The organism is Rhodococcus sp. HM1, from assembly GCF_023218075.1.
Taxonomy (GTDB): Bacteria; Actinomycetota; Actinomycetes; order Mycobacteriales; family Mycobacteriaceae; genus Rhodococcus.
The window spans coordinates 56879-114549 of record NZ_JALPTB010000007.1; the positions used below are offsets into that span (position 1 = coordinate 56879).

General features: G+C 68.6%; 55 protein-coding genes and 1 pseudogene (2 of these 56 running past the window's edge). 14 read left to right on the forward strand and 42 right to left on the reverse strand.

Features of this window, described 5'->3' with window-relative positions:
* Positions 1–510: the beginning of a cutinase family protein gene (locus tag M1M07_RS06135; RefSeq protein ID WP_248673615.1), read on the reverse strand. The gene continues 774 nt to the left of window position 1, outside the view; the window shows 510 of its 1284 coding nt (coding positions 1–510); it begins with the start codon at positions 508–510; the stop codon falls past the left edge of the window.
* Positions 511–762: 252 nt separating this feature from the next.
* On the opposite strand from M1M07_RS06135, the gene M1M07_RS06140 reads away from it, so the two are divergent.
* Positions 763–1434: an FABP family protein gene (locus M1M07_RS06140; RefSeq protein WP_248673578.1), complete on the forward strand. Its 672-nt coding sequence runs from the start codon at positions 763–765 to the stop codon at positions 1432–1434.
* 330 nt (positions 1435–1764) lie between these two features.
* On the opposite strand, the gene cydC is transcribed toward M1M07_RS06140, so the two are convergent.
* The 5 genes from cydC to M1M07_RS06165 form a co-directional block, all read right to left on the reverse strand.
* Positions 1765–3444, reverse strand: a complete 1680-nt coding sequence (gene cydC, locus M1M07_RS06145) for a thiol reductant ABC exporter subunit CydC (RefSeq protein WP_248673579.1) — start codon at positions 3442–3444, stop codon at positions 1765–1767.
* Positions 3445–3548: 104 nt separating this feature from the next.
* On the reverse strand, positions 3549–5258 hold the full coding sequence (gene cydD, locus M1M07_RS06150) for a thiol reductant ABC exporter subunit CydD (RefSeq protein WP_248673580.1): 1710 nt from the start codon (positions 5256–5258) through the stop codon (positions 3549–3551).
* On the reverse strand, positions 5255–6298 hold the full coding sequence (cydB, locus tag M1M07_RS06155) for a cytochrome d ubiquinol oxidase subunit II (RefSeq protein ID WP_197253249.1): 1044 nt from the start codon (positions 6296–6298) through the stop codon (positions 5255–5257). Before cydB ends, cydD begins: the two co-directional genes overlap by 4 nt.
* A 12-nt stretch (positions 6299–6310) precedes the next feature.
* Complete coding sequence (locus M1M07_RS06160; RefSeq protein ID WP_197253251.1) at positions 6311–7804, reverse strand: cytochrome ubiquinol oxidase subunit I; 1494 nt, start codon at positions 7802–7804, stop codon at positions 6311–6313.
* Positions 7805–8027: 223 nt separating this feature from the next.
* Entirely contained in the window at positions 8028–8882 is an 855-nt protein-coding gene (locus tag M1M07_RS06165; RefSeq protein ID WP_248673581.1) for an aminodeoxychorismate lyase, read from the reverse strand.
* A 55-nt stretch (positions 8883–8937) separates the two neighbouring features.
* Between M1M07_RS06165 and M1M07_RS06170 the strand changes: the two genes are divergently transcribed.
* The 4 genes from M1M07_RS06170 (at position 8938) to M1M07_RS06185 (ending at position 12087) form a co-directional block, all read left to right on the forward strand.
* The gene (locus M1M07_RS06170; protein ID WP_248673582.1) at positions 8938–10068 is read left to right on the forward strand and encodes a folate-binding protein; all 1131 of its coding nucleotides are present in this window, start codon (positions 8938–8940) and stop codon (positions 10066–10068) included.
* Positions 10065–10739 carry an MOSC domain-containing protein gene (locus M1M07_RS06175; protein WP_197253360.1) on the forward strand — a complete coding sequence of 225 codons (675 nt, stop codon included), beginning with the start codon at positions 10065–10067 and terminating at the stop codon, positions 10737–10739. Before M1M07_RS06170 ends, M1M07_RS06175 begins: the two co-directional genes overlap by 4 nt.
* Complete coding sequence (locus tag M1M07_RS06180; protein ID WP_197253362.1) at positions 10736–11692, forward strand: asparaginase; 957 nt, start codon at positions 10736–10738, stop codon at positions 11690–11692. The genes M1M07_RS06175 and M1M07_RS06180 overlap by 4 nt, the downstream gene beginning before the upstream one ends.
* Positions 11693–11895: 203 nt before the next feature.
* A complete protein-coding gene (locus tag M1M07_RS06185; protein ID WP_197253364.1) occupies positions 11896–12087 on the forward strand; it encodes a DUF3073 domain-containing protein in 192 nt (63 codons plus the stop codon).
* A 218-nt stretch (positions 12088–12305) separates the two neighbouring features.
* Here M1M07_RS06185 and purM read toward each other — a convergent pair whose 3' ends face one another.
* The 8 genes from purM to M1M07_RS06225 form a co-directional block, all read right to left on the reverse strand.
* Entirely contained in the window at positions 12306–13379 is a 1074-nt protein-coding gene (gene purM / locus M1M07_RS06190; RefSeq protein ID WP_197253366.1) for a phosphoribosylformylglycinamidine cyclo-ligase, read from the reverse strand.
* 151 nt (positions 13380–13530) lie between these two features.
* Positions 13531–15120 (reverse strand): amidophosphoribosyltransferase, encoded by a 1590-nt coding sequence (purF, locus tag M1M07_RS06195; protein WP_197253368.1) that lies wholly within the window; start codon positions 15118–15120, stop codon positions 13531–13533.
* Between the two features lie 80 nt (positions 15121–15200).
* Positions 15201–15590 carry a sterol carrier family protein gene (locus M1M07_RS06200; protein WP_197253370.1) on the reverse strand — a complete coding sequence of 130 codons (390 nt, stop codon included), beginning with the start codon at positions 15588–15590 and terminating at the stop codon, positions 15201–15203.
* An 11-nt stretch (positions 15591–15601) separates the two neighbouring features.
* Positions 15602–16240 (reverse strand): CPBP family intramembrane glutamic endopeptidase, encoded by a 639-nt coding sequence (locus M1M07_RS06205; protein ID WP_248673583.1) that lies wholly within the window; start codon positions 16238–16240, stop codon positions 15602–15604.
* Positions 16237–18009, reverse strand: a complete 1773-nt coding sequence (locus M1M07_RS06210; RefSeq protein ID WP_197253374.1) for an alpha/beta-hydrolase family protein — start codon at positions 18007–18009, stop codon at positions 16237–16239. Before M1M07_RS06210 ends, M1M07_RS06205 begins: the two co-directional genes overlap by 4 nt.
* A 2-nt stretch (positions 18010–18011) precedes the next feature.
* Positions 18012–20291: a phosphoribosylformylglycinamidine synthase subunit PurL gene (gene purL / locus M1M07_RS06215; RefSeq protein WP_248673584.1), complete on the reverse strand. Its 2280-nt coding sequence runs from the start codon at positions 20289–20291 to the stop codon at positions 18012–18014.
* 65 nt (positions 20292–20356) lie between these two features.
* On the reverse strand, positions 20357–20983 hold the full coding sequence (locus M1M07_RS06220; protein WP_248673585.1) for a Uma2 family endonuclease: 627 nt from the start codon (positions 20981–20983) through the stop codon (positions 20357–20359).
* A 70-nt stretch (positions 20984–21053) separates the two neighbouring features.
* On the reverse strand, positions 21054–21734 hold the full coding sequence (locus M1M07_RS06225) for a metalloregulator ArsR/SmtB family transcription factor (protein ID WP_197253379.1): 681 nt from the start codon (positions 21732–21734) through the stop codon (positions 21054–21056).
* Positions 21735–21832: 98 nt separating this feature from the next.
* On the opposite strand from M1M07_RS06225, the gene M1M07_RS06230 reads away from it, so the two are divergent.
* A complete protein-coding gene (locus M1M07_RS06230) occupies positions 21833–22255 on the forward strand; it encodes a DoxX family membrane protein (protein WP_197253380.1) in 423 nt (140 codons plus the stop codon).
* Between the two features lie 25 nt (positions 22256–22280).
* On the opposite strand, the gene M1M07_RS06235 is transcribed toward M1M07_RS06230, so the two are convergent.
* From M1M07_RS06235 to purS, 5 genes are all read right to left on the reverse strand, one after another.
* On the reverse strand, positions 22281–23591 hold the full coding sequence (locus M1M07_RS06235; RefSeq protein ID WP_197253382.1) for a M18 family aminopeptidase: 1311 nt from the start codon (positions 23589–23591) through the stop codon (positions 22281–22283).
* 106 nt (positions 23592–23697) lie between these two features.
* A complete protein-coding gene (locus tag M1M07_RS06240; protein ID WP_197253384.1) occupies positions 23698–24048 on the reverse strand; it encodes a VOC family protein in 351 nt (116 codons plus the stop codon).
* A 255-nt stretch (positions 24049–24303) separates the two neighbouring features.
* Entirely contained in the window at positions 24304–24732 is a 429-nt protein-coding gene (locus tag M1M07_RS06245) for a nuclear transport factor 2 family protein (RefSeq protein ID WP_197253385.1), read from the reverse strand.
* A 132-nt stretch (positions 24733–24864) separates the two neighbouring features.
* Positions 24865–25539, reverse strand: coding sequence for a phosphoribosylformylglycinamidine synthase subunit PurQ (gene purQ, locus M1M07_RS06250; RefSeq protein WP_197253387.1), 675 nt, complete (start codon positions 25537–25539; stop codon positions 24865–24867).
* The gene (purS, locus tag M1M07_RS06255) at positions 25536–25781 is read right to left on the reverse strand and encodes a phosphoribosylformylglycinamidine synthase subunit PurS (RefSeq protein WP_072809682.1); all 246 of its coding nucleotides are present in this window, start codon (positions 25779–25781) and stop codon (positions 25536–25538) included. Before purS ends, purQ begins: the two co-directional genes overlap by 4 nt.
* A 158-nt stretch (positions 25782–25939) precedes the next feature.
* On the opposite strand from purS, the gene M1M07_RS06260 reads away from it, so the two are divergent.
* A complete protein-coding gene (locus tag M1M07_RS06260) occupies positions 25940–28177 on the forward strand; it encodes a cation-translocating P-type ATPase (RefSeq protein ID WP_248673586.1) in 2238 nt (745 codons plus the stop codon).
* Positions 28178–28263: 86 nt separating this feature from the next.
* The gene (locus M1M07_RS06265; RefSeq protein ID WP_248673587.1) at positions 28264–28935 is read left to right on the forward strand and encodes a GntR family transcriptional regulator; all 672 of its coding nucleotides are present in this window, start codon (positions 28264–28266) and stop codon (positions 28933–28935) included.
* 42 nt (positions 28936–28977) lie between these two features.
* Here M1M07_RS06265 and M1M07_RS06270 read toward each other — a convergent pair whose 3' ends face one another.
* From M1M07_RS06270 to M1M07_RS06350, 17 genes are all read right to left on the reverse strand, one after another.
* Positions 28978–29685, reverse strand: coding sequence for an SDR family oxidoreductase (locus M1M07_RS06270; protein ID WP_248673588.1), 708 nt, complete (start codon positions 29683–29685; stop codon positions 28978–28980).
* On the reverse strand, positions 29682–30320 hold the full coding sequence (locus tag M1M07_RS06275; protein ID WP_197253392.1) for a TetR/AcrR family transcriptional regulator: 639 nt from the start codon (positions 30318–30320) through the stop codon (positions 29682–29684). The genes M1M07_RS06270 and M1M07_RS06275 overlap by 4 nt, the downstream gene beginning before the upstream one ends.
* Before the next feature lie 39 nt (positions 30321–30359).
* Entirely contained in the window at positions 30360–31814 is a 1455-nt protein-coding gene (locus tag M1M07_RS06280) for a carboxylesterase family protein (RefSeq protein ID WP_248673589.1), read from the reverse strand.
* The gene (locus tag M1M07_RS06285) at positions 31811–33778 is read right to left on the reverse strand and encodes an NAD(P)/FAD-dependent oxidoreductase (protein WP_248673590.1); all 1968 of its coding nucleotides are present in this window, start codon (positions 33776–33778) and stop codon (positions 31811–31813) included. Before M1M07_RS06285 ends, M1M07_RS06280 begins: the two co-directional genes overlap by 4 nt.
* Positions 33775–35418 carry an FAD-dependent monooxygenase gene (locus tag M1M07_RS06290; RefSeq protein WP_248673616.1) on the reverse strand — a complete coding sequence of 548 codons (1644 nt, stop codon included), beginning with the start codon at positions 35416–35418 and terminating at the stop codon, positions 33775–33777. The genes M1M07_RS06285 and M1M07_RS06290 overlap by 4 nt, the downstream gene beginning before the upstream one ends.
* Before the next feature lie 5 nt (positions 35419–35423).
* Positions 35424–36251, reverse strand: coding sequence for an ABC transporter ATP-binding protein (locus tag M1M07_RS06295; protein ID WP_197253398.1), 828 nt, complete (start codon positions 36249–36251; stop codon positions 35424–35426).
* The gene (locus tag M1M07_RS06300; protein ID WP_197253400.1) at positions 36244–37014 is read right to left on the reverse strand and encodes an ABC transporter permease; all 771 of its coding nucleotides are present in this window, start codon (positions 37012–37014) and stop codon (positions 36244–36246) included. Before M1M07_RS06300 ends, M1M07_RS06295 begins: the two co-directional genes overlap by 8 nt.
* A complete protein-coding gene (locus tag M1M07_RS06305; RefSeq protein ID WP_248673591.1) occupies positions 37011–37865 on the reverse strand; it encodes an ABC transporter permease in 855 nt (284 codons plus the stop codon). Before M1M07_RS06305 ends, M1M07_RS06300 begins: the two co-directional genes overlap by 4 nt.
* Before the next feature lie 67 nt (positions 37866–37932).
* Positions 37933–38904 carry an ABC transporter substrate-binding protein gene (locus M1M07_RS06310; protein ID WP_197253403.1) on the reverse strand — a complete coding sequence of 324 codons (972 nt, stop codon included), beginning with the start codon at positions 38902–38904 and terminating at the stop codon, positions 37933–37935.
* Positions 38905–39037: 133 nt separating this feature from the next.
* Positions 39038–40678, reverse strand: coding sequence for a bifunctional 3-(3-hydroxy-phenyl)propionate/3-hydroxycinnamic acid hydroxylase (locus tag M1M07_RS06315; protein ID WP_248673592.1), 1641 nt, complete (start codon positions 40676–40678; stop codon positions 39038–39040).
* Positions 40675–41409: an aldolase/citrate lyase family protein gene (locus tag M1M07_RS06320; RefSeq protein WP_248673593.1), complete on the reverse strand. Its 735-nt coding sequence runs from the start codon at positions 41407–41409 to the stop codon at positions 40675–40677. Before M1M07_RS06320 ends, M1M07_RS06315 begins: the two co-directional genes overlap by 4 nt.
* Positions 41406–41888, reverse strand: a complete 483-nt coding sequence (locus M1M07_RS06325) for a nuclear transport factor 2 family protein (protein ID WP_248673594.1) — start codon at positions 41886–41888, stop codon at positions 41406–41408. The genes M1M07_RS06320 and M1M07_RS06325 overlap by 4 nt, the downstream gene beginning before the upstream one ends.
* A gap of 4 nt (positions 41889–41892) precedes the next feature.
* The gene (locus M1M07_RS06330; RefSeq protein ID WP_197253409.1) at positions 41893–42687 is read right to left on the reverse strand and encodes a 2-keto-4-pentenoate hydratase; all 795 of its coding nucleotides are present in this window, start codon (positions 42685–42687) and stop codon (positions 41893–41895) included.
* A gap of 3 nt (positions 42688–42690) precedes the next feature.
* On the reverse strand, positions 42691–43566 hold the full coding sequence (locus M1M07_RS06335) for an alpha/beta fold hydrolase (RefSeq protein WP_197253412.1): 876 nt from the start codon (positions 43564–43566) through the stop codon (positions 42691–42693).
* Positions 43567–43570: 4 nt separating this feature from the next.
* The gene (locus M1M07_RS06340) at positions 43571–44506 is read right to left on the reverse strand and encodes a 3-carboxyethylcatechol 2,3-dioxygenase (protein ID WP_197253414.1); all 936 of its coding nucleotides are present in this window, start codon (positions 44504–44506) and stop codon (positions 43571–43573) included.
* Between the two features lie 249 nt (positions 44507–44755).
* A complete protein-coding gene (locus M1M07_RS06345; protein ID WP_197253416.1) occupies positions 44756–45700 on the reverse strand; it encodes a 3-carboxyethylcatechol 2,3-dioxygenase in 945 nt (314 codons plus the stop codon).
* Between the two features lie 3 nt (positions 45701–45703).
* Complete coding sequence (locus M1M07_RS06350; protein ID WP_197253418.1) at positions 45704–46540, reverse strand: fumarylacetoacetate hydrolase family protein; 837 nt, start codon at positions 46538–46540, stop codon at positions 45704–45706.
* 125 nt (positions 46541–46665) lie between these two features.
* On the opposite strand from M1M07_RS06350, the gene M1M07_RS06355 reads away from it, so the two are divergent.
* Positions 46666–47310, forward strand: a complete 645-nt coding sequence (locus M1M07_RS06355) for an MBL fold metallo-hydrolase (RefSeq protein ID WP_248673595.1) — start codon at positions 46666–46668, stop codon at positions 47308–47310.
* Here the strand turns inward: M1M07_RS06355 and M1M07_RS06360 are convergent.
* A pseudogene (locus M1M07_RS06360) lies at positions 47307–47783 on the reverse strand (NAD(P)-dependent oxidoreductase); the annotation flags it as partial. The gene M1M07_RS06355 and the pseudogene M1M07_RS06360 sit on opposite strands and share 4 nt — an antisense overlap.
* On the opposite strand from M1M07_RS06360, the gene M1M07_RS32685 reads away from it, so the two are divergent.
* Positions 47766–47900, forward strand: coding sequence for a hypothetical protein (locus M1M07_RS32685; protein WP_282581846.1), 135 nt, complete (start codon positions 47766–47768; stop codon positions 47898–47900). The pseudogene M1M07_RS06360 and the gene M1M07_RS32685 sit on opposite strands and share 18 nt — an antisense overlap.
* Here M1M07_RS32685 and M1M07_RS06365 read toward each other — a convergent pair.
* Both M1M07_RS06365 and M1M07_RS06370 read right to left on the reverse strand, forming a co-directional pair.
* Positions 47897–49540: an FAD-binding dehydrogenase gene (locus M1M07_RS06365; protein ID WP_248673597.1), complete on the reverse strand. Its 1644-nt coding sequence runs from the start codon at positions 49538–49540 to the stop codon at positions 47897–47899. The genes M1M07_RS32685 and M1M07_RS06365 overlap by 4 nt on opposite strands.
* 52 nt (positions 49541–49592) lie before the next feature.
* The gene (locus M1M07_RS06370) at positions 49593–50294 is read right to left on the reverse strand and encodes a DUF2334 domain-containing protein (protein WP_197253420.1); all 702 of its coding nucleotides are present in this window, start codon (positions 50292–50294) and stop codon (positions 49593–49595) included.
* A gap of 119 nt (positions 50295–50413) precedes the next feature.
* On the opposite strand from M1M07_RS06370, the gene M1M07_RS06375 reads away from it, so the two are divergent.
* Positions 50414–51574 (forward strand): cytochrome P450, encoded by a 1161-nt coding sequence (locus M1M07_RS06375; protein ID WP_248673598.1) that lies wholly within the window; start codon positions 50414–50416, stop codon positions 51572–51574.
* An 80-nt stretch (positions 51575–51654) separates the two neighbouring features.
* Positions 51655–53772 (forward strand): FAD-dependent oxidoreductase, encoded by a 2118-nt coding sequence (locus tag M1M07_RS06380; protein WP_248673599.1) that lies wholly within the window; start codon positions 51655–51657, stop codon positions 53770–53772.
* A gap of 31 nt (positions 53773–53803) precedes the next feature.
* Here M1M07_RS06380 and bluB read toward each other — a convergent pair whose 3' ends face one another.
* Positions 53804–54475 (reverse strand): 5,6-dimethylbenzimidazole synthase, encoded by a 672-nt coding sequence (gene bluB / locus M1M07_RS06385; protein WP_197253424.1) that lies wholly within the window; start codon positions 54473–54475, stop codon positions 53804–53806.
* A gap of 9 nt (positions 54476–54484) precedes the next feature.
* Positions 54485–54979: a glutathione peroxidase gene (locus tag M1M07_RS06390; RefSeq protein WP_197253426.1), complete on the reverse strand. Its 495-nt coding sequence runs from the start codon at positions 54977–54979 to the stop codon at positions 54485–54487.
* 255 nt (positions 54980–55234) lie between these two features.
* On the opposite strand from M1M07_RS06390, the gene M1M07_RS06395 reads away from it, so the two are divergent.
* A complete protein-coding gene (locus tag M1M07_RS06395) occupies positions 55235–55696 on the forward strand; it encodes a VOC family protein (RefSeq protein ID WP_248673600.1) in 462 nt (153 codons plus the stop codon).
* Positions 55697–55768: 72 nt separating this feature from the next.
* On the opposite strand, the gene M1M07_RS06400 is transcribed toward M1M07_RS06395, so the two are convergent.
* Positions 55769–57148, reverse strand: a complete 1380-nt coding sequence (locus M1M07_RS06400) for a cation:dicarboxylase symporter family transporter (RefSeq protein ID WP_197251848.1) — start codon at positions 57146–57148, stop codon at positions 55769–55771.
* Positions 57149–57379: 231 nt separating this feature from the next.
* Between M1M07_RS06400 and M1M07_RS06405 the strand changes: the two genes are divergently transcribed.
* Positions 57380–57671, forward strand: partial view of an ATP-binding protein gene (locus M1M07_RS06405; protein WP_248673601.1) — the 5' portion only. It continues 1262 nt past the right edge of the window; only the first 292 of its 1554 coding nucleotides appear in the window; its start codon is at positions 57380–57382; the stop codon falls past the right edge of the window.

Consider the following 57671-nt stretch of genomic DNA (forward strand, 5'->3'; position numbering starts at 1 on the left):
GCTCACGTGGGCATCGGCGGGACGATGCCCGAGTTCCCGGGTGACGCGCTCGACGACCTCCCCACCGACGCTGTAGCCGACGAGCACGAATCGCGTGCTGTCCCTGCACCGGGTCTTCTGCTCGTCGAGGATGCGGTTCGTCGACGCCACCCCCGCGGCCACCGAATCCTGGTAGGTGGGCACGTCCTCGAACAGGCCGAGGCCGTAGGTGGAGGGATAGGGCACGTACATCCAACCCACCGAACCGGGATCCGCGCTGTTGGCCTCGCCCACGGGGACGGTCACGTTGCCGACCCAGTTGGACCACAACTGGCGGGTTTCCTCCTCGACCGGATTCCGGTCGGCGGTCGAATCGGTGGCACCCGAGACGGCGACGATCAGCAGGTCCGGGCAGTCGAGCGCCGCGTTGTCGGGATGGATCACCGGACCGGAGCCGGGCAGGCTCGAACCGCTCCCCGGCGCTGCCGCGGCGACGGGCACGGACAGGGCAGCGAGCGCCGCTGCGGACAGAACAGTAGTGCGAAACGGGCGCACGCGACCTCCGAAATGCGTGTGTCCGGCCGATGCTGCCGGATCGGAAGTACCTTATTCGCCCTGCCGGGCCTCCGCACGGTCTGATGCCGACGGCCGATTTTCGTGCCTCACGGCCGCGGTCTAAGATGTGCCCGTGGTCATTTTCTTCGAGGTCCTGCTTGTCCTTGCAGCGCTGCTCATCACGTGGTTCACGCTGTACACCATCTACCGTCTGGTCACCGACGAGTCGTGACGAGCGAACCCGGTGACAACCCCGGTGTCGTTCGCGGCAGCGGGGACAAGGCCGTCGCCGACGCGATCGAGCGCGCCAAGGCGACCGCGGACCTGAACGTTCCGGTCCTGCAGGGGCTGCCTCTGCCCGAGGACACCGCCAACCTGCGGCTCGGGCCGGATCTGCATCCCGCGCTGCTGGCGCTGCTGCCCATGGTCGGCGTGTGGCGCGGCGAGGGCGAGGGCAACGATCCCCGGACCGGCGACTACCACTTCGGTCAGCAGATCGTCGTCTCGCACGACGGTGGTGACTACCTCGTGTGGGAGTCGCGGTCCTGGAGACTCGACGAGAACGGCGAGTACGCCGCCCCGGATCGTCGGGAGAGCGGCTACTGGCGCGTCGCCGGGCAGGATGCCGTGGGCAGCGAGGATCCCGAAACCCTCGAGCTGCTGATCAGCCACAGCTCCGGTGTCGTCGAGCTCTACTACGGAACGGCCCTGACCCAGTCGTCGTGGGAGATCGCGACGGACGTGGTGATCCGCAGCCAGTCCGGTGAGGTCGTCGGCGGCGCCAAGCGTCTCTACGGAATCATCGAAGGCGGCGACCTCGCGTACGTCGAGGAACGCATCACCGCGGACGGCGACCTGAAGCCGCACCTGTCGGCGCGACTGTCGCGTCACATCGGCTGAGCGGTCGTATCCGCTGAGCGGTCACCTCCGCTGAACGAGCGCCGACCCGCGCTCGACATCGCTGTCCCCCTACACCGTGATCCGCCCGTAGACACGGAGCGACCCCCGAGCCATACCGGCGAGGGCGGACGCATCCACTCCCTCACAGGTCCCGGCCGGACAGACCGGGGGCTCGGGGGCCGGGTGACTACCTGGGATTCGCCAGCCGCGCGCGGTCGGTGAATACCGTCGTCGGCGACAGCGGCTAGCCGGCAGCCACCTCACGTGTCCGACATTCACTCATTGTCCAGACCACCTCCTTCCTCGTGTACGGACGAACGTACGCCTCGGTCAGAGGGTCGGCAACGGATTATTTCCGGGGATGCTCTCCGGGACCTCGACGACCCGATCCGCGGCCGTTCCGGCGGGCAGCTGGTGGGTGACGACGACGACCGTGCGGTCGGCGTCGACCAGCCCGGCGTCCCGGTCCAGCAGCAGACGCTGCAGGTGCGCGCCGTCGTCGGCGTCGAGATGCTCGGTCGGTTCGTCGAGCAGCAGCACCTTCACCGGTGACAACAGCGCCCGCGCCAGCAGGAGTCGTCGGCGCTGACCACCCGACAGCGCGCGGGCCCCGCCCTCGAGGGTCGTGTGCAGCCCGTCCGGCAGCCCCGAGACCCACTCCCCCAGCCCGACCGCCTCGAGCGCGGCCGTCGCGTCGTTCTCGTCGACGTCGCCGCGCGCCACGCGCAGGTTCTCGAGCACCGACGTCTCGAAGACGTGGGCGTCCTCGGCGAAGAACCCGACGTGACGCGGCAGTTCGGTCCGGTCGAGCTCGTCGAGCGCGACGCCGTCGAGGGTGACGGACCCCGCGGCTGCGGGAAGCAGGCCGGCGAGCGTCATGATCGTGCTGGTCTTACCGCTGCCGCTGGCCCCGACGATGGCGACGCGTGCGCCGGGAGGCAGATCCAGGTCGAGCGCGGCCGACGCGCGGCCACCCGGCCAGCCACTGCGCAGCCCGGTCGCGCGCAGGTGCCCGGGACCGCCGATCGGGCGTGTTCCGTGCGGGACGGGCCGGTCGGCGCGGTCGAGCAGATCGGTGATCCGGCCGGCCGCGATCCGGGCGCGGGTCAACGTCAGCGCGGCGGCAGGCAACGCGCCCGCCGCCTCGAACGCGGCGAGCGGCAACAGCACGAGGATGCCCAGCGACATCGGGCTCATGGTCGGATCGGATGCGAACGCTGTGATGCCGACGAGCAGCGACCCGAGCACGGCGGCACCGATCGCGAGCGGGGTCGCGGCCTCGGCGAACGCGGCGGGCGCCGCGGCGCGGTCGGTCGCGGCGACCACCGCGTCATTCTCCGTCTCGGCCCGGCCGACCGTGGCGTCGAGCCGCCCCGCGACCCTCAATTCCGCGGCGTGGTCGAGGACGGTGACGGCGTCCTGCGCGAACCGGGCGCGGGCGTCGGCTCCGTCGGCCTCGGCGCGGGCGGCGGCGCGCGCGGACAGCCACGGCGCCAGCACCCCGGCGACGAGCAGGGCGCCGGCGAGGATCGCCGCTGCGGGCAGCGAGATCAGGGCCAGCGCGACGACGGCGGCCGCGGACAGCACGATCGCGACGGTGATGGGCACGAGCGCGCGCACCACCACATCGCCCAGCGCGTCCACGTCGGCGCCGGTGCGGGTGAGCAGGTCGCCGCGGCGCAGGCCTGCGGATGCGGCGGGGTCGCCCGCCGCGAGCCGACGGTAGAGCCCGGCGCGGGCGGCGGTGGTGCCGCGCAGCGCGACGTCGTGGGTGGCCAGGCGCTCGCAGTAGCGGAACAGGCCCCGCGAGATGCCGAGGGCACGCACGGCCACGACCGCGACGGTGAGGTCGAGGACGGGAGGCATCTGCCAGGCGCGGATGATGAGCCACGCCGAGAGCCCCGACAGCAGCAGCGCGGCCCCGAGGGTCGCGACACCGGCCGCGACGGCGACGAGGACGCGGCGGGGTTCCAGTTCGAGCAGGGCCATGGCGCGGCGCAGATCGCCCATCGGGCGGTCGCGTCGGACGCCCCCTGCCTTCCCGAGCGAATGTATCGTTCGCTCGGTTGAAGGAGACGAGCGATACATTCGCTCCGAGGCTCGGCGGCGAAGGGTCATCGTGCGGTCACCTCCACGACGGTGTCGGCGGCGGCGAGCAGGGTGGGCCGGTGCGCGACGACGACGACGGTCGCGCCGCGGTCCGCGCGTTCGCGCAGTGCGGCCAGGACGGTCGCCTCGGTCGCGGTGTCGAGGTGTGCGGTCGGTTCGTCGAGCAGCAGCACCGGACGCGGGGACGCGAGGGTGCGGGTCAGCGCGAGACGTTGCCGCTGGCCGAGGGACAGGCCGGTTCCGCCGGCTCCGACCCGGGTGTCCCATCCGTCCGGGAGTTCGTCCAGCACCTCGTCGAACCCTGTTGCAGCACAGACATCTACAAGACCGGGTGAGGTGGCGTCGACACCGGTGAGCGCGAGATTGTCGGCGAGGGTCCCGGGCAGCAGGACCGGCCGCTGCGGCAGCCAGGCGACCTGCGACCACCAGGCGTCGGTGCCGCGCACTTCGTCGCCGCCGATCAGGACGCGGCCGGACGAGGGTTCGGCGAGACCGAGGATCGCGAGCAGCGCGGTGCTCTTGCCGGCGCCGTTGGCGCCGGTGAGCACGGTGATCGTGCCGGGGCGGCACACCGCGTCGAGGTCGTGCGGGGCGTAGCCGTCGCGACCCGCAACGGACACGCCGTCGAGCACGAGGTCGCGACCGCGGGCGTCGAGTGCGCGTCCTCCCGCGGGCGTGACGGCAGCCGGGGACGCGGTGTCGAGGATCGCGAAAGCCCTTTCCGCCGCGGCCATTCCGTCCTCGGCGGCATGGAACTTGGCGCCGACGGTACGCAGAGGCAGATACGCCTCGGGCGCGAGAATCAACGCGACGATCCCGGCCTCGAGCGGCATCCCGCCGACGACGAGACGCAACCCGATACCGACGGCGACGAGCGCCACCGACAGGGTCGCGAGGAATTCGAGCACCGAACCGGACAGGAACGCGACCCGCAGCGCCGACATGGTGGCGCGGCGGTGGTCGTCCCCGAGTTCGCGGACGCGGCCGGCGGGTCCCTTCTCGCGACCGAGCGCGCGCAGGGTCGGCAGGCCCGCGAGCAGGTCGAGCAACTGTGCGGACAGGGTGGTCATCGTGCGCAGGGTGCGGTCGGCGCGACCCTTGGTGAGCAGGCCGATGAGGATCATGAACACCGGGATGAGCGGCAGGGTCACGGCGACGACGATCGCGGAGGTGAGGTCCTGGGTCGCGATGGCGACGAGCACGATGGGGGTGGACACGACCGCGAGCAGCAGCGCCGGCACGTAGCCGGTGAGGTATTCGGTCAGGCCGCCGAGTCCGCGGGTGAGCACCGTGGCGATCTCGTCGCGGCGCGGATCCAGGTCGCGGGGCGGCGTCGCCGCGGCCGCGGCGAGTACCTCGTGTTCGAGTTCGGCGACGACCCGGCTCGCGGAACGGTGCGCGTAACGGCTGCGTACCCAGGTGGTGACGACACGCACCGCGATCGCCGCGGCCAGCACGATCAGATCGGTGCGCCAGTCCCCCAGGGCGCGAGCGTCGGTGGTGATGACCCCTGCGAGGATCCGGCCGATCATCAACGCGGACACCACGATTGCCGCGACGTCGATCAGCGCGGCGACGACCGACAGGACGAGATATCCGCGGACGGACGCCGAATAGCGCCACAGCCGCGGATCGATCGGGCGACGACGCCCCCGCGCACCGCCGGATTCCGCGGAATCGGGACGGTGCGCGGGGGTGACGTCGGGGGTGGTCACGACCGGCCCGCTCCGATCGGCAGGCCGATCGACTTCGGGATGTGATGGGTCGAGATGCGCTGGCGGAAGACCCAGTACGTCCAGCCCTGGTAGATCAGGACGACCGGGGTGACGAGGACGGCTGCCCACGTCATGATCTTCAGCGTGTACGGGCTCGACGACGCGTTCTCGATCGTCAGCGACCACGCCTCGTTCAGCGTCGACGGCATGACGTTCGGGAACAGCGAGCCGAAGAGCAGCACGATCGTGCCCGCGATCGCGACGGTCGTGAACACGAACGCCCAGCCTTCCCGCTCGACGCGGGTGAGTGCGACGACGGCGAGCAACGCGGCCGCGGCGATCGCCACGAGGATCCACGTCCAGGTCTTGCCGTAGGCCAGTTGCGTCCACAGCACGAACGCGCCGGCCACGACGACCGTCGGAATCGACAGGCGGTGCGCGAGTTTCACCGCGTCACCGCGGACCTCGTCACCGGTCTTGAGTGCGAGGAACACCGCGCCGTGCAAGGCGAACACGAGTGCCGTGGTGACACCACCGAGCAGCGCGTACGGGTTCAGCAGCGCGAAGAACCCGCCGACGTACTGCTTGTCCTCGTCGATCGCGACGCCGCGGACGATGTTGGCGAACGCCACACCCCACAGGACGGCCGGCACCCAGGATCCGACGATGATGCCGAGGTCCCAGCGGCGACGCCAGGTCGGGTCGTCGATCTTGCCGCGGTACTCGATCGCGCAGACCCGCACGATGAGCGCGAGCAGGATCAGCAGCAGCGGCAGGTAGAACCCGGAGAACAACGTCGCGTACCACTCGGGGAACGCCGCGAAGAGCGCACCCCCGGCGGTGAGCAGCCACACCTCGTTGCCGTCCCACACCGGCCCGATCGTGTTGAGCAGCACGCGCCGCCGGGTGTCGGCGACCTCGTCCCCGCCCCGTCCGAGGACGGGCATGAGCATGCCGACGCCGAAGTCGAAGCCTTCGAGCACGAAGTATCCGGTGAACAGCACCGCGATGAGGACGAACCAGAGCTCTTGAAGTCCCATGATCGTGCTCTCCTAGTACGCGAAGGACAGTTGCTTGGGCCGGCCGTCGTCGGGTTCGTCGTGCTCGCCCGGCGGGTGCGCGTCGTGCGGCAGGGGCCCTTCGATCGTGTAGCGGCGGATCAGCCAGAACCACACCACGCCCAGGGCGGCGTACACGAGGGTGAACGCAACCAGCGACGTGATGACGGTGGCACCGGCATTGTCGGAGACGCCCTGGTCGACGGTGAGCCGGATCATGTCCACACCGGTCGGGTTGGGGTGCACGACCCAGGGCTGGCGTCCCATCTCGGTGAAGATCCAGCCTGCGCTGTTGGCCAGGAACGGGGTCGGGATCGCGAGGACGCTGAGCCACCCGAACCACTTCTGGTCGGGGACACGGCCGCCGCGCGTGACCCACAGTCCCGCCAGCGCCAGGGCCAGCGAGCCCGCACCGAGCCCGATCATGGCGCGGAACGACCAGTACGTCACGAACAGGTTGGGCCGGTAGTTGCCGGGACCGAACTGATCCTCGTACTGCTCCTGCAGATCCTGCACACCCTGCAGTTCGACGCCGGAGAAGTCGCCCTCGGCGAGGTAGGACAGGACGAACGGAACCTCGATGAGGTGGGTGACGCCGTCGCAGTCGTTGTGCGTGCCGATGGTCAGAACAGAGAAGTTCGGGTCGACCTCGGTGTGGCACAACGATTCCGCGGAGGCCATCTTCATCGGCTGCTGCTCGAACATCAGCTTGGCCTGGACGTCGCCGGTGAGGATCACGGCGACGCCGGAGATCATCATCACGAGCATGCCGAGCCGCGCGGCCGGACGGAAGATGCCCCGCGCGTCGCCCTCGAGCCGGTCCGCCTCGACGGCGTCGTCGGAGTCCTTGGCGCGCCTCATGTTCCGGACCATCCACCAACCGGCGATGCCCGCCACGAAGGTGCCCGCGGTGAGGAAGGCGCCGGCGACGGCGTGCGGGAACGCGGCCAGGGCCGTGTTGTTGGTCAGGAGCGTCCAGATGCTGGTGAGTTCGGCGCGCCCGGTCTCCGGATTGTAGATCGCGCCGACGGGGTGCTGCATGAACGAGTTCGCGGAGATGATGAAGAACGCCGACGCGTTCACGCCGATCGCGACCAGCCAGATCGTCGCGAGGTGAAGCAGTTTCGGCAGCCGGGTCCACCCGAAGATCCACAGGCCGAGGAACGTGGACTCGAGGAAGAACGCGACGAGGCCTTCGAGGGCCAGCGGCGCACCGAAGACGTCACCGACGAACCGGGAGTACTCGCTCCAGTTCATGCCGAACTGGAACTCCTGGACGATGCCGGTGGCGACACCGAGTGCGAAGTTGATGAGGAACAGCTTGCCGAAGAACTTGGTCAGCCGATACCAGTGGTCCTTCTTCGTGACCACCCACATCGTCTGCATGATCGCGATCATCGGCGCGAGGCCGATGGTCAGCGGGACGAGGATGAAGTGATAGACGGTGGTGATGCCGAACTGCCACCGGGACAGGTCCAACACATCCATGGCAACTCCGTGGTGACGCCCAGGAACAATCGCCGAATCCGGGCTGTGGGCAGACACACCCGAATTCAGTGCACAACGTATCGGCCCCGCGACGCGCGCGAGGACGATCCGGTGTTACTACGAACTGTAGTAGCTATTTGCCCCGGATACGGACACGGTGTCCACAAACACAGTCGTCCCGAATGAGGCCCCCGGCTCACCCGGAGCCTGCCGCCCGCGGTCTCTAGTCGATCGTGTCGACCGCCAGATCGACCAGTTCCTCGACCTCGCGGTCCAGAGCCCGCCGCTCGAGAGGATGCCCGTCGAGGGTGTGGACACGCGCCGCGAGCGCCACACTCGACACCAGCCACACCCCGTCGGCGACGATGAGGTCGGCCGGGCGCAGGGTTTCGTACCGGACGGAGAAATCGCGTTGTTCCGCGACCTCGAACAGCGCCTGCTGCGTGGTTCCCGGCAGGATCCCCTGCGCCGGGGGCGGGGTCAGCAACGTCCGGCCGCGGGCGATCACGACGGTCGAACGCGGACCCTCGAGCACGCATCCCTCGCTGCTGACGAAGATCACGTCGTCCACACCCAGGGACTCGGCGTGCCGCAGCGCCGCCATGTTCGTCGCATACGACAGCGTCTTCGCGCCGAGGAGCTGCCACGGTGCCCGCGACGCCAGATCCACCGAGAATCCCCGTTCGAGGGACACCACCGACACGCCGTCGCGCCGCGCCGCCTCGATCCGCTCCGCGACCGGGGTGACCAGCAGGAAGGCGGTCGGACCACCGCCGGTCTCGCGGCCCCGGGTGTACACCAGCCGCAGCGCGCCCTCACGGTCCTTGCCCCACTGTTCGACGGCCAAGTCGATCGCCGGCCGCCAGTCGTCGCGATCCGGTTCGGGCAGGCCCGCCGCCTCGGCGGACGCCGCCAGCCGGGCCAGGTGCCGATCGACGGTCCGTGCCCGCCCCTCCCGCACCAGCAATGTCTCGAAGACGCCGTCCCCCCGCAGCACACCGAAATCATCGGCATGGAGCAGCGGCGCATCCGCGTCCCGCACCTCGCCGTCCAGCGTCACCAGCACCCGATCAGCCATGGCGCCCACCCTATCCATTGGCGGTCCACGACCTTGTTCCCCATAGACTGGTGTCGTGGCCGAGTTTCCGATCGTGACCGAAAGCCCACTGCTCGCGCTCCCCGACGCCGTCGCCGCCCCCGCAGGCACACCCGATGCCGGACTTCCCTGGCACCACGGCGATCCCCTCGGTGAACAGCGCGCCGCGACGCTCGGAGCGGCGGTGATCGACCGGTCGACGCGGTTCGTCATCGCGATCTCCGGCGAGGAACGGCTCTCGTGGCTGCACACGATCTCGAGCCAGCACGTCGCAGCGCTGCCCGACGGCACCTCCGCCGAGAACCTGAGCCTGGACGCCAACGGGCGCATCGAACACCACTTCGTGCAGACCGATCTGGACGGTGTCACGTGGATCGACACCGAACCCGGGCGCGGACCCGATCTGCTGGCGTTCCTCACCAAGATGGTCTTCTGGGCCAAGGCCGAACCCCGCGACGGGAACGAGCTGGCGGTGCTGAGCCTGCTCGGACCGGAGTCCGGCGACCCGCGCATCCTCGCCGCGCTGGGTCTCGAGGCGCTGCCGGCCCGGCCGTACGACGCGGTCGCGCTGCCCGGCGGCGGGTTCGTGCGGCGCATGCCGTGGCCGACCGGCCATTCGTACGACCTGCTGGTGCCCCGGGAGAAGCTCACCGAGGTGTTCGGGGCGCTCACCGCAGCCGGCGCCCGCGCCGCCGGCACGTGGGCGTTCGAGGCGCTGCGCGTCGAGGCCGTGCGCCCGCGCATCGGACTCGACACCGACGAGCGCACCATCCCGCACGAGGCCCGCTGGATCGGCGGGCCCGACCGCTTCGGTGCCGTGCATCTCGACAAGGGGTGCTATCGGGGCCAGGAGACGGTGGCGCGGGTCGAGAATCTCGGCAAGCCGCCTCGGCACCTGGTGCTGCTGCACCTCGACGGTTCCGCCGACGGACGGCCCGAGCCCGGCGATCCGGTGACCGCCGACGGCCGGACCGTGGGCCGTCTGGGCACCGTCGTCGACCACCACGAACTCGGCCCGATCGCGCTCGCATTGATCAAGCGCACCGTTCCCGCCGGAACCGCGTTGGTCGCCGGACCCTGCGCCGCGGCGATCGACGCGGACTCCGTTCCGGACGACACCGGTGTCCAGGCGGGCCGCCTGGCCGTCGAACGGCTGCGCGGCCGGTGACCGCCGCAGACATCCGGCTCGGCCGGGTGGACGCGGTGTGTGTGGTGCATGCGATCCGGGACAGCGGTAGCCGCCGGGTTCCCGTCACGGCCATCGACAAGCGTCCTGTGTCCGATCCGGTGCACGTCGGCCCGCACGGCCTCACCGGCGACCGTCAGTGCGACACCGAGCACCACGGCGGCCGTTACAAGGCCGTGTACGTCTACGGCGAGGACGAGGCGCAGCGCTGGGTGTCCGAACTCGGCCGGGACCTGCCCGCGGGCTGGTTCGGTGAGAACCTGCGGCTGAGCGGCATCCCGACGACCGACGCGGTGATCGGCGAACGGTGGGCGGTCGGCACCGGTGGTCTGGTGCTCGAGGTGACCGAGCCGCGCACCCCCTGCGGAACCTTCGGAAGGTGGGCGGCCGAACCGCGCTGGGTCAAACGCTTCACCGAGCGCGGCGACACCGGCGCCTACCTGAAGGTCGTCGCCGAGGGCCCGGTCGCTGCGGGCGACCCGATCGAAGTGCTGTCCGTTCCCGCACACGGCGTCACCGTCCGGGATATGTTCACCGGACGCGACCCGGATCGGCTCGCGGTGCTGCTCGAACAGCAGCAGGATCTGTCGCCGACCCTCGTCGAGAAGGTCCGCCGGCGGCTCGCCGTACGACAGGTGCAGGGGGCGATGTGAGCGTCGAACTGGTGGAGGTCGTGCGGTCCGGGTTCCGCGAGTGCGTGCACCGCGGGTCCCTGATCGTCCTGGACCCGCGCGGCGAGGTGCTGATCTCGCTGGGCGAGGTGCACACGCCGATCTATCCGCGGTCGTCGAACAAGCCGCTGCAGGCCACGGCACTGCTGCGAAACGGTTTCGTCCCGCGCACCACGGCCGAGCTGGCCATCGCGACCGCGTCGCACGAAGGCGAGTCCGAGCACGTCGAGCTCGTCGAGGACCTGCTCGACGAGTACGGCTTCGACGAGACCGACCTGCAGTGCCCGGCGGACCTGCCGGGCAACGAACTGGCCCGCGCCGAGGTCCTCGCGTCCGGGCGGCCGCCGCGGACGGTGTACATGAACTGCTCCGGCAAGCACGCCGCGATGCTCGCCGCGTGCGCCGCGAGCGACTGGGATCCGCGCACCTACCTCGACCCGGCCCATCCGCTGCAGCAGGCCGTCGTCGACACCGTCCTGGACCTGGCCGGCGACTTCGAGGACGCCGAACTCGGCATCGACGGCTGCGGCCTGCCCATCGTTCCACTGCCGTTGTTCAACCTCGCGAGCGCGTACTCGCGGCTCGTCACCGCGGCCCCGGACACTCCCGAGCGGGCGGTCGCCGACGCGCTGCGCGCCCACCCGTTCCTGATCTCCGGAACCGGCAAGGACGACGTCCGCCTGATGACCGCGGTGCCGGGCCTGATGTGCAAGGCAGGGGCCGACGGTATCCACGCCGGCGCGCTGCCGGACGGCACCGCGTTCGCGTTCAAGATCGACGACGGTCACGAACGCGCCCGGCTGCCGTTGACCGCGGCGCTGCTGCACCGTCTCGGTGTCGACTTGTCGGAGGAACTCGCGACGCTCGCCTCGCAGCCGGTGCTCGGTGGAGGCAAGCGTGTGGGCACCGTTCGCGCGATTCCGGGGGTGTTCTGACCTCCGATCGCCAGACGAACCCCCGACGAACCGCGCTGTCGCCGCAGGTCGTGCCCAGGTGAGACGCATCGGACACGGCCCTGGAGGGGTGTGTGGAGGCGGAACGAACTTTTCCACGCTAGAGTGGAGCGCAGGAAAATACTCACATCACCGGGGCCGCCAAATTCCCCAGGCCGCCCCGTCAAAGCGCGAGGGGGTTAGCCATGGGCCGCGGCCGGGCTAAGGCAAAGCAGACCAAGGTTGCACGGCAACTCAAGTACAGCTCGCCGTCCACCGACTTCGAGAGCCTCCAGCGAGAGTTGTCTGGTGGTGAACCCATCTCGCACCGGGACGAAGTCTTCGCTGAACAACGCTCCGGTTGGGACGACGACTCGGACGACGACTGGCGTCGCTGACCCAGAGTAATCCCACGCACGGATCGGGGAGCCGGCAACACCGGCTCCCCTTACTGGCGCACGACGCACCCGCGCACGGTGTGTCGTCCGGGTTCCGCACCCGCCGGCGCGGATGCTCCCCGGTACCGGGATCTCAGCCACGCACCTGAGCACAAAGCGCTGCGCCCGGGCCATCCAGGTGGCCCGGGCGCAGCGCTTTGCTTTGGAAGCCGATCCGGCTAGAACCGCGGGTGGTCGCCGAGCAGCACGGCCCGCACGTCGTCCTGGTCCTGCGCCTTGCGGACGGTACCGAGGGTCCAGCAGTCGATGTGCCGGGCGGTGAGCACGGCCAGCGCGCGGTCGACGTCCTCCGGCGCGACGATCGCGACCATGCCGACGCCCATGTTGAACGTCTTCTCCATCTCGGCGCGCTCGACGCGACCGCGCTGGGCGATCATCCCGAACACCGGCGCCGGGCTCCACGTCGTGCGGTCCAGCTCGGCGACGAGGCCCTTCGGCATGACGCGCGCGAGGTTCGCGGCGAGGCCACCACCGGTGACGTGGCAGAACGTGCGGACCTCGGTCTCGGCGGCGAGCGCCAGGCAGTCCTTGGCGTAGATGCGGGTCGGCTCGAGCAGTTCCTCGCCGAGCGTGCGGCTGAACTCGTCGACGTGCGCCGTCAGGCTCATCTTGCCGATCTCGAGCAGCACCTTGCGGGCGAGCGAGTAGCCGTTCGAATGCAGACCCGAGGAGCCCATGGCGATGACCACGTCGCCCGGACGGACCCGGTCGGGGCCGAGCAGCTTGTCGGCCTCGACGACACCGACACCGGTCGCGGACAGGTCGTAGTCGCCGTCCGCCATCACACCGGGATGCTCGGCCGTCTCGCCGCCGAGCAGCGCGCAACCGGCCTGGATGCAGCCCTCGGCGATACCGCCGACGATCTCCGCGACCCGCTCGGGAACGACCCGGCCGACGGCGATGTAGTCCTGGAGGAACAGCGGCTCCGCGCCGCACACGACCAGGTCGTCGACGACCATCGCGACGAGGTCGAGACCGACGGTGTCGTGCTTGTCGAGCGCCTGCGCGACCGCGAGCTTCGTGCCGACCCCGTCGGTGGACGACGCCAGCAGGGGCTCCTTGTAGTCACCCTTGAGCGCGAACAGGCCCGCGAATCCACCGAGGCCGCCGAGCACCTCCGGTCGGGTCGCCTTCTTCGCGAGCGGCGCGAACAGTTCGACGGCTCGGTCGCCTGCCTCGATGTCCACGCCCGCCGCTGCGTAGGAAGCTCCGGGGGTTGTGTCCTCGGTCATGGGTTGTCGGCTCCAGCCTCGAGTTGTGGTGAACAGGTGTGCCGGCACCGTCGTTCGGGCGCGCGTGTGCACGCCGAAAGCAGCCGGCCGCGCACCTACGGTACCGGACCGGCCGGGACCGTCGGTGCGCGAGGAGAGAAAAGTCCGGACCTCAGGGACGGCTCAACGCGTCCGCGTTGTCGTTGTCGAGGACCGTAGGGGTGTCCGATTCGACGTCGACGACGCCCTCGAGGACGTCCTTGCCGACGGCGTGCTCCTTCGGCAGCGCGATCGGGTAGCGACCGTCGAAGCAGGCCGCGCACAACCGTGAGGCGGGCTGCTCGGTCGCGCCGATCATGCCGTCGATGGAGATGTAGCCGAGCGAGTCGGCGCCGATCGAGCGGCGCACCATCTCGACCATCTCGTCGAAGTCGTGTTCGGAGACGTGTGCGGCGTCGTCGCGGGTGCCGCTGCCGTTGGCGATCAGCTCCGCCGGGGAGGCGAAGTCGATGCCGTAGAAGCAGGGCCACTTGACCGGCGGGGACGCGATCCGCACGTGGATCTCCAGAGCCCCTGCCTCGCGCAGCATCCGGATCAGGGCGCGCTGGGTGTTGCCGCGCACGATCGAGTCGTCGACGACGACGAGCCGCTTGCCGCGGATCACCTCGCGCAACGGGTTGAGCTTGAGCCGGATACCGAGCTGACGGATCGTCTGGCTGGGCTGGATGAAGGTGCGGCCCACGTAGGCGTTCTTCATCAGGCCCTGCCCGTAGGGCACGCCCGAACCCTGCGCGTAACCGACCGCGGCGGGTGTCCCGGACTCGGGCACCGGGATCACCAGATCCGCGTCGACCGGGTGTTCCTTCGCGAGACGACGGCCGATCTCGACACGCGTCGCGTGCACCGACCGGCCGGCGATCGTGGAGTCGGGACGGGCGAGGTAGACGTACTCGAAGACGCAGCCCTTGGGCTCGGGGTTCGCGAACCGCGACGACCGCACGCCGTCGGCGTCGATCGCGAGCAGCTCACCGGGCTCGATGTCGCGGACGAAGGATGCGCCGACGATGTCGAGGGCCGCGGTCTCGCTCGCGACGACCCAGCCGCGGTCGAGGCGGCCCAGACACAGCGGGCGGATGCCCCACGGGTCGCGCGCCGCGTACAGGGTGTGCTCGTCCATGAAGGTCAGGCAGAACGCGCCGCGCAGCTTCGGGAAGAGCTTCATCGCGGCCTGCTCGAGGGTGCCTTCGGCGACGGTGTGGGCGAGGAGCGCACCGACGATGTCGGAGTCCGAGGTCGCGGCACCGGGCCGGGCGGGGTCGATGATGCCCAGTTCACGGGCTCGCTGGGCGAGTTCCGCGGTGTTGACGAGGTTGCCGTTGTGGCCGAGCGCGACACCGGTGCCGGCGGCGGTCGTCCGGAAGATCGGCTGTGCGTTCTCCCAGGTCGTCGAACCGGTCGTCGAGTAGCGGCAGTGGCCGACGGCGATGTGGCCGGGCATCGCGGCGAGCGTCTGCTCGTCGAACACCTGGCTCACCAGGCCGAGATCCTTGAAGACGAGCACCTGCGAGCCGTCCGCGACGGCGATGCCGGCCGCTTCCTGTCCGCGGTGCTGCAGCGCGTAGAGGCCGTAGTACGTGAGCTTCGCCACGTCCTCGCCGGGAGCCCAGACTCCGAAGACGCCGCACTCCTCGCGAGGCTCGTTTTCGGGTTCATCGGAGGCGAGAAGATTGCGAGTGTGGACCGACAGATCGGCACTGGTCACCGGGGTGCTCCCTGGGGCTGGACAAGGGCGGGGCATACCCATTCTACGAGCAGGTTCCGGTAAGCCCTATCCGGGACTCGTCACACGACCCGCATCAGCGGCAGCCAGTGGGCGATCTCCGCGGCCCGGCTCCCGGACGCATCGAGCTTCCCGGACGCGACCGCGTCGTCGTATCCGAGGAGGCCGGTCGCGAGCAGCAGCCAGGTGCGGGGCTCGGTTTCGACGACGTTCGGCGGTGTGCCGCGGGTGTGCCGCAGCCCCTCGATGCACTGCACCGCCACGAACGGCGGTACCCGCACCTCCACGCTGGCTCCCGGCGCCACCTGCTCGAGGGTGCGAGCGCTGAGCCGGACCGCCGCGGCGAGATCCGCCCGCGCCGGCCGGTCGTCGCTTTCGCCGCGCAGCCACGGCGCGACCCGGAGCAGGGCGTCTCTGAGTTCGGCGGGGTCGACGGGTTTGCGGGGTGCCACGGGTAGGCAGCCTAGGACACGCGCAGGCGGCGCCGGGTCCCCATCAGACGTGCCGCGGCCGCTCCCCCGGTGTTGATCGCCAGGTGCGCGAGGGCGGGCGCGAGGACGCTGCCGCTGCGCCGGCGCAACCAGTCGAAACCGAGCGCGGCCAGGCCGGTCACCGCGACCGTCCCGACGACGCTGTCCCCCGCGATCATCGCCGGCCGCACGTGCCACAACCCGAACGCGGTGGCGTGCACCGCGGGGCTCACCAGCGGTGTCAGGACCCCGCGGAACAGCAGTTCCTCCGCGAGCACGGTCCCCACCGGGATGTGCAACGTGATCCAGGTCCAGAAGTCGTCGCGGCCGGCTCCGGCCGAGTCCGCGATCCGGTCGCGTACCACGGGTACGGTCAGGGCGAGCACGTAGCCACCGAGGACCGCCGCCGCGACCGCACCGCCCCAGCGCAATCCGGACGGGACGCGGGCGGGGTCGAGCCCCAGCTCGGTGCGGTTCATGCCCGACGCGCGGGCGGCGACCACCGCGCACACGCCCACCCCTGCCGACGCCCACGTGCGCCCGTGCGCGCCGAGCGGTGCCGACGGCAGGGTCGCGCTCCACACGACCGCTCCCGCCGCGACAGCCGGTCCCACGAGGCCGAAGCGGGTCACTTCTCCGGCCCCTGGGTGCCGGCGAGCGCCTCGAGCGCGAACCGCACCCGTTCGGTGTCGGTGGAGGTCCAGCCCTCCGGCTGGGTCACCGCGACCCATCCGTCGAGCACCTCGGTGCCGTAGTTGTGGCCGTGTCCGTCGGGTACGCCGGCCGCGTTCGTCAGATCCGCCGAAACCTGCCAGAACGTGACGATCGGGAACCAGCGCATCTGCGGCAGCCGGTCCGGCCCGGGGGGTTCGGACAGCCAGTCGGGCCGTGTGAACAGCAGGTCGGTCGACCACCACACCACCGGGTCGGACGCGTGCTGGATGTACAGCACGCGCGGGTTCAACCACGGGCTGGGCGGGTTGTCGAGGTCTTCCGCGTCGTCGGTGAACCGCACGACCATGCCGTCGGCGTACACCGGCTGCACCTCGGGCGTGCCGGGGTCGCGGCGATCGACGAGCTGATGCCACAGCCGGTTGGCGTTGGGCGGCCCCACCCACAGCACCCCGTCCACGGTCTCGCGGATGTCGGCGAGGGTGTCGAAAGCCCCCTCCCCCGACTGGGTTCCGAGGCTCTCCCCGTAGACGTACAGCTCGGGTCGCCGGTCGGGCGGCTGGGCGAGCCAGCGTTCGTGGACACGGTCGACGAGGATCCGGCCGGCTTCGGCGGCCTTGTCCCGGTCGGCGAGGAACGAGATCCAGCTGGGCAGGAACGAGTACTGCCACGCGACCATCGCGAGATCGCCGTTGTGGACCAATTCCATGGCCTGCGCGGCGGTGGGGTTCACCCAGCCCGTACCGGTCGTCGGGATGATCACCAGCACCTTGCGGTCGAAGGCTCCGGTGCGTTCGAGTTCGTCGATCACCAGGTCCGCGCGTTTCTCGACGGTGTCGGCGGTGCCGAGCCCGACGTACACGCGGATGGGTTCCTTCGCGGGGGTGCCGTTGACGGCTTCGAGTTCGCCGGCGTGGAGTCCGCGGGAGACGAAGTTGCGCCCCTCGAAACCGAGGGTGTCCCACGGGGCCAGCGATTCGGGACTGCCGGACTTCTCCGGGTTCATCGGCTGGACGGCACCGGGCCGGGTCTCGGCGTCCTGGATGCTGAACGCGGAGTTGACGATCGCGTACGTCCCCCGGATCAGGACGCCGTCGATGAGCATGGCCGTCACCAGCACGACCACGAGCACGCCGAGGGTGCGCGCGAGACCGGCCGGAAGGTGACGCCGGATCAGTTGCCACGCAATCCATCTGCCGATGTCGCGCAGACCGCGCCAGAGGGCCACGAGCAGGCCGGAGACCGCGAGCGCCAGCGCCAGGGTGCGCAGGTAGCCGCTGGTCGTCGTGCCCTCCGCGCCCATCAGCGCCGCGAGCTGACGCTGCTGGACCGCCGAGAACACCAACGCCATCAGAGACGCGACGATCGCGGCGACCGGCACCGCGACCTTGATCGCCCGCAGCACGGGGATCGGCGGCGGCCACCAACGCGCCCACGACAACACGAACCGGTAGACGGCCCAGCCCACCGCACATCCGACGCCGTAGCCGATCGCCGCATTGATACCGCCGATGAGACCCTGGAACAACCAGTCGCGCGGCAGCAGCGACGGCGACAGCGACCAGCAGAAGAACAACGCCGCGAAGGCGATACCGGTGAAATCCAGGCTCAGCCACCCCCACACCCGCGCGGTGAGGGGGTGACGGTCACCGAAATCGGTGACCGCGGCGATGACCCGGCCCTGGCGAGCCTCGATCAACGCCAACCGATCGACCTGGGTACTGGCCATGGCTACCCGAACAAAGCGGGAAGAGTGCCCTCGTAGACCTCTCGCAGCTCGGCCAGGGTCACCGCGAACCGACCCTGCACCTCCACGGAATCCGAACCCTCGTCGACGACACCGATCCGCACCCACGGCAGGTCGCGCGCCGAGCACATCCCCGTGAAGCGGGACTCCTCGGTGCGCGGCACCGCGACCAGCACCCGGCCGGCGGATTCGGAGAACAGCGTGACGAACGGGTCCGCGTCCTCGGGAAGCAGGATCCGGCAACCGGTCTCACCGGCGAGCGCCGCTTCGACGACCGCCTGGGCGAGGCCGCCCTCGGACAGGTCGTGGGCCGCCGAGATCAGGCCGTCGCGCGAACCGGCGACGAGGATCTCCGCGATGAGCCGCTCGCGCTCGAGGTCCACCTTCGGGGGCACACCACCGAGGTGGTTGTGCTCGACCTGCGCCCAGATCGATCCGTCGAACTCGTCGCGGGTCTCGCCGAGCAGGATGAGCGTCTCGCCGGGCTCGAGGCCCAGGCCGGTCGGGATACGACGATGCACGTCGTCGATGACGCCGAGCACCGCGACGACCGGGGTCGGCAGGATCGCGGTCGAGCCGGTCTGGTTGTAGAAGCTGACGTTGCCGCCGGTCACCGGGATGCCGAGCTGGGCGCATCCGTCGGCGAGGCCGCGCACCGCCTGCTGGAACTGCCACATCACGGCCGGATCCTCCGGCGAACCGAAGTTGAGGCAGTTGGACACGGCCTTGGGGGTCGCGCCCGTGGTGGCGACGTTGCGGTACGCCTCGGCGAGCGCGAGCTGCGCGCCCGCGTACGGGTCGAGCTGGGTGTAGCGGCCCGACGCGTCGGTCGCCAGGGCGATACCGCGGCCGGTCTCCTCGTCGATGCGGACCACACCGGCGTCGGCGTTCTCCGCCAGCACGGTGTTGCCGCGCACGTAGCGGTCGTACTGCTCGGTGATCCACTTGCGGCTGCACAGCGCCGGCGACGCGAGCATCTTCAGCAGCGTGGCCTTCAGTTCGTCGGCCGTCTCCGGGCGCTTCAGGCCGGCGGTGGTGTCGGCGATCAGCGCGTCCTGCGAGTCCGGACGCTGCACGGGACGCTCGTAGACCGGGCCCTCGTGTGCGACGGTGCGCGGCGGCACGTCCACGACGGTCTCGCCGTGCCAGGTGATAACCAGGCGGTCGCCGTCGGTGACCTCACCGATGTCGGTCGCCAGCACGTCCCACTTCTTGCAGACCGCCATGAACGCCTCGACGTTCTCGGGCGCGACGACCGCGCACATGCGTTCCTGCGACTCGGAGGACAGCACCTCGGCGGGGGTCATGCCCTTCGCACGGGTCGGGACCCGGTCGAGGTGGATGCGCATGCCGCCGTCACCGGCGGCGGCGAGCTCGGAGGTCGCGCAGGACAGGCCGGCGCCGCCGAGGTCCTGAATGCCGACGACCAGCTTCTCGCGGTACAGGTCGAGGCAGCACTCGATGAGCACCTTCTCGGTGAACGGGTCGCCGACCTGCACGCTCGGCAGCTTCTTCGGGCGGCCGCCTGCACTGTCGTCGAACGTCTCGGACGCGAGGACGGAGACGCCGCCGATGCCGTCGAGGCCGGTGCGGGCACCGAACAGGATGATGCGGTTGCCGGTGCCGGACGCGAACGCCAGGTGCAGGTCCTCGACGCGCATCGCGCCCGCGCACAGCGCGTTGACCAGCGGGTTGCCCTGGTAGGAGGCGTCGAACACGGTCTCGCCGCCGACGTTCGGAAGGCCGAGGGAGTTGCCGTAGCCACCGACACCGCGCACCACGCCGTCGACGACGCGGCGGGTGTCGGGATGGTCCGCGGCACCGAAACGCAACTGGTCCATGACCGCGATCGGGCGCGCACCCATCGCCATGATGTCGCGGACGATGCCGCCGACACCGGTGGCCGCGCCCTGGTAGGGCTCGATGTACGAGGGGTGGTTGTGCGACTCGACCTTGAAGGTCACCGCCCAGCCGTCGCCGATGTCGACGACACCGGCGTTCTCGCCGATGCCGGCCAGCATCGAGGAACGCATCTCGTCGGTGGTGGTCTCCCCGAAGTAGCGCAGGTGGACCTTCGACGACTTGTAGGAGCAGTGCTCGGACCACATCACGGAGTACATCGCCAGTTCGGCGTCCGTGGGACGGCGGCCCAGGATCTCCTTGATGCGGGCGTACTCGTCGTCCTTCAGACCCAGCTCGGCGTACGGCTGAGCAAGATCGGAAGTCTCGGCGGCGTGGGTGACGGTATCCACCTGCGGTGACACTGGGCGTCGGGTCCCTTCACTCTGGGATCGAAACGGCAGGCCGGGCGCGCACTGCCGCGGCCAGTCTATCGGGGGGGACCGTCATCGGGTGCCACCGGTGCGTCGGCGGACACGCCCCGGGTGTTCGCCCGCATGAGGGTGAGCGCTTCCAGGTCCACGCTCACGTCACGACCGGCCACGGGCAGCGTCATCGTTCCCGCCTGTTCGCCGTCGAATCGGTACCACCCGTTTTCGAGGGTGAACGCCGCGAGCACGGCCGGTTCGGTGAGATCGACGATCCAGTACTGCGGAATCCCGCTCTCCGCGTATTCGGAGAACTTCGTGACCCGGTCGGTCCGTCCGCTTCCGGCGGTCGTCACCTCGACCACGAGCCGCACATCGGCGGCGGTCGCACGGTCCGGATCGGCCTCGACGAGGGCCCGGTCGACGACGATCACGTCCGGGCAGCGGACCGTCGGCGGCTCGCCGGGGAGCAGCACCTCGACGTCACCGAGGACGCACAGCTCGTCGGGGAGTTGCTCGGCGAGCGCGTCGACCAGTGCGAACGTGACGTGCTGGTGCAGGTACCCGGGGTGCGGGGACACGACGAGGACCCCTTCGGAGAGCTCGAGCCGGTAGCGCTCGTACTCGGGCAGGGCCGCCCACTCGTCGACCGTCAGCAGATGGTCGGGGAACGACGGACCGCTCATCATCGATCACCACCGTTCGTCCTCGGCGGGAAGGTGCACTCAGTCTCGCATCGCGGACGGCTCCACGTGGGCCTTAGGCGGGGTCGATCCGGTCGGACGGCACCAATCGGACGCAGCAGAAACCCGGCGCGGGATCCAGGCACGCGCGCAGCGTGCGGTCGCCCAGGCCCTCGAGCAGCGCCGTGAGCAGGTCGAGGTTCATGCCGCACACCAGGTCGGTGTGCCCGTCGACCAGCGCATGGAACGGGCAGTTGCCGAGGCGGATGGCGCCCCCGTCGTCGAGCGGTTCGAATCCGTGATCCGCGAGGACCTCGGCCGTCCGCTCGCCGGCGGCGTCCTCCCCGATCCGCCGGCCGAGTTCGGCCGCGCGCCGCGACAGGATCGCGCGCGGCGATTCGCCGGTGCGGTCGGACTCGTCGACCGCATCCGCCAGCAACCGGCCCGCCAATTCGTAGCGCCGCGCGGGCAGGGTTACGTCGATCTGCCGGGCGGCCCGGCGATACAACTTCGCGGGGCGTCCGGCTCCCGGCCCGGTGCGCCCGCTCCGGCGGGCGAACTCGACCTCGAGCAACCCCTCTTCGACGAGCCGGTCGAGATGGAAGGCTGCGGTCGTGCGGGCGATACCCAGGGCGGCGGCGACCTCGTCGCGTCCCACCGGTTCGCGACGGCTCACGACGTAGTCGTAGAGCCGGCTCCGGGCGGGTTCGCCGAGTGCCGCGAGGGCGGCGATCCCCGATTGCTGCGCGCGATCCATCCCTCGATTGTAAAACCGATTTTCGTTGACCAAATGTCGCCGCCGATTCTAAAATCAGTGCAGATAGTTTTTAGAACTCGGACAGAGGGAGACCCGTCATGTCCACCACCTCATCCCCCACCGCCATCACCGCGCGCACAGACCTCCACGACCCCGGCTACCAGGCGTTTCTGGCACTGCGCACGGTCTTCACCGTCGCCCCGATCCTGTTCGGGCTCGACAAGTTCACCAACCTGCTGACCGACTGGCCCGGCTACCTGGCCACGTGGATCGACGACATCCTCCCCGGCACCGCGCAGCAGGCCATGTACCTCGTCGGTGTCATCGAGATCGCGGCCGGCATCCTCGTCGCCGTCGCACCCCGGATCGGAGCCTGGGTCGTCGCCGCATGGCTCGCCGGGATCATCGTCAACCTGCTGACCTACTCCGGCTACTACGACATCGCGCTGCGCGATTTCGGTCTGCTCGTCGGAGCCGTGGCACTCGCACGACTCGCGGTCGCGTACCACCGCCGGACGTGAGCCCGATCCGGCCGGACCGGATCGGTCAGGCCGCCGGTGTCAGGAAGGCGGTCAGAGCGTCCGCGTAGGAGCCGACATCGGCGGCGCCCATCAGCTCGCGGGCCGAGTGCATCGCGAGCTGCGGGGCGCCCACGTCGACCGTGGTCAGCCCGGTGCGCGACGCGGTGATCGGCCCGATCGTCGAACCGCACGGCAGGTCGGCGCGGTGCACGTAGCGTTGCAGCGGCACCCCGGCCTGGTCGCAGGCCAGGGCGAACGCCGCGGCGCCGGCCGCATCCGTCGCGTACCGCAGGTTCTGGTTGACCTTGAGGACCGGTCCGCCGTTCACCTCGATCCGATGCGACGGCTCGTGCCGCTCCGCATAGTTCGGGTGCGTCGCGTGCGCCATGTCCCCGGAGGCGACGATCGACCCGGCCAGGGTGCGCAGGAACTCCTCGCGACCTCCGCCGCGCGCGAGCACGATCCGCTCGAGCACCGAGTTCAACAGGTCGGAGAACGCCCCGCGGTCCGACATGCTGCCGACCTCCTCGTGGTCGAACAGCACGAGCATCGGGGACGGGCCCGGGTTCCGGACGACGTGCTCGGCCGCGGCGAGCAGCGCGTGCACGCCCGCGTAGCAGGTGCCCTGGTTGTCCAGGCGCGGTGCGCTGACCAGATCGCCGTCCACCCCGACCAGCGAACTCGGCGCCAGGTCGTGGGTCATGAGTTCCCAGCCGAGCACCGCGTCCGCGGCCACCCCGGCCCGGTCGGCGAGATAGCCGATGAACGACCGCGGTTCGGTACCCACGCCCCACACGGCGTTCACGTGGCGTTGCGGGTCGAGCTGCACGCCCTTGCGGTCTTCCGACAGGTGGATCGCGAGCTGCGGAACCCGCAGGATCGGGTCGTCGACGTGCACGAGCACGTCCGAGGCGGTCGCGCCGTTGCGCACCGTCAGGCGGCCGGAGACACCGAGGTCGCGGTCCAGCCACGAGTTCAGCCACGCCCCGCCGTACGGTTCGAGGCCGACGGTCCGCCAGCCGGCCGACACCAGGTCCGGATGCTGCTTGACCCGAAGGTTGGGGCTGTCGGTGTGCCCGCCGACGATCCGGAACGGCCGGGTCGTGCCGGACGCGTCCGTCGCGCCCTCCCCCTCGGTGGTCCACGCGATGAGCGAGCCACCGCGGATCACGTAGTACCGCCCGGGCTCGGTCGGCCAGGGCTGCGTCTCGGCCAGTTCGTCGAAGTCGGCGTCGGCGAGCATGGCCGCGACGGTCGCGCACACGTGGAACGGTGACGGTGACAGGTCGACGAAATTGCACAGCCCCTGGGCGTCGGCGCGTGTGAGAGAAGACATTCCTGCATCCTCGCACCACCGCGAGGAATCCACACCAGGTGAAGCTGCCGCTTCCGGTGTTGCGTTGTGGCGCCTGGGACCGCCACAACGCAACACCGGCAAATAGTCAGTGACCGGAGGCGACGCAGAAGTGGTTGCCGTCCGGGTCGGTCAGCGTCACCCAGCGGAACGCGCCCATGTCCTCGCGGTGCACCTCGGTCGCACCGGCGGCCACGAGCCGCGCGACCTCGTCGTCGAGGTTCTCGGTGCCGAGGTCGAGGTGGACGCGGTTCTTGCCCGGCGTGGGGTCGGCGACCTTCTGGAAGCCGAGCCGCTGCGGCGAGTCCGGCAGGGCGACGATGTAGAAGAATCCACCGTTGTCCTGGTCGATGCGCCCGCCCGTCTGCTCGGCCCACCAGGTGGCGAGCGGTCCGGGATCGGTGCTGTCGAATGTGATCATGCCGATGCTGAGTGCCATGCAGTGAAGCTAACGCTTCCCGTGTGCCTTTGTGGCGCCTGGGACCGCCACAAGGAAACACCACAAAGATGCGTATTCCTACTCAGGAAACTGGTGGGTGAAGCGGGCAGAATGATCATCGATACCGCGCCTTGGGGGAGGATTCCGGTATCGATCCGGGACCCGATCGGGGGGTCGGCTCCCGGACACTCGGGACGAGGGGCTTTGCCGCTGATCGGGACAGCGACGGAGCCCCTCGTCCTTGTCTCGGGATCTCTAGTTCTGCCGAGCCGGCGGGTTGACGAACCAGAGGTTCTCCTCGACCAGGTGCTCGCTCTTCCAGCCGTCGGCGGTGCGTACGACGCGATGGTGGTAGTTGCCGCCGCAGAACGACAGCGCGTCCATTCCGGGCAGTTGCATGGGGTTGTAGAACATCGCGGTCACGTCGGCGCGGTCGCCGTCGAGGCTGATCTGGATGTTGCTGATGAAGTGCTGCGTCATGGGCACCGCGTCGAGCGCGCGGGACAGGATCGCGACGACCTCGTCACGTGAGCCCGGCGGATATCCGACGGAGCTGTAGTCGAGGTGCGCGTCGTCGGTGAAGACCGAGGCGAGCGCCTTCCAGTCCTTGGTGTCGACGGACCGCGCGTAGCGGTAGAGAAGCTCCTTGATTTCGAGCTTGTCGTGAACGGCCTGAACATCCATCACGCGAGAATAAGACATCCACTTCAGGAGAGGAACATTTCCACCGGCGTTCACCGCCGCCGAAACGAGCGATGGGTGCCTCCCCGTCGTCGAACGACGGAGAGGCACCCATCGCCGGGGTACCGGATTCGGTCAGGCGGAGACGACCGCGTCCAGAACGCTGTAGAACATGCCGAGACCGTCGTCGCTGGGGCCGGTGAGCGGCTCGGTCGCGTGCTCGGGGTGCGGCATCAGGCCGACGACGCGACCGTTCGCCGACGCGATGCCGGCGATTCCGCGCTGCGAGCCGTTCGGGTTGTCGCCGGCGTACCGGAACACGACGCGACCCTCGCCCTCGAGTTCGTCGAGCACTTCCTGCGACGCCTGGTAGCGGCCTTCCCCGGACTTGAGGGGAACGAGGATCTCGGCCCCGGCCTCGTAGCGGGAGGTCCATGCGGTCGAGTTCGACTCGACCTTGAGCCACTGGTCGCGGCAGATGAAGTGCAGGCCCTCGTTGCGGGTGAGCGCGCCGGGCAGCAGGCCCGCCTCGCACAGCACCTGGAAGCCGTTGCAGATACCCAGCACCGGCATGCCGCCCTTGGCCGCCTCGACGACCTTGCCCATCACGGGCGCGAAGCGCGCGATCGCGCCGCAACGCAGGTAGTCGCCGTAGGAGAAGCCGCCGGGCACGATGACCGCGTCGACACCCTTGAGGTCGGCGTCGCCGTGCCACAGGCTCACGGCCTCACCGCCGGCGAGCTTGACCGCGCGGGCCGCGTCGACGTCGTCGAGCGTGCCCGGGAAGGTGATGACTCCGATGCGGCTCATGCTTCACCGTCGATCCGGCGCACCGTCCAGTCCTCGATCACGGTGTTGGCGAGCAGACCCTCCGCGATCTTCTCGAGCTCGGCGTCGTCGACGCTGCCGTCGATCTCGAGCTCGAAGCGCTTCCCCTGGCGGACATCGGATACGCCCGGGAAGCCCAGCCGCGACAGCGCCCCGACAATGGCCTGGCCCTGGGGGTCGAGAATCTCGGCCTTGGGCATGACTTCGACGACGACACGAGCCACGTGCTGCTCCTCGGTAGTAGTGCTGGCGCCCGGGGACGGACACCGGACGAACAGCAGTTTACCGGGAGGGCCTCGAACACCGGGCACCGGTCGACGCACTTCACAGATATACCCCCAGGGGGTATAAAGGAGGAGTGTCCACACAAAAGGAGGAGCCGATGACCACCGGCGACACCCTGCACGAGGTCGAGCTTTCGATCGGCGGCATGACGTGCGCCTCGTGCGCCGCCCGCATCGAGAAGAAGCTCAACCGGATGGACGGCGTCACCGCGACCGTCAACTACGCGACCGAAACCGCGAAGGTCAGCTACACCGGAGAGGTCGCCCCGGAGGACCTCGTCGCGACCGTCGAAGCCACCGGTTACAGCGCGACGTTGTCCCCTCCCCCGACGCCTGCCGGGACCGAGCCGGCCCCGGAAACCGCCGAGCCCGACGAGGCGGCGGCATGGCGGCAGCGGCTGATCGTGTCCGCGACCCTCACCGTCCCGGTCGTGCTGCTGTCGATGATTCCGGCGCTGCAGTTCGACAACTGGCAGTGGATCGCCCTGACGCTCGCCTCCCCGGTCGTGGTGTGGGGTGCGCTGCCGTTCCATCGCGCCGCATGGACCAACCTTCGTCACGGCGCGGCCACGATGGACACCCTCATCTCGGTCGGTGTGATCGCCGCATACCTGTGGTCGCTGTGGGCCCTGCTGTTCACCCACGCCGGCATGCCCGGCATGCGGATGGCGTTCGATCTGTTCCCCTCCGGCGACGGCGACACGCACATCTATCTGGAGGTCGCGGCGGCGGTCACGACGTTCATCCTCGCCGGCCGGTACTTCGAGGCCCGCGCCAAGCGGCAGTCCGGCGCGGCGCTGCGGGCCCTGCTGGACATGGGCGCCAAGGACGTCGCCGTGCTGCGGAACGGCACCGAGACACGCATCCCGATCGGGCAGCTCGCAGTCGGCGACGTGTTCGTGGTGCGGCCCGGCGAAAAGGTCGCGACCGACGGTGTCGTCACCTCCGGCACCTCGGCGGTCGACGCCTCGATGCTCACGGGTGAATCCGTCCCGGTGGAGGTCGGTCCCGGCGACAGCGTCGTCGGCGCGACCGTCAACGCCGGTGGACGGCTCGAGGTCCGCGCGACCCGGGTCGGCGCGGACACCCAGCTCGCGCAGATGGCGCGGCTGGTCACCGAGGCACAGAACGGCAAGGCCGAGGTGCAGCGTCTCGCCGACCGGGTGTCGGCGGTGTTCGTCCCGATCGTGATCGGACTGTCCCTGCTCACCCTCGTCGGCTGGCTCCTGTTCACCGACGATCCCGTCTCCTCGGCCTTCACCGCAGCCGTCGCCGTGCTGATCATCGCGTGCCCGTGCGCGCTCGGCCTGGCCACGCCCACCGCGCTGCTCGTCGGCACCGGACGCGGCGCCCAGCTCGGCATCCTCATCAAGGGACCGCAGATCCTCGAATCGACGCGCCGCGTCGACACGGTCGTGCTCGACAAGACCGGGACCGTGACGAGCGGTCGCATGAGCGTCGACTCGGTGCACGTGGCCGACGGCGAATCCGAAACGGAGACACTGCATCTCGCCGGATCGCTCGAGCACGCGTCGGAGCACCCGATCGCGCGGGCCGTCGCGGAACGCGCCGGGACCCTCTCCGACGTCGAGAGCTTCGAGAACCACGGGGGCCGAGGCGTTTCCGGGGTCGTCGACGGCCACGCGGTGCTGGCCGGGCGGCTGTCCTGGCTGCGCGACGAATGGTCGCTGACGGCACCGGAGTCGCTGCGCCTGGCCGCCGACGAGGCCGAGACCGCGGGACGCACCCCGGTGTGGGTCGCGTGGGACGGGACGATCCGTGCCGTGGTGGTCGTCTCCGACACGATCAAGGAGACCTCGGCGGACGCGATCGCCGAACTGCGGGCGCTGGGTCTGCATCCGGTGCTGCTCACCGGCGACAACCATCGCGCCGCCGAGTCGGTCGCCGCGCAGGTCGGCATCGACGACGTGATCGCGGAGGTTCTGCCGGGCGACAAGGTCGCCGTCGTCGAGCGGCTGCAGCGGGAGGGCCGGGTCGTCGCGATGGTCGGCGACGGCGTCAACGACGCGGCGGCGCTCGCGCAGGCGGACCTGGGCCTGGCCATGGGTACCGGTACCGACGTCGCGATCGAGGCATCCGATCTGACGCTGGTGCGCGGCGACCTCACGTCGGCGCCCGACGCGATCCGGCTCGCCCGCGCCACCCTGGGCACCATCAAGGGAAATCTGTTCTGGGCGTTCGCCTACAACGTGGCGGCGTTGCCGCTGGCCGCGCTCGGGCTGCTGAATCCGCTGATCGCGGGAGCGGCGATGGCGTTCAGCTCGGTGTTCGTGGTGAGCAACAGCCTGCGGTTGCGCCGCTTCTCACCACGCTAGGCAGCGTTCGAAGGTTCGATCGCTGACGAGGCGGCAGAAGTAAGACACGTGATAATATTTTCTGATCGTTTCGGTATATTGTTCTCATGGCGCGTACAGACAAATGGGCTTCTCTCAGCACGCAAACACGGGAGGCTCTGCGCTCGGACCTCCTGAGCGGGAGGTGGGAACCCGGAAAGAGGCTGCAGGTCGGCGAGCTCTCCAAACTGTACGGCGCCAGTACTACCGTCATGCGCGAGGCTCTGACCAGGCTCGCCGGCGAGCAGCTCGTCTCCTTCGTTCCCAATCGCGGCTTCTTCGTCGCCCAGTTGACGCTGGACGAACTCCAGGATCTCACCGAACTGCGCTGCCGGATCGAGGGGTTCGGCGTCGCTCTCGCCATCGAGCGCGGGAGCCTGGCCTGGGAATCGGAGTTGATCGGCGCCCACCACAGGCTGGAGCGGACACCTCGCCGCAGGGCCGACGACCCTCACCACATCAGCCCCGAGTGGCTCGAAGCCCACCAGGACTTCCATGCAAAGATCTTGGAACCCTGCCGTATCTCGGCACTCATCGACCTTGCGGCAACCCTCGCCGACGCCACCGTTCTCTACCGCCAGTGGACGGCACCCTCACAGGCTGCAGAATCACGCGATATCGAAGCAGAGCACCGGGAGATCCTCGAGTCCGTACTTGCTCGGGACGCAGTAACCGCCGAGAAGCTGCTGCGCGAGCACTACGAGCTCACCACGAGGATCATCACGCAGTCGCTCGGCTGAGCCCGCGAGAGCAGCCGCCGGACACAGCCGCCCGGACGGACCTCAGACGCTGCGGGTGACCCCGCCGTCGACGCGAATGTTCTGTCCGGTGATGTAGCTCGCTTCCTCGCCGGCAAGGAAGCGCACGGCACGAGCGATCTCCTGCGTGCTGGCGGCCCTGCGCAGCGGGATGCGCTGGGTCCACTCGGGGGCGACCGCGGAGGGGTCGGCGACGGTCCACCCCGGTAGGACGTTGTTCATGCGGATACCCGAGGGGCCGTACTCGTCGGAGTAGAGCTTGGTGAACGAAGCGAGCCCGGCCCGGAATGTCGCAGAAACCGGGTACCGAGGGTTCGGTTCGAACGGCGAACTGGTGGAGATGTTCACGATGCTGCCGCCCCCGGCCTCCAGGAAATGGGGGGTCACCACACGCGCCATCCGGACGACATTGAGCAGGTAGCCCTCCATACCGTCCTGCCAGTCGCTGTCCGTCAAATCGAGCACACCACCGGTGGCACCGTGCCCGGAATTGTTGACCACCGTGTCGATCCGGCCGAACTCCGACAAGGCCAGGTCGACGACGGCCCGAAGATCTTCCTCGGAGCGGTTCGTCCCGTCCAGCCCCACACCGCCGAGTTCCTCGGCGAGTTTGCGCCCACGTCCGGACGGCGACAGGATCGCCACCCGATATCCGTGTTCGTGCAACTCCGTGGCGACGGCAGCACCGATGCCGGAACCACCTCCGACCACAACGGCTGTCTTCTGCGTCATGAATTCCGTTCCTTGCTCAGTTGTTCGGCACGGCGCGCGATGAGCGCCTCGACTGCGGTTGCCGACAGGTCCGCGAATTCGGCGAAGTCGATGTCGTCTCCTGCGCACGCGGCGATATAGAAGCCGTCGGTCAGAGCACGGCCGAGCACGACCATCTTTCGGCCGAACTCCGGATCCTCGGCAAGTACCTCCGCCGGGATCAGCGGTTCGACCCGCCGCACCATGTGCTCGAACATCTCCTTGCGGACTTCGAGGTACTTCTTGCGCGCCAGATTGTCCTCGAGGCGGCGATCCAGCGCGAACATCAGGGCGAGGATCCAGAAAGCCTCGGCCTTGTTCTCCGGATCCGCCGAACCACCCGCCGACCCGGCGATGCTACGGCGCAGCAGGTCCCGGTTCGTCGGACCTGTATGGTCCTTCTTCCAGATTTCGAAACAGAACTCGATGAGTTCCGCAAACAACTTCTCTTTGTTCTCGAAATGGTAGTAAATGGATCCGTTCGGCAGTCCGGAAAGCCTGGCCACCTCGGACATCGTGGTGCCCTCGTAGCCCGCCGTCACGGCCAGGGACAACGCCGCATCGAGGATCGCCCGCTCGTTTTCCGGGGTCGACTGATGAACTCGACGCCTCGCCATCTCAACTCCTTTCACCGCGACGCGACCACAAAGTGATCCCTATCGCTTTCTACCAGTGCGGCCGACCGAACCTTCGGTCACCGCTGTGACAGTGAGGTCGCCGGGAGCGACCACACGAGCACCGTCCCCCTCGACAGCGAGGAGTCGTGGGCTCTCCGGTCGCCACACCGGAGCAGTCCCGGAACCGTCACGCACGAACGGGACGATCGCGTCCCGGAACGCCGCCCGCACACACTCGAACGTGTCCCGATCGACACCTTCCATCATCGGCGCACCGCGCCAAGCGTGGCGGTCGCCGAAGACGAACGGGAGCGTGAAGCAGTGCGGCGACAACGCCCGTTCCAGGGAGCTGCGAACATCGAGGCGCATCAGTCTCGTTGGGACTGCGGCACTTCGGGCGAGGTCGTACGCCACCGATCGGAACTGCCACAGTGTCGTGGCGAGCACCATCTGCTCGTATCCCGACTCCCGCTCGGCCGTGTGGTCGAGCACCGCCTCCGGAGCGCTGAACGAGCGCGCCACGAAGTCCTCCAGCTTCTCTCGAGAGAAGGACTCGGCAGGTTGTGTTCTGAGGAAGGCCGCGGTCTCCTCGGCGGTGGTGACCACCAGTAGCGCCGAGGTGTGCAGCCGAGCGGCACTCAGCTTCGGCTCCCCCAACCATCCGGGCATCCGCGGCCCGGCGGCCGGGGCGAAGGCGAATCCCGCACCGCGGTAGTTCAGCGCAGTGGTGCGCTGCGCGGCCAGGATCGACTCGACCGGAGCGGTGGCGAACCGTTCCGGTGCCAGTGCATCCTCGAATGCCGCGCGCCGCGCCTCGTGGTCGCACTCGGACAACGGGGCCAGGCGCGGCATGCTGAGTAACAGCGTGCGGGCGAACATTCCTCCGGTCTGCGGCAGGACACTCAGCGCATGCGCGTACCACGCGCCGGCGGAGTCCCCGGCAATGGTGATGTTGGCCGGATCGCCGCCGAACGCGGCGATGTTGTCCCGTACCCAACGCGCTGCCACCTCGAGATCCCGTAGCGGCTGCGCCGAGGCATCGGCGTCGCCCGAGCCACCGAGGTGGCCGAGCGCGCCGATCCTGTAGCCGACCGTGACGAGCACAATCCGTCCGCTGCGGACTAGGTCGTGCGCGTCGTACCAGCGCGACTCGCCGGAACCCGTTGTGAATCCACCACCGTGAACGAACAACAGCACCGGAAGCCCGGCCGAGTCGGCAGGTGCCTGGATCCTCAGAGAGAAGGAATCCTCGTGCTGGGGCAGTTCACCGAGTGCCTGCCCGAGGATCCCGTCGAGCATCCCGCCGATCTGGGGAAAGGCGGTAGGCGGCGACTGCGCGGTGGTCGGCGGTCCCAGCGCGGAACCACGGTCGGCTCGATCGAGCCGCGCGCCGTACCGCACACCCCGGGCGTCGACGACCCCTTCGACGACTTCGGCACGGACGACACCGGTGTCGACCGCGAACTCTCCCGTATCCGCACTCACGGAGGTCATGGCAGAAAGTCGTAGTCGTCCGGGTTCACGTGCTCGGTGATCTTCCAGTATTCGGCGTTGGTGTAGGGCCACACCTGTGAGACCCGGCCGACGCTGTTCTGGTACCAACTGCGCACGTAGGGCTGACCCCACGCCATCAGACGGTTCTCCCGGTCGACCCACTCCACGAAGCGATCCAGGGCCTCGGGGGTGACGTCGAGAGCCTTGACGCCCCGGTCGAGGACCTCACGGATCGCCTCGAGCGAGTACTCCCCGGCGCGCTCGAGCATGAAGTGCAGGCTGCCGGCGACGACACCACCGATGTTCGGCCCGTACAGCATGAAGAAGTTCGGGTAGCCCGGCACAGTGATGCCGTTGTACGCGCGGGCGTCGCCCTTCCAGAATTCGTGGATCTCCACCCCGCCTCGACCGATCACCTCGACACCGTCGAGGTAGTCCGACGGCTTGAATCCGGTGGCGTAGACGATGAGGTCGACCTCGTGGTGCGTCCCGTCGGCGGTACGGATTCCGGTCTCGGTCAACTCCACGATGGCGTGCGTCGACACCGTAGTGCTTTCGGCCATCAGCGCTTTCGCCCACACGCCGTTGTCGCGCAGCATCCGCTTCGCACCGGGCGGGTAGGACGGGACGGCGATCTCCAACAGGTCCGGTCGTCCCTCGAACTGCTCCGTCAGCCGCGCGATCAGTTCGTCGCGCACCTTCCGGTTCGTGGCGGAGACACTCAACGGCGCACCGGGCCAGTCCTTTTCGGCGCGGACGGTGTGGAATCGTCCGGGGATTCCCTGCGTGATGACCCACAACCGGTACCACTGACCGTAGTAGGGGACCTTGCGCACCAGCCAGGCGAACGCCTCGGAATGGTTGTCGTGGTAGGTCGGGGCGGGCAGCATCCACGGGGCACTGCGCTGGAAGACGGTGAGCGAAGCCACCTCTTCGTAGATGGCAGGCACGATCTGATAGGCACTGGCACCGGTACCGATGACCGCGACCCGCTTGCCACGCCAGTCGTAGGAGTCGTCCCACTCCTGCGAGTGCATGGTGACTCCGCGGAAGCGTTCGGCTCCCGGGAAGTCGGGGATGTTCGGGATGTCGAGCTGCCCGACCGCGCTGACGATCGCCTGGAACGTGCGGGTGCGTTCGACGCCCTGCGCGTCCCGAGTCACCACGATCCACGCGCCGGCCTCGTCGTCCCAGCGTGAACTCACCAGTCGGGTGCCGAACTCGATCAGGTCGATGAGTCCGGCGCGCTCGGCGACCGTGTTCAGATAGTCGTCGATCTCCCCACCCTCGGCGAACTGGTGGGGCCAGTCGACCCGCTGCGCGAACGAGTAGGAATACCCGAAAGTCGGTGTGTCCAGGCGCACTCCAGGGTAGTGGTTCTTCTGCCAGGTACCACCCAGCCGATCGGCGGCGTCGATCATCGTGAAGGGCACACCGGCCTGACGGTAACGGTGCCCGGCGGCGATACCCGAGACACCCGCACCGACGATGAGCACCTCGAAGCGGCGCCCCTCGGCGACGTCCTCGAAGCGCCAGTCGGGAGCGGCACTCTTGTCCTCGGCCAGATCGAGTTCGTGCTTGAGCGAGTCGGACCAGTCGGCGTTGCCGCCGGTGAGGTAGCCCAGGACGTCGGTGACCGCGGTGTCGGAAAGCATGCCGACGCTGGTGATCCGTTCGTCGCGAAGGCGGCGCAGCCCTGCGAGCGCGAGCTCGCGGGCCTTGTGCTGCTGGGCTTCCGACATCCCCCCGTGCGGGTGCCCGATCGTGTCGACGGGCGTCAGCGGCGGGCGCAGGTCCTCGGTGAGGACAGCGGTGTCACCCGTGGCCGCGGCGATGGCCACCAGCAGCGAGGGAAGATCGGCCTTGTCGGCGATCTCCTGCAGGAAGTCGTCGGATTCGGTGATCGGCTCGTACTCGTCGCGCCAGAACAGGTCGTCGTAGCGGTCGATACCTGAAGTGCTCATCTGTTCTCTTTCCTCCGGGAGCGGTCGACGCTGCGCGAGAGGTCGACGTAGGTCCGTAGTGCGGCGACGACCCGTGCCTCGTCGGCAGCGGTGAACACAGCCGCGACGTAGCGGTCCGGGCGAACGACGACGGCATGGGGCACCCCGAGCGGGCGGGCCGGGTCGACGAACGCGCCGGTGAGGTCGGTCAGATCGGAGGGCCCTGTCTCCTGCGGGCCACGATGGTGGCCGCGTGGGAGAAGACGCACCCGTGGGACGCCGTTCCAGAACGGATCGCGCGCAACCTGCCCGGCACCTGTGGTGCCGAGTTCGAGGATCGCCCATCCGGTTCCGAGATGCGCGTCGAGGGGCGAGGTGGTGCCCTCGGCGGTCTCGACCGTCGGCTGGCTCATGGCCTTGCCGACGGCTTCTGCGAAGCGGGAGTCCACTTCACGTGCCGGTTCGACGGCGACGCCCTTGGAGTAGTCCGGCGGGGTGATGAACCGCATGGAGGACAGATAGGCGTGGACCGGCGGGAACAGTCGCGCCACGGAGAAGACGACGTCGCGGGCGGCGGCTGCGACGCCGCGGGCCATGACGATCGAGCCGGTGATGTGCGAGATGCGCACCATCTTCTTGGCATGGGTACGACGTTCGGACTCGTAGCTGTCGAGCAGACGGTCGGTGCCCACACCGTCGAGTGCCGCCCGCAGCTTCCAGGCCAGGTTCGACGCGTCGCGAAGACCGGCATTGAGTCCCTGGCCGGAGAACGGGGGCATGAGATGGCCGGCGTCACCGACGAGGAATGCGCGTCCGGCCCGGTAGGTCTTGGCGAGCCGGCGGTGGGCGACGTAGACGACTGCGCGGCGGATGTCCTCCGGGGTCACCTGTGGGTGGAACGGAAGGACCAGTTCGCGGATCTTGTCCGGGCGGGTGATCTCCTCGGCGTCGTCGCCGGGAAGCATCATGAATTCCAGACGCAGTCGTCCCTTGATGCCGGGGACGTAGACGTACGGCCGGGCGCCGTTGCCGTGGAACTCGGCGTAGGGCTCTTTCTCGCGGGTCGTGTTCAGCAGGTCGACGACCACCCAGCGTTCTTCCTGGGTCGATCCGACCAGGGGCACACCGAGGGCATCGCGGGTGAAGCTTCGGCCACCGTCCGCGCCGGCCAGCCACGATCCGACGACGGTCGAGGTGACGCCGTCCTCGGAGCGGGTGGTCACCGTGACGGTCGTGCCGTCCTGGGTGATCGCGACCGCGCGCTGGCCCGTTCGGAAGTCGATGTCGGGATGTTCGACCGCCCTGTCCCACAGCAGCTGTTCGAGGACGGGTTGATCGAACTGCGACTTCGCGGGGTGTCCGGTACGGGAGGGAACGGGCTTGGACTGGGCGAGCAAGCGGTCGCCGAGACCGAAATAGCGTGCCCCGGTGTCCAGATAGGACTCCGCCTTGAGGTCGTCCGCCAAGCCCAGACGCTCGAGGATGCGGAATGACTCGTCGGCGATGCTGATGGCGCGGGGCAGGTCCCCGGGGGCGGTCATCGGTTCGATCACCGAGACCCGGGCACCTTCGTCGGCGAGAAGCAGGGCGAGGGTGAGCCCCACGGGACCTCCGCCGACGACGACAACGTCTGCATCGATGTTGTTCTGCTGCATGTTCATCGCGGTCACAACACCGCAGCCTGTCGCGAGGTGACCATTCCGGTCTTGTTGGTCTTGGCGATCTGCACCTGCTCGTAGACATGGGCGCGCAGTTCGCTGAAGCGGGTGAGCGAGCGTGTGCCGAGCTGGTCCCGCTCGTCCGGCAGGTCGATCTTCACGTCGTCCTGGATCACCGTGGGCGAGCTCGACAACACCAGGACCCGCTCACCGAGGTAGACGGACTCCTCGATGTCGTGGGTGACGAAGAGGATGGTCATGTTGTGCCGCTTCCACACCGAGCGGACGAGGTCCTCGAGGTCGGCCCGGGTCTGCGCATCGACCGCGGCGAACGGTTCGTCCATGAGCAGGACGCTCGGGTGCGTGGCGACCGCGCGGGCGATGGCGACGCGCTGTTGCATGCCCCCGGACAACTGCCAGGGGTAGCTGTTGCGAGCCTGCTCGAGGCCGACCGAGTGCAAAGCTTCGTCGACACGCGCGCGACGCTCCGCCTTGGACAGCTTGGCGATCTTGAGCGGCAGTTCGATGTTGGCGGCCACCGTCATCCAGGGATAGAGGCTGCGACCGTACTCCTGGAACACCACGGCCATACCCCTGGCCGGCCCGTTGACGGGCCTGCCGTCGAGCACGACCGCACCCGAGGTCGGCGCCATGAGACCGGCGATGCACTTGAGCAGTGTGGTCTTGCCGCTTCCCGACGGGCCGACGAGGCAGGCGAATTCACCCTGGTGCAGGTCGAAGGTGAGGGACTTGACCGCTTCGAACTCTTTGCCGTCCCGGCTGTATACCTTCTTGACCTTGTCGACGCGGAGTCGAACGTCTTGGTGATCAGTCATTCGCACTTTCCTTCAATCCTTCGTACCAGCCGAGGACTCGGCCCTGGACGATCTGGAACAACACGGACAGCGCCACGCCGAGCAGCCCGAGCAGCACGATGCCGCTCCACATCTCGGGGATGTCGATCCGATTCTGGAAGTTGATGATGGCGTAGCCGATTCCTTCTGTGGCCGCGAACATCTCGGAGACGACCATCAGGACGAGGCCGACCGCGAGGCTCTGGCGGATGCCGGCGAAGATCTGCGGTGACGCGGCCGGGAGTACGAGATACCGCATCCGGTCGATGCCGGTGAGTCCGTAGACCCGGCCGGTGTCGCTCTGAACCTCGTCGATGGAGGCGACGCCCTTGATGGTGTTGAGGAGGATGGGCCACAGACATCCGAGGACGATGACGGTGACCTTCATGGCGTCGTTGATGCCGATCAGCAGGAGCAGGACCGGGATCATGATCGTCGACGGGACCGCGCGGAGGAACTCGAGCAGCGGACTGAGCAGCCATCGCACCCAGTCGATCGAACCGATGGCGATACCGAGACCGACGCCGAGGACGATGGACAGCGCCAGGCCGACCAGCAGACGCGCGATACTGGGGAGAGCGTCCTGCGTGAATCCGTCGCCGAGCCACACGGTGCGGAACGCGGTGACGAGTTGGTCCGGGTCGGGAACGTAGAAGCTGCCACCACCCTGCGTGGCCGCCCACCACGCTGCGATCAGCACGATCGGCAGGCCGACGAAATATCCGAGACTCTTCAGTGTTTTCACGACTTCACACCTCCACGCACCGAGGCGTGCCAGAAGAGAACCTTGCGTTCGATCGTTCCCATCAGCCAGTTGACGAGCATGCCGAGCACGCCGCTGGTGACGATGAGGGCGAACATCGCCGGCGCGTCGTCGTTGATCTGTGCGAGTGCGACGTCCTGGCCGAGACCCGGGGTGCCGATGATCAGCTCGACGCCGACGGACAGGATCAGCGCGACCGTGGCGGCCAGGCGTATGCCGGTCATGAGGAAGGGAAGCAGGGTCGGGAAGAGCAGGTAGCGGACCCTCTGCCAGAAGTTCATCTGCAGGGTCAGGGCGGTGTCCGTGGCGACCTTGTCGACGTCGGCCACGCCGTAGAGCACCTGGACCAGCACGATCCAGAAGCAGGCGTAGACGACGATCAGAAGCTCGGCGCTGAGGGCAGGTCCGTACAGGAGCGCGGCCAGCGGGATGAGCGCGACCGCGGGGATGGGCCGAAGGAACTCGATGGTCGAGTGGGTCGCCCGCCTGAGGAACGTACTGGAGCCGATGATCACGCCGACCACGATGGCGGCGACGCTGGAGACCACCAGACCGATCAGCCAGGCACGCAGTGTGTAGCCGACCGAGGTCCAGAAATCGGGATCGGACAGGTTCTCGACGAATTCCGCGAACACCACCGTCGGGGGTGGCAGATAGTGCGAACCGACCGGTCCGATGGCAGAGAACACCTGCCAGATCAGGAGAAAGCCCAGACTGCCGGCCACGCCGAGGAGAAGCGGCTTGTACGGGGCGACTGCACTGGGTGTTCGGGAACTGTCCCGTTGCGGCGGAACCGCCACGGGCTTCTCCAGTTCTCGCTGTGCCACGCTCATGGCAGGCAACCTTTCGAGTGTTGCGGAGGCATGGGGTGGGTCGGGCCTCGCGGCCCGACCCACGCGGTCAGTGGTTCCAGACGACGTTCTCGCCGGGCTCCTTGTTCATGACGTTGTACTTCACCAGCAGGGTGCTGAACTGGTCGATCGCGTCGGCGTCCAACTTCGCATCCCACTGGATGAACTCGGTCTTCGCAGCGACCTCGGGGGCGGTGCCGATCACCTTCGGCAACAGGGCGCGGACGTCGTCCTGATGTGCTTCGGCGTAGGTGAGAGTTTCGTCGAGGGCTTCCGTAAACCGTTCGACCAGATCGGGTTTGGTGTCGATGAGCTTCCTGCCGGCCACCATGACCAGCTCGGCGCCATCGAGGCCCGCCGCCGGGATGAAGTCGCTGACGACGGCGCCACCGTTGTTCAGGATCTGCCCGATGAACGGCGGTCCGGCCATTCCGGCATCGATCTGCCCGCTCTCGAGCTGCGCGGCGACCTGGTCGAACCCGAGCTGGACGAAGGTGATCGACTCGGGATCGCCGCCGTCCTTCGCGACCGCTTCCTTGATGCCGATCTCGCCGATGCTCCCGAGGGCATTGATCGCGACCCGCTTACCTTCGAGGTCCTTCGCCGACTTGATATCCGAGCCCGAGCCGACGAGCACGGCGACGGAGTCACCCAGGGTGCCGGGGCGGTTCTTGGCGTAGCCGGACACGATCGGCACGTCGAGGCCCTTGCTGCTCGCGACCAGCGGCGTGGTCGGGCTGGCCAGGATGAAGTCGAGGCTCCCGGAATTCACGGCCGGCAACTGCGCAGCACTCGACTGGCCCATGACGAGTTCGATCTCGATTCCCTGCTCGGCGAAAAAGCCCTGGTCGATGCCGATCTGGAAGGCACCCACCGCCGACGAGGGGAAAAGCCCCACCTTCACGATGTCGAGACCGCTGTCCGATTTCGATGCGGCGCCGTCGTTCGATCCGTTGGAGCACGCGGTCAACGCAAGTGCCAACGCCGCGCTTCCGGCGAGCACAGACAAGGTCCGCTTCATGAATTCCTTCTTCCCTGAATCCGGCTGTTCCGGAATCCGACTGTTCCGGGCGATCTTGATGGGTCGTGCAGATGTGACGCCCGCAACATCGACTATGTCACAGATTTAATATTGGTCAAGCTTTATTGCATTTTCACTGAGGAATGCATTCTGCTGGCCGCAGTCGGGCAGCGGAAAACACCGACTCCAAGGTCGAGTCGAGATCCTGAGCGAGACATTCGGCCGCGATGACATGGTCCGGTCGCACAACCACCGCCGAGAACGGCCGCTGATGGAACCAGGACTTGAGCACGCCCGACGGATCGCCCACTACGTGCACACCGTCCCCCGCGTTCTCCATTGCCCACGGAAGCTGGGAGGCAGGTACCAGATGCACCAGGCGTGCGCCGAGCGACTCCAGTCGCTCCAGGTTCTCCTTGTCGACGAGCTGCCGTGGATCGTTGTTCCACACGAAGATTCGCCAGCCGGACCCCGTCACATCGTCGAGCAGCCGATCGGTCGCGGCCGTCGTGCACACCCGCGGCTGCGGGAACAACGTACCGACAGCCGACTTGAAGTCCTCCGCAACGGGTACCGACTTCAACCGGGGCACCCGCGCCGGCACCACGACGCCGCGCTCGTAGCGCGGCATGGGCTTGAAGCCCTGCCCGGAGACATACGCCTTCAGTCGCGGCAACCGGTCGACGACCACTGCTGCGGCATCACGTGCCGCAGAACGCAGTTTGCTGCGGTTGGTGACCAGGTTGGCCATGCCGACCGACAGGTCGACCATTGCCTTCACATGGTCGCGACGCTCTTCCGCGTAGGTGTCGAGCAACGCATCGTCGGCTTGCCCCTTCACCACCGCAGCCAGCTTCCAACCGAGATTCATCGCGTCACGAATGCACGAATTCCATCCCTGCCCGGCGACCACCGGCATGACGTGGGCGGCATCGCCGGCCAGGAGGATCGGTCCTTCCCGGAACCGGGACGCCAACCGCGCGTGATGGGTGTAGACACGTCGACGGATGATGTTCAGCCGCTTCGGGTCGGGCACGTGATCGGCGAGGAGACCGTAGATGAACTCGTCCGATTCGACGAGCTCCTCCCCCTCGTCGTCGAGCATCATGAACTCCCAGCGCCGAATCCCGTGCGGGAGGCTCAAAGTGGCGTAGCCACGCGTAGGGTCACCGCCGAACACCGCGTGCGGCGTGCCGATCGGGTCGTCGGCGACGTCGATCACGAGACCGCGTTGCTTGCGGGTCTCGCCTTCGAACTCGATGCCGAGACGGGTCCGGGTGAAGGACCGGCCGCCCTCGCACCCGATGACGTAGCGCGCCGTGATCTGCGAGGTCACCTCCCCCGACTTGACGGTGACCGTCGCTTCGTCGTCGGTGTAGGTGAGGTCGATCGCTTCGGTCCCGAGCCGGACGTCGACCGTCTCGAAACGCTCCAAGCCCGCCAACAGGACCTGGTCCACCAGCGGCTGAACGAAGCCGTTGCGCCGCGGCCATCCGAATTCACGTGTCGTGGGGTTGATCTCGGCGATGACCTTCATCTCGCCGTTGACGATCCGGACCTGCTGGTCGGGGACCGTGTGCGGCAGCACCTTGTCCACGAGGCCGATCGACTGCATGACCCGCAGGGCCTCGTCGTCGATACCGACCGCCCGCGGATAGTCGATGAGCTCGTCGAGTGCCTCGATCAGCACCGTGCGCACACCGTGCTGGCCGAGCAGGTTCGCGAGCGTGAGACCGGTGGGGCCCGCGCCGATGATCAGGACGTCCGTGTTCACGATTCACTCCTCAGGGATGCGATGTTCTGGCGTGCCTGGGCCCCGACCATGACAAGGTCGATCCCGAGCCCCACGTAATCGATCAGCTCGGCACGAGCCAGAGCGGCTGCGTAAGTGGGGGAACCGGCGTAGATTCCACAGGTTCGTCCGTATGCTCGTGCGACCTTTGCGATCTCGACGATCGCGTCGTACACCGGACCGTCCGCCCAGTCGGCCCCGCCTCCGAGACCGAAGGACACGGCCAGATCCGCCGGTCCGATGTAGACGGACCCGACACCGTCCACCGAAAGGATCTCCTCGGCGGCGTCGAGGCCACGGCGCGTCTCGATCTGCACGATGCACTCGACCGCGTCGTTCCCGGCCTCGGTGTAGCTGCTGCCGGAATACAGCTGGGGGCGGCTGGGCCCCAGGCTGCGGCGACCCAGCGGCGGATACTTGGTCGCCGCCACGAGTGCTCTTGCCTCATCGGCACTTTCGACGGTCGGAGCGATGATGCCGCGCGCGCCGCTGTCCATCAGGCGACCGATCGGACCGGAGTCGATGCTCGCCACGCGCACGTACCGGTATCGGACGTCGCGCGGGATCGCCCGAAGCATCGTGCAGGCGGTCTCCAACCCGACTTCACCGTGCTGCAGATCGATGACAACCCCGTCGTACCCGTTGAACAAGCCGCTTTCGACGATGCTCAACGACGGCGTGGCGACGTGGAGGAGGGCGGGGATGCTCGTCACTTGTCGGCCTCGGCCAGCCGACGAGCGTGCGCCGCTGCGTTCTCGCCGCCGAAGACCGGAACGATCTCCCGGCGGCGAATGCGCCATTCCCCGTCCACCTGGACGTACTCCTCGCGGAACTCGCCGACGCTGGCGGGGCGCAGCGGATCGTCCTGCGTGCTGCGGAACGTCGTGTAGTAGGTCGTGCCCGTGAGGACTCCGTCCTTCCAGGCGAGTCGGGTGCCGCCCGAGAAGTGGCGGACCGTTCCCGCGTCCTGGGTGACCCGGCGTTCCCCCCACGCCTTGATGGCGTCGCGGCCGTTCATGGTGCCGAGCGGCCCGACCGAGACCGCATCCTCGGCATACAGGGTGTAGAGCCGGTCGGCGTGACCGTGGTCGAGCAGCCAATGATGCTCCGCCACCAATTGTTCGATGGCGACGCGAATCTCGGTGGTGACGGCGGGTGTCGACCCGGAAGTGTTCTCGGTGTTCTCGGTCATCGGTTCATGCCTTCGAATCGAGGGTTGCGCGCACGCAACCCAGTCCGGTGATGGTGGCGGTGCATTCGACGTCGGCCGGCCAGGGCTCGATGTATCCGATCGAACCCGAGAGCAGGATCTCGCCGGCCCGCAACGGATGCCCGATCCGCAGTGCCGTCTCGGCGAGCCATTGCACCGCCTTGATCGGGTGGCCGAGCACGTTGCTTCCGATGCCCCGGGTGATCTCGTCACCGGTCGCGGTGGTGATCGACATCTCGACACCGGTGAGATCGACCTCGCCGTAGGCGTGTCGTTCCTCGCCGAGGACGACCCCGTCGCACCCTGCGTTGTCGGCAATGGTGTCGACGATCTTCCCGACATTGCCGGCAAAGCGGAAATCGACGAGTTCGAATGCGGGAGTGATGTATTCGATCGCGTCCTCGATCGCATCGGGGTCGGCAACGAGGATGTCCTTCGCCAGGACGAAGGCGACCTCGGCCTCGATGCGCAGGAAGTTGTGCGCGGACGCGGGGATCACGACGCCCGAGGAGTGGACCATGTCGTCGTGGATGATGCCGTAGTCGGGTTCGAAGACCCCGACCCGCTTCTGCACGAGCGGGTTCGTCAGACCGACCTTACGGCCGACACGACGCACACCGAGTTCGGCCTCCCGCCGGGCCGCGACGAGCTCGGAGATGCTGTACGCCGCATCGAGATCACGCTCGGGCAGCCGCGGACTGACGAAGTCCATGGTGGTGACGTCGCGGCGGGCGCGATAGAGCTCGTCGGCGATCTGTTCGATGACGCTGGTCTCTGTCATGGTTCAGCCTTTTCGTGCGAGGAAGTCGAGGACGGTGGCGTTGAAGGTTTCGGGGTCCTCCCACTGCGGCCAGTGCGCCGCATTCTCGATGAGCAGGAACTGGCCGTCCGGAATCGACTCGGCGAGTTCCTTTCCCACCTCGGGTCCGCCGCTGGGCTCGTGGTCGGTCCATACCAGCAATGCAGGTACGGGGATCGCCGCGAAGTCCTCGTCGGTGACCCGGTTGCGGTAGCGGGTCTCCGGCTGACGCAGCACCGCGATGTGGTGCATGGCGTCGCCGAAGCCGTCGCGGGAGTACACCGCCTGCCGGATGTGGACCAGTTCGTCGGTGATCTTGCCGGGGTCGTGGATGACGACCTGCAGCCGCTTCTTGACGTTGTCGTAGGTCGGTTCGGTGACGGCCTGGCGGCTGACCGACTGGGCACGGTCGACCCGCTCGGCGGTCGTGACGCGACCGCCCGGGGCACTGAGGATCACCGTCCGCACCCGATCGGGGTGGTGGCCGGCGAACTTGATCGCGATCCAGCCGCCGAGGGACTCGCCGCACAGGTGCGCGCGGTCCAGGCCGAGCACGTCGAGCAGGGCGAGCAGGTGTTCCTCGTATTCGGGGATCTCGAGGTCGTGGTCGGTCAGGGTGGTGAAGCCGTGACCGGGATAGTCGTATCCCACCACCCGGTACTTCGAGGCCAGAGCACGGATGTTCTGGGTGAAGGCCTCGATGTGGCCGGTGGTTCCGTTGAGCAGGACCACGGTCTGCTCGTCGGGTCCGCCGGGGCCGTCGACGGTGAGTACGCGGGTGCGCCAGCCGTTCACCTCGAGATATTCGAGGCGGTGCGGCAGGTCGGCGACGGCTTCCCAGAAGGTCTTGAACTCGTACATGTCCTCACGCTCCGATCGCGGCCTGGATACCGAAGCCGGCGCCCCAGGTCTCCACGGCCCAGTAGTGGTCGACGGTGAGCCGGTAGGGGCCGGCGGTGGACAGGGCGGCGTACGCCGCGATCCAGCTGCGCATCTCGTGGGCCGCGCTGCCCCCTTCGGCGACGAACCGGTCGTTGTCCCAACCGTCGACGGCGGACAGCTCACCGGAGCGGAAGGTGTTCAGCACCAGCGCGTCCCAGGCTTCGTTGAGCGGTGCGCTCGAGGCCTTGCCGTCGGCGATGGCCTGGATACCCTTCACGATCGCCTGTTCGCGGGCGGCGCGCTCCTCCCGACTGGGGGCGTACTCGACGAGGCGCCGGCGCACCGGTTCCGGGGCGTCGTCCCAGCGCGGGACGGGCGGGTTGTGCGAGATGCCGCCGGAGGCCACCAGCAGAACTCGCTTGTCGAGCTGCTGCGCCGCCCGGCCCACGGCCTCCCCGAACAACCGGACACGCTGCATCGGCGTGAGCGGGAATCCGAGAGCGTTGACGAAGATCGGAACGATGGGCCGGCTCAAGGGGTGGCCGTAGATGAATTCGAGCGGTTGCAGGATGCCGTGGTCCACCGTCATCCGCTCGGACCGGCCGATGTCGATTCCCTGTTCGAGGACCAGTGCGTGCAGGGTTCGGGCGATGTCCCCGTCGACGGGCACCGGGCCTGCTGTGGTGCCGTAGTCACCGACACCGACGGCCTCGGCTCCGATCGCCCAGGGGGTAATCAGCGAGTACAGCTGACCGTTGAAGTGATCGGGGCCCAGTGCGACGACCACCTCGGGGTCGAAGCTCTCGACGAAGGAGCGCACTTCACCGATTGCGGCCTCGATTTCCGCCATCGTCGTGCCTCCCGGGTCGACATTGCCGAATGACGGCGCATGGGACAGGGCGGCGACTGCCAAAGGCATGACAGGAGTTCCTTTCATAGGGCACCCGCACGTGGGCAGGATCGAGGACGGGAAAAAAGACTCTAGTCTCTAGAGTCGTCACTCTAGAGACTAGAGTCACATGACCGCAACCACACTTCGCCCCAATTAGTGACTCCGGCTATTCGCCGGGCGCGATGGGCATGAAGAGAGCCACCCCGGTATGGACAGATCTGCCCGTACCGGGGTGGCTGGAGAGGCAACACATTGTGCCGCCCAGAAGATCGGAGCTCAGGAACCGACCGGATCGGTCAGCATGATGCCGAAACCGGCACCCCATTCGTGGACCGGCCAGTACCAGCGGCCTGCGACCGTCGGGGTGTCGACGGCGTTGACCGCCGCGAAGGCGGCGACCCACGCACGGATCTCGTGCGCCGATCCCCCACCCTCACGCGCCATCCAGTCGGTGGCCCATCCGTCGACCGCGTCGAGACGACCCTCGGCGAAGGTGTCCATGACGAGCCGGTCGAACTCCTCGTTGAGGGGCTGCTGACCGGTGCCGGTGCGCACGTGCTCGCGCGCGGCCTCGATGACCCGGCGCTGCCGTTCCTCCCGCTGCTCGGGGGTGTAGTGACGACCGTCGATCAGACGCTCACGCAGCTGCTCCGGCGCCCCCTCGAGCTTCGGGACCGGCGGATCGTGCGACAGACCTCCGGATCCGACGATCAGCACCCGCTTGTTCCAGCGGGCGGCCTCGCGGCCGATCGCCTCACCGAACCTGCGCACGCGGCGCATCGGCACCAGCGGCAGACCGACCGCGTTGACGAACACCGGCACGATGGGACGCTCGTAGTCCACGCCGTAGAGCATCTCGAGCGTCTGCGTCATGCCGTGGTCGACATACAGCCGCTCGGACTGGGCGACGTCGATCTCCTCGTCGAACACCGCCTGCACGAGCCGGGCGGCATGCTCCCGGTCGACCGGCAACGCGCGTTGCTGCGTGCTCCAGTCCCCGACGCCGATGGCCTCGGAGCCGATGCAGAACGGCGGCATCATGTCGTAGAAGACACCGTTGAAATGATCGGGTCCGAAGACGATCGTGATCTCGGGATCGAAGTCCTCGATCGCCTTCCGAATCTCGTCCGTCGCCGCATCGATCTCACCCAGCACGCCACCGGCGGGCTCGATCTCGCCGATGAGCGGCGAGTGCGACATCGTGCAGACCGCGATGGCCATCGGCTACTGCTCCGCGACGATCTCGTTGCGCAGGACCCCGAGGCCGGTGATCTCGACCTCGACCACATCGCCGGGATTCAGCAGCGCCGGCGGGTCCATGAACAGGCCCACACCACCCGGGGTTCCGGTGACGATGATGTCGCCGGGCGCGAGCGGGGTGAAGGTCGAGATGTGCTCGATCAACCGGTCGATCGGGCAGCGCATGTCCGCAATCGTGGCCTTCTGGCGCTGCTCACCGTTGACCCGCGTCTCGAGGGTGCATTCCTGAATGTCCTCGATGTCGGCGGCCGGCACGAAGTACGGGCCCATCGCGCCGGTGCGCGGGAAGTTCTTCCCCGGGATCCACTGCGTCGTGGCGCGCTGCCAGTCACGCACGGTGAAATCGTTGTAGATGCTGTAGCCCGCGATCACCGACTGCGCCTCGGCAGCGGGAACCTTGAAGGCCGGAGCGCCGATGACCACGGCGAGCTCACCCTCGTAGTCGAACTGGGTGCCCACCGCCGGGATCTCGACCGGGACCAGGTGACCGGTCTGGGAGTCGGCAAACCGCGTGAACAGGGTCGGGGCACCGACCTCGGCCTTACCGGTCTCCTCCAGATGCGACCGGTAGTTGACGCCCACGCAGATGATCTTGGCGGGGTTCGGCACGGCCGGCAGGAAGGAAACCTCGGACTCCTCGGCAACGGGCTCGAGGCCGTCGACCAGCGAATCGCGCAGCAGACCCGCGGCTATGGCGTCGCGCAGGGAAGCGGCCACGTCGGCGCCGTTCACGCCCAGGTCGTAGACCTGCCCGTCGACCACGGCACCCCAACTCTGACGACCCTCAACCTCGAAACTCACGTACTTCACAATCACATCTCCTCTGAAGAATGTATTTTCACCACAATAGTACGTCAGTAGTTAAGCAAAATATAGTCGATCGCGGAAGGTGCCGGGCGGCGAGCAGGTGGGAGATACTTGCGCCCATGCGACTGACCCACTTCGGACACTCCTGCCTGCTCGTCGAACACCGCGGCGCGAAGATCCTGTTCGACCCGGGCACCTTCTCGCACGGCTTCGAGGGCATCACCGGGCTCGACGCGATCCTGGTCACGCACCAGCATCCCGACCACGCCGACGCCGCGCGCCTGCCCGCCCTGCTCGACGCGAACCCCGACGCGAAGCTGTTCTCGGATCCGCAGTCCGCGGACCTGCTCGAGGGTGGCTGGACCGCGGTGCGTCCGGGCGACACGTTCGAGATCGGCGAGGTGACCGTCCGCGGCACGGGCGGCCGGCACGCCGTCATCCATCCGGATCTGCCGGTCATCGACAACACCGCGTTCCTGCTCGGCGACGACGAGAACCCGTCCCGGCTGCTGCATCCCGGTGACTCGCTGTACATCCCGCACGAGCGCGTCGACGTCCTCGCACTCCCGTCCGCGGCGCCGTGGCTGAAGATCTGGGAGGCAGTCGATTACCTGCGCGCGGTGAATCCGCGGGTCGCCGTCCCGATCCACCAGGCCATCATCGCCGAGCAGGCCAACGGCATCTTCTACGGTCGCTACAGCGAAATGGCGCCGGAGGGAACGGAATTCCGCGTCCTGCCGCACGAATCCGACATCGAGGTCTAGGACACCGCGACCGTGGCGCGCCGGTAGGTGCCGTTTCCCGCCGCGTCCGCGAGGACGTTCCCCACGTCGCGGCGGGAAACATGCCACCTCGAGATCGCGCCGTCGACCGCGGCCGTGGCGGTGCCGTCGGCGGGTTCGTCGGTGAGGTTCACCGGCTGTACGACGGTCCAGTCGAGACCGCTGTCCCGCACGAGACCGTCCTGGACCTCGGTGTCGGCGATCCGGGGTCCGAGCAGGAGCTTGAACATCAGGCTGTACCGCAGGGGCAGCCTGCCCCGCGTCTCCCCCACGCCGTACGACGTCTGCACCACGAGCCGGGGCACACCGTGGCGGCGCATCGCGTCGATCACGTTGCGCGTTCCCCGCGAGCGCACGTCGAGAGGGGTGTGGGCCGGTCCGCGTGCCCGGACTCGCAGCGGGTTCTCGCTGATACCGAGCGTGACGACGACCGCGTCGTGGCCCTGCACGGCAGCGTCGACGTCCTCGGGTCGCGTCGCATCACCGCGTCGGACGGATTCGCGCGGGCGTTCAAGCGGGTCACGGGCGTCTCACCCGGATCGATGCGACGCCCGGCTGCTGCGGAAACCTAGCGGGCCGCGGCTCGACCCGCGGCGCGCCCGGAGAAGATGCAGCCGCCGAGGAACGTACCTTCCAGCGAGCGGTAGCCGTGCACGCCACCGCCGCCGAACCCGGCGACCTCCCCGGCGGCGAACAGGCCGTCGAACACGCTGCCGTCGGATCGCAGGACCCGCGACGACAGGTCGGTTTCGAGACCGCCGAGGGTCTTGCGGGTGAGCAGATGCAGCTTCACCGCGATGAGCGGTCCGGCCTTCGGGTCGAGAATGCGGTGCGGCGCCGCGATCCGCGCGATCTTGTCGGGCAGGTAGGCGCGTGCCGCGCGCATCGCCGCGACCTGCAGGTCCTTGGTGTACTTGTTGGCGATCTCGCGGTCGCGAGCCTCGACCACCGACCGCACCGTCGCGTAGTCGAGCGGGGCTTCGGGTGCCAGTTCGTTCATGCCGGCGACGAGGTCTGCGAGGTTGTCTCGCACCACGAAGTCGACGCCGCGCTGCTTGAACGCTTCGACCGGTCCGGGCGCGCCGGATCGGACGCGCTGCAGCAGCAGTTTGATGTTGCGACCGGTCAGGTCCGGGTTCTGTTCGGATCCGGACAGGCCGAATTCCTTCTCGATGATCTTCTGGTCGAGCACGAACCAGGTGTGGTCGTGGCCGGTGGTGACGATGTGCTCGAGGGTGCCGAGCGTGTCGAATCCGGGGAACAGCGGCACCGGCAGGCGCTTGCCGGTGGCGTCGAGCCACAGCGACGACGGGCCGGGCAGGATGCGGATGCCGTGGTTCGGCCACACCGGGTCGTAGTTGGTGATGCCTTCGGTGTAGTGCCACATGCGATCTCGGTTGACGATGTTCCCGCCGGCCTTCTCGGTGATCTCGAGCATGCGGCCGTCGACGTGGGCGGGCACGCCGCTGAGCATGTGCTTCGGCGGGATACCGAGCCGCGTCGGCCAGTTCTTCTTGACCAGGTCGTAGTTGCCGCCGATGCCGCCGGACGTGACGATCACGGCGCCCGCGCCGAACTCGAAGTCGCCGACGGCGGTGCGGGACGACTTCACACCGCGCGCCGCGTCGGTCGGTTCGAGGACGGTGCCGCGCACGCCGGTGACCGCACCGTCGGTGACGACCAGTTCGTCGACCTGATGGCGGTACTTCAAAGTGACGAGGCCGCGGTCGGCGGCGGCGAGCACCTTGCGGGCGAAGATCTCGACGAGCCCGGGGCCGGTCCCCCACGTGATGTGGAATCGGGGCACCGAGTTGCCGTGGCCGCCGGCGTCGTAGCCGCCGCGTTCGGCCCAGTTGACCATCGGGAAGATCTTCAACCCGCGCTGCGCGAGCCACGCGTGCTTCTCCCCCGCGGCGAACTCGACGTACGCCTGCGCCCAGCGGCGCGGCCAGCGGTCCTCGACCTCGCGGTCGAAGCCGGCTGTGCCCATCCAGTCCTGCAGCGCGAGGTCGTAGGAGTCCTTGATACCCATGCGACGTTGTTCGGGACTGTCGACGAAGAAGAGCCCACCGAACGACCAGAAGGCTTGTCCACCAAGGTTGTTCGCGTTCTCCTGATCCACCAGGATCACCTTGCGCCCGGCGTCGATCAGCTCCCCGGTCGCCACCAGCCCGGCGAGACCCGCCCCCACCACGATCACGTCTGCGTCCATGTCCGCAGACACTACCGGCCGGTCCCGGTACGACGGGAGAGGTCGAACGGCATCACGCGACGTGGCCGAGAGCCCGCGGCTGCCAGCGGTACACGGTCGGCTGCGCGTCGTGGTGCAGCGCGATGTCGACGGCGTCGACGATGGCCTGCCGCGGTCCGGGTTTGCTCAGTTGCGGCCCGGAGATCGCCAGGCGCAGCAGTCCGCCGCGCCGCGCGACCCGCGCGGCGCCGATGACCATGGCGCGGCACCACCACGGTTCGGCGCGCGCCCCGTCGCCGATCCCGAACACGCGCGCCTGCTCCACGGTGCCCCGGTCGAGGTCGTGCACGCCGGTGGCGTCGGCCAGGAGGCGGAACCCGGTCTGCGGCAGTGCGGCGACCGCCCCGGCCGAGGCGACCCAGCGGGGCGGGGCGAACAGCCGGGTGCGCAGTCCCGTTGCCTCGAGCACGCGATCGGCGGCGAGCAGCCGCAGCCGCGCCTCGTGCTCGCGCAGCGCCGAGAATTCGGCGCGGCGGCGTTTCGTCGCGGCCTGGTCGTAGCCGTGCAGCACGATCGCGTCGCCGTCTTCCCGGCGTTCGAGGAGCCATTCCTGGGTCGCCGGGTCGCGCACCAGCCGGTAGTGGTCCTTCAGCCGCGGCGCCACGAGCAGCGACAGCGGCACTCCGCGCGCATCCATCTCGCGGGCGAACCTGTCGACCGCTTCGCGGGTGACATCCCGGATTCCCGACACCGACACGATCAGTTCCGTGCTCACGACCATCACGATGCCCGGCGCGGATGAACGGAGATCGTCCTCCGGTTGAAACCTGCGCGACGAGAGCAGCGCGGTGGGCACACTGGGATCGGATCCGTTGCCGACCGGAGCGAGGTGTCATGTCCGATCAGAGCGAACCGCACGTGGATTGGGACCCGCGTTCCCCACAGGTGCAGGCGGATCAGATCACCGCGTACGACGAGATGCGCGCCCGCTGCCCCGTCGCCTACAGCGCCTACCGCGATTGGACGGTGTTCCGTCACACCGATGTCGTGGCAATCCTCGACGACCCCGCGACCTTCAACAATGCGGTGTCGTCGCATCCGTCGGTGCCCAACGGCATGGACCCGCCGGAGCACACGTCGTTCCGGGCGATCAACGACCGGTACTTCACGCCCGACCGCATGCGCGCGTTCGAACCGGCGTGCCGCGAGGTGGCCCGCGACCTGATCGACGCACTCGGGCCCGGCGAGGCCGAGATCATGTCCGGCCTGGCCGAACCGTTCGCGAACCGGATCCAGTGCCGGTTCATGGGGTGGCCGGACCGTCTGCACGAGCCGCTGCGCGAATGGACGCGCAAGAACCGGGAGGCGACGCGCGCCCTCGACCGGGCGGCGATGTCGGCGATCGCGCTGGAGTTCGACGGCTACATCCGCGAACAGCTCGACGAGCGCCGTGGTCGGCCGGCGACCGGGACTCCCGACGTGACCGCGGAGCTGCTCGGCGAGCGGGTCGACGGCAGGCCGCTCACCGATGCCGAGCTGGTGTCGATGATCCGCAACTGGACGGTCGGCGAGCTGAGCACGATCGCTGCGTGCGTCGGCATCCTGGTCGCGTTCCTCGCGTCGAATCCGGAGGTCCAGAAGCATCTGCGGGCCGAACCCGACCGGATCGGTGCCGCGTGCGACGAGATCCTGCGGATGCAGGCACCGCTGATCGCGAACCGCCGTCGCACCACCCGGGAGGTGACCGTCGCGGACCGCCGCATCCCGGCCGGGGAACGGATCATAGTGCTGTGGGCGTCGGCGAACCGCGACGAGGCCGTCTTCGGTGACCCCGACGAGTTCCGCCTCGACCGCGACCCGGCCGCGAACCTGCTTTACGGACGCGGCATCCACAACTGTCCGGGTGCGCCGCTCGCGCGACTCGAGCTCACCGCACTGGTCGACGAACTGCTCGCCGCGACCACGAACATCACCGCGACCGGCGCGGTTCCGGAGCACGCGGCGTATCCGGCGGGCGGGTTCACGCGGGTGCCGGTCGTGCTGACCCGCCACTGAACAACTCCCACCGAACGACGAGGTCCCGTTCACCAAGACGGCCGTCCTGCCCCGGCGCCGACGCGGTTTAGCGTCGGCCCGTGACGACCCGCCAGAAGACGTACCCGCATCTGCTCTCCCCCGGCACCATCGGCCCGCTCACCCTGGCCAACCGGGTGGTGCTGCCCGCGATGGACATGAATCTGTGCGTGGACGGCGAGATCGAGCAGGGCGACATCGATCATTTCGCGGCGCGCGCCGCGGGCGGCACCGGATTGATCATCACCGGATGCTGCGCGGTCGCGTATCCGATCGGGTGCGCGAGCACCAAGGAACCGGGCCTGTCCGAGGACCGGTTCATCCCCGGGCTGAAGGCGCTGGCGGACGCCGTGCACGTGTCCGGCAGCAAACTGTGCGTGCAGATGACCCACCACGGCAAGGTCGCCCGGATCGACACCGTCCAGGACCGTCCGCTGCTGGTGCCGTCGACGCCGCAGGCCGGCCCCGACATGAGCGCGCTCGCCGACAACACCGGCGAGGAACTGCAGAAGATGGCGAGCGTCGTGCAGGGCAAGCAGGCCACTTTCCACGAGGCCGACGCCGACGACATCCCTTGGCTGATCAAGTGTTTCGCCGAGGCCGCGGCCCGCGTGAAGGCTGCCGGCGGCGACGCGGTCGAAATCCATTGCGCGCACGGCTATGTGCTCGGTGCGTTCCTGTCCCGCGCCGACAACCGGCGCACCGACGAGTACGGCGGCTCGCTCGAGAACCGGGCACGGCTGGCGTGCGAGGTGATCCGGGCCGTCAAGGACGAGGTGGGCGACTCGCTGGCGGTGATCGTGCGTGTCGCCGGACGCGAGTACGGGGAGGCCGGCGCATTGACCACCGCCGAGGCCGTGCAGGCGTCGGTGCTGTTCGAGAAGGCCGGCGCGGACGCCATCCATGTCACCGGATGGGCCCGGAATCCGTTCTCCAACTTCACCGACGGTCCGCTTCCGAACACGGTGGGCGCGTACACCGACCTGGCCGCGGAGGTGAAGCGGGCGGTGTCGATCCCGGTGATCGCGGTGGGCCGGATGCTTCCCGAGGTGGGTGAGCAGACCATCGCCGACGGCAAGGCGGATTTCGTCGCGATGGGCCGCCAGCTGCTGGCCGATCCCGATCTCGTCGGCAAACTGAAGGCCGGAACCCCGGAGCAGGTGCGTCCCTGCATCAATTGCTATGTGTGCGTTCAGGAGAACTTCTGGGACGGTACCCCCGTGTGCGCGGTGAATCCGGCGCTGGGCAACGAGACGCTGGTGCCGTTCGTGCGGACCGCCGCCGCGAAGCGGGTCGTCGTCGTGGGTGCCGGGCCCGCGGGTCTCGAGGTTGCGCGCATCGCAACCGAACGCGGCCATCACGTCACGGTGCTCGACAAGACTGATCGGCTCGGCGGCACCCTGTGGTTCTCGACGCTGACCACCCCCGACAACGAGCGCCTGCTGAACTGGCTGACCGCCGAGGTCCGGCGGCTCGGCATCGACGTCCGGTTGAAGACCGAGGCCACCGCGGCGTCGATCCAGGCACTGAACCCCGATGTCGTGGTGATCGCGACCGGCGCGGTGCGCGAGCGCCCGGGTGTGCCCGGGGGCGATCTGCCGCACGTGCACACCGGCGACACGCTGCGGGCGTTGATGACCGGCAGCGGTGATGTTTCCGGTCAGCCGTGGTTCCTGCGGACGGCGGGCAAGCTCGGTGCGCTGTCGGGAATCACGAAGCGGCCCGGTGCAGTTCGCTCGGTGACCCGCAAGTTCCTGCCCGTGGGCCGGAACGTCGTGGTGATCGGTGGCTCGCTGGTGGGCCTCGAACTCGCCGAGTTCCTGGCCGAGCGGGGCCGGCAGGTGACGCTGCTGGAAGAAGGTCAGCAGCTGGGTGTGCCGATGGCGATGCCGCGGCGCTGGACCGCGGTTCGTCATGCCGGGGAGGTCGGGGTGACCGTCCACCGGCACGCGACCGTCCAGCGCATCACCCCGGACGCGGTCGAGTTCCAGGTCGGTACCGAAACCCTCACCGCCCCTGCCGATCTGGTCGTGATGGCGTCGGGAGTGTCGGCGGCGGCGCCGCTCGCCGACGACCTCGCCGGGTCCGGGACGGACGTGCGGGTCGTCGGCGATGCGGGCGACGTCGGATACATCGAGGGCGCGATCCGTTCGGCCTGGAAGGTCGCGACCGCGCTGTGACCCGGGCGGCTGCGACTCGGGCTGCCGTGACTCAGGCTTCGGCGGTGTCCGGCGTGTCGTAGGCGCCGCCGAAGCGGTCGCGGTGCACGGCGTCGGTCAGCGGACGGCCGCGGCGCCAGCCGAAGCGTTCCAGGTCCGGTACCTCCTGGAGACGGGTGACCGGCCCGACGCACAGCCACGCGATCGGCCGCACCGCGCCTTCCGCACCGATGAACTCGGTGAGGAACGGTTCGTCGTAGAACGACACCCATCCGACGCCGAGCCCTTCCGCGGTCGCGGCGAGCCACAGGTTCTGGATCGCGAGGACCGCGGAGAACAACCCGGAGTCGTCGATGGTGTGCCGGCCCAGGATGTGCTTACCGCCGCGTTCCGGGTCGTAGGTGACGACGATGCCGGTACGGGACTCGACGATCCCCTCGATCTTGATGGGGTCGAAGGTGCGGCGGCGGTCCTCCGGGAGCGAATCGGCGAACGCCTGGCGGCATCCGGCGACGTGCTCGGCGAACGCTTCGAGCCGCTGCCGGTCCTGCACGACGACGAAGTCCCAGGGCTGGGTGTTGCCGACGCTGGGCGCGTGGTGGGCCGCGGCGAGGATGCGCCACAGCACATCCTCGTCGACGGTTTCACCGGCGAACTCGGCGCGCACGTCACGGCGCATGCGGATGATGTCGTACAGCGCGTCGCGCGCTTCGTTCGAGAACATGGCTTCAGGTCAGACCGGCAGCACGGCCTCGATCGCGGCGACGACCTCGGGGGCGTCCGGTTCGGTGCGCGGACGGAACCGGTCGACGACGGTGCCGTCGGGTGCGATCACGAACTTCTCGAAGTTCCACTGGATGTCCCCGGCCTCGCCGTCTGCGTCGGCGTGCTTGGTCAGCTCCGCGTACAGGGGGTGCCGGTTCTCGCCGTTGACCTCGATCTTCTCGAGCAGCGGGAAGGTGACTCCGTAGGTGGTGGAGCAGAACTCCTGGATCTCCTCGGCGGTGCCCGGTTCCTGGCCCATGAACTGGTTGCAGGGCACACCCACCACGATCAGGCCGCGGTCCGCGTAGTTCTTCGCCAGCTGTTCCAGCGCCGTGTACTGCGGCGTCAGGCCGCACTTGGAGGCGACGTTGACGACGAGCAGCGCGTGGCCGTCGAATGCGGCGAGGGACGTGGGCTCACCGGCGAGGGTGTTGATCGCGATGTCCTGAAGAGGTGTGGTCATGCGGACCAACGTAGTCGGCCCGCTGTGATTGCGGAGTTTGCTCGGTGCACGAATCCCGGCCACGTTCCCGGTCGCATCGGTTTCCTCCCGGCCGGCGGATCGACTCACAGCGCGGCACGATCGGATACGCTCCGGCGGTCACCAGGTATCTCGACCGGTACCGCGAACTGCCCGATCCGGTCCGGCCCACCTACCGTGCCAGCCGCACCCAGGTCGACAGCGCACAGCCCGGACAACCACACCGCAAGGAAGTTCATGGAGATCAAGGAACTGGGCCATGTCGTCCTCTACGTCCGCGACATCACCCGCTCGGCGCACTTCTACGGCGAGGTCCTCGGCTGGCGCCGGCTGACGGCGGACGGTGCACCCGCGATGCCGGTCGCCGCGTTCTCCGCACCGTCGAACCGAACCCATCACGAACTGCTGCTCATCGAGGTCGGGCCCGACGCCGCCGCCCTGCCCGCCGGACGCCGGGTGGGGATGTACCACTTCGGCCTGAAGATCGGCGACAGCGACGACGAACTGCGCGCGGCCCTGGCCCAGTTGCGGGAAGCCGGGGTTCCGATCCTCGGGGCCAGCGATCACGGCATCACCCACAGCCTCTACATCGCAGATCCCGACGGCAACGAGATCGAGCTGTACATCGACGTTCCCGACGTCGACTGGCGCTCCGACCCGTCCCTCCTCTACTCCCCCGTCAAGCCGCTGCGCCTGTGACCGGACCCCGGACACAGGCGCGGCCCGGACTCCGTGGGGAGTCCGGGCCGCGGCGGGCGGATACGGGTCGCGCTACACGGCGACCTTCTGCAGCTGCGGTTCCTTCTCCGGGACCGGGTGACCGTCGTCGTCGCCGAGCATCGACTCGTCGAACGGCAACCGGCCGGCCAGCACCTCGTCGACGCGGGCACGGTCCACGGTCTTGGTCCACGTGCCGATCAGCAGGGTCGCGATGGCGTTGCCGGAGAAGTTCGTGACGGCACGCGCCTCGGACATGAACCGGTCGACACCGACGATCAGGCCGACCCCGTCGACGAGGTCCGGGCGGTGGCTCTGCAGCCCACCGGCGAGGGTGGCGAGCCCGGCGCCGGTCACCCCGGCCGCACCCTTCGACGCGATGATCATGAACACCAGCAGCGACAGCTGCTCGGCCAGCGCGAGCGGGCGGCCCATCGCGTCGGCGACGAACAGCGCGGCCATCGTCAGGTAGATCGCGGTGCCGTCGAGGTTGAAGGAGTAGCCGGTGGGTACGACGACACCGACGGTGGTGCGCTGCACGCCCAGGTGCTCCATCTTGGCGATCAGGCGCGGCAGCGCCGACTCGGACGAGGACGTCGCGAAGATGAGCAGGTATTCGCGGGCCAGGTAGCGGACCAGCTTGAACACCGAGACCCCGGCGACCGCGCGCAGCAACGTGCCGAGGACACCGAACACGAACACCAGGCACGTCAGGTAGAACGCGAGCATCAGCGCACCGAGCTGGAGGACCGCGCTCAGGCCGGTCTGCCCGACCACATTGGCGATCGCGCCGAACGCGCCGATCGGGGCCAGCCACAGGATCATCGTCAGGATCTTGAACACGAGCTTCTGCACGTGCGCGACGCCACGCAGGATCGGCTCACCGGACTTGCCGATGCCCTGGATCGCGAAGCCCACGAGCAGCGCGACGAACAGGGTCTGCAGCACGCTGCCGGAAGTGAGCGCGGACAGCATCGAGGTCGGGATGATCCCGGAGATGAACTCGGCGGTGCCGCCGGCTTCGTGGGCCTTCTCGGCCAGTGCCGCACCGGAGGATGCGGTGGATGCGTCCAGGGTCAGACCGCTGCCCGGGTCGAGCAGGTTGCCGACGAACAGGCCGATGCCGAGCGCGACCGTCGACATGCCGACGAAGTAGATCAGGGCGAGACCACCGATGCGGCCGACGCTGGCGGCCGCGCGCACCGAGCCGATTCCCAGCACGATGGTGCAGAAGATGACCGGGCTGATCATCATCTTGATGAGGTCGACGAACGTGGTGCCGAGGATGCCGAGAGACTTGCCGACGTCCGGTGCCTGCCAGCCGACCAGCACACCGGCGACAACGGCGACGACGACGCCGATGTACAGCCAGTGGGTCCGGTCCTTGCGCCGGGACGCCCGGTCCTTGCGCAGAGACACTGCTGTGGTGCTCATGGGTTGCCCTTCGATCACGGATACGGATTCGGTGGCAGCCGGTAGGACTCGGGATTCGACCGTGGTACGGCCGGCTGCTGCGGGACCCTGGTAGGGATGTTCCACGCCCGGGTGGTGACCGGTATCACTTCCACCTACCAAAATGGTGATGGTGGGTCGGCGCACGGAGAAGATTGCGTACATAGTGTTCACGGGAGGTCGCCGGTGAACCGTCACGGCACACGCCGGCCGATGAGCGTGGCGGGGCAGCTACTGATCCTGCAGCTCGTGGTGTTCACCGTGGTCACGATCGCCGCAGGGGCGCTGTTCGTCGTCGACGAACGCCGCGACGCCGACGCCACGACCCGCCTGGCCGTGACCGATGTCGCGGTGACCACCGCCCAGCTCCCCGACGTCGCCGAAGGTCTGCGGTCCCCCGATCCGACCGCGGCGCTGCAGCCGCTCGCCGAGCGGATCCGCACCTCCACGGGCGTCGATTTCGTCGTGGTCGTCGACCCGGACGGGATCCGGGTGACCCATCCCG

Excerpts from the sequence above, each read along its gene's own strand:
- M1M07_RS06220 (WP_248673585.1), bottom strand. The coding sequence starts at position 20,983 with ATGATGAGCGGTCCGTCGTTCCCCGACCATCTGCTGACGGTCGACGAG.
- M1M07_RS06400 (WP_197251848.1), bottom strand. The coding sequence starts at position 57,148 with ATGAGCACCACAGCAGTGTCTCTGCGCAAGGACCGGGCGTCCCGGCGC.
- M1M07_RS06245 (WP_197253385.1), bottom strand. The coding sequence starts at position 24,732 with ATGGATGTTCAGGCCGTTCACGACAAGCTCGAAATCAAGGAGCTTCTC.
- M1M07_RS06265 (WP_248673587.1), top strand. The coding sequence starts at position 28,264 with ATGGCGCGTACAGACAAATGGGCTTCTCTCAGCACGCAAACACGGGAG.
- M1M07_RS06335 (WP_197253412.1), bottom strand. The coding sequence starts at position 43,566 with ATGTACGAGTTCAAGACCTTCTGGGAAGCCGTCGCCGACCTGCCGCAC.
- M1M07_RS06160 (WP_197253251.1), bottom strand. The coding sequence starts at position 7,804 with ATGGATGTGTTGGACCTGTCCCGGTGGCAGTTCGGCATCACCACCGTC.
- M1M07_RS06365 (WP_248673597.1), bottom strand. The coding sequence starts at position 49,540 with ATGGACGCAGACGTGATCGTGGTGGGGGCGGGTCTCGCCGGGCTGGTG.
- purQ (WP_197253387.1), bottom strand. The coding sequence starts at position 25,539 with ATGAGCCGCATCGGAGTCATCACCTTCCCGGGCACGCTCGACGACGTC.
- M1M07_RS06280 (WP_248673589.1), bottom strand. The coding sequence starts at position 31,814 with ATGACCTCCGTGAGTGCGGATACGGGAGAGTTCGCGGTCGACACCGGT.
- M1M07_RS06325 (WP_248673594.1), bottom strand. The coding sequence starts at position 41,888 with ATGACCGAGAACACCGAGAACACTTCCGGGTCGACACCCGCCGTCACC.
- M1M07_RS06390 (WP_197253426.1), bottom strand. The coding sequence starts at position 54,979 with ATGACCACACCTCTTCAGGACATCGCGATCAACACCCTCGCCGGTGAG.
- M1M07_RS06275 (WP_197253392.1), bottom strand. The coding sequence starts at position 30,320 with ATGGCGAGGCGTCGAGTTCATCAGTCGACCCCGGAAAACGAGCGGGCG.
- M1M07_RS06355 (WP_248673595.1), top strand. The coding sequence starts at position 46,666 with ATGCGACTGACCCACTTCGGACACTCCTGCCTGCTCGTCGAACACCGC.
- M1M07_RS06305 (WP_248673591.1), bottom strand. The coding sequence starts at position 37,865 with ATGAGCGTGGCACAGCGAGAACTGGAGAAGCCCGTGGCGGTTCCGCCG.
- M1M07_RS06165 (WP_248673581.1), bottom strand. The coding sequence starts at position 8,882 with ATGGCTGATCGGGTGCTGGTGACGCTGGACGGCGAGGTGCGGGACGCG.
- M1M07_RS06375 (WP_248673598.1), top strand. The coding sequence starts at position 50,414 with ATGTCCGATCAGAGCGAACCGCACGTGGATTGGGACCCGCGTTCCCCA.
- M1M07_RS06290 (WP_248673616.1), bottom strand. The coding sequence starts at position 35,418 with ATGAACATGCAGCAGAACAACATCGATGCAGACGTTGTCGTCGTCGGC.
- M1M07_RS06285 (WP_248673590.1), bottom strand. The coding sequence starts at position 33,778 with ATGAGCACTTCAGGTATCGACCGCTACGACGACCTGTTCTGGCGCGAC.
- M1M07_RS06230 (WP_197253380.1), top strand. The coding sequence starts at position 21,833 with ATGTCCACCACCTCATCCCCCACCGCCATCACCGCGCGCACAGACCTC.
- M1M07_RS06295 (WP_197253398.1), bottom strand. The coding sequence starts at position 36,251 with ATGACTGATCACCAAGACGTTCGACTCCGCGTCGACAAGGTCAAGAAG.
- bluB (WP_197253424.1), bottom strand. The coding sequence starts at position 54,475 with ATGTTCTCGAACGAAGCGCGCGACGCGCTGTACGACATCATCCGCATG.
- M1M07_RS06310 (WP_197253403.1), bottom strand. The coding sequence starts at position 38,904 with ATGAAGCGGACCTTGTCTGTGCTCGCCGGAAGCGCGGCGTTGGCACTT.
- M1M07_RS06185 (WP_197253364.1), top strand. The coding sequence starts at position 11,896 with ATGGGCCGCGGCCGGGCTAAGGCAAAGCAGACCAAGGTTGCACGGCAA.
- M1M07_RS06240 (WP_197253384.1), bottom strand. The coding sequence starts at position 24,048 with ATGGCACTCAGCATCGGCATGATCACATTCGACAGCACCGATCCCGGA.
- M1M07_RS06235 (WP_197253382.1), bottom strand. The coding sequence starts at position 23,591 with ATGTCTTCTCTCACACGCGCCGACGCCCAGGGGCTGTGCAATTTCGTC.
- M1M07_RS06210 (WP_197253374.1), bottom strand. The coding sequence starts at position 18,009 with ATGGCCAGTACCCAGGTCGATCGGTTGGCGTTGATCGAGGCTCGCCAG.
- M1M07_RS06345 (WP_197253416.1), bottom strand. The coding sequence starts at position 45,700 with ATGGCCATCGCGGTCTGCACGATGTCGCACTCGCCGCTCATCGGCGAG.
- M1M07_RS06270 (WP_248673588.1), bottom strand. The coding sequence starts at position 29,685 with ATGACGCAGAAGACAGCCGTTGTGGTCGGAGGTGGTTCCGGCATCGGT.
- cydC (WP_248673579.1), bottom strand. The coding sequence starts at position 3,444 with ATGGGCGATCTGCGCCGCGCCATGGCCCTGCTCGAACTGGAACCCCGC.
- M1M07_RS06225 (WP_197253379.1), bottom strand. The coding sequence starts at position 21,734 with ATGGATCGCGCGCAGCAATCGGGGATCGCCGCCCTCGCGGCACTCGGC.
- M1M07_RS06340 (WP_197253414.1), bottom strand. The coding sequence starts at position 44,506 with ATGCCTTTGGCAGTCGCCGCCCTGTCCCATGCGCCGTCATTCGGCAAT.
- M1M07_RS06330 (WP_197253409.1), bottom strand. The coding sequence starts at position 42,687 with ATGACAGAGACCAGCGTCATCGAACAGATCGCCGACGAGCTCTATCGC.
- purM (WP_197253366.1), bottom strand. The coding sequence starts at position 13,379 with ATGACCGAGGACACAACCCCCGGAGCTTCCTACGCAGCGGCGGGCGTG.
- M1M07_RS06260 (WP_248673586.1), top strand. The coding sequence starts at position 25,940 with ATGACCACCGGCGACACCCTGCACGAGGTCGAGCTTTCGATCGGCGGC.
- cydB (WP_197253249.1), bottom strand. The coding sequence starts at position 6,298 with ATGGGACTTCAAGAGCTCTGGTTCGTCCTCATCGCGGTGCTGTTCACC.
- M1M07_RS06395 (WP_248673600.1), top strand. The coding sequence starts at position 55,235 with ATGGAGATCAAGGAACTGGGCCATGTCGTCCTCTACGTCCGCGACATC.